Consider the following 57,671-nt stretch of genomic DNA (forward strand, 5'->3'; position numbering starts at 1 on the left):
CAGACCGCCGACGATTACGCCGAGCAGCAATGCGCCGAGCGCAGCAAAGCCGTTGGCCTGTCCGGCAACGGCCGTGATCACGAAGTACACGACGATCGGCGCAAGCACCGGCAGCAGCGACGGGACGATCATTTCCTTGATCGCGGCTTTGGTTACGAGGTCCACGGTGCGGGCATAGTCGGGCTTGCTGGTGCCCGCCATGATCCCCGGATTATCGCGGAACTGGTTGCGCACATCCAGCACCACGTCTCCGGCGGCGCGTCCCACAGCGGTCATGCCCATCGCACCGAACAGGTACGGCAGGAGCGCGCCAAGCAGCAGGCCGACGATGACGTAGGGATTTTCAAGGCTGAAGCTGACCGCGAGGTTCGGGAAAAATTCTCGCAAGTCAGTGGTGTAGGCGGCAAACAGGACGAGCGCGGCAAGGCCGGCGGAGCCGATGGCATAGCCCTTGGTAACGGCCTTGGTGGTGTTGCCCACGGCATCGAGCGCATCGGTCTTTTCACGAACCGAATCGTCGAGACCAGCCATTTCGGCAATGCCGCCGGCGTTGTCCGTCACCGGACCATAGGCGTCGAGCGCGACGACCATACCGGCGAGCGCAAGCATGGCGGTGGCTGCATAGGCGATGCCGATCAGGCCTGCGAGCTGGTAGGCACCAATGATGCCTGCGCAGATCACCAGCGTTGGCATGGCGGTGGATTCAAGGCTGATAGCCAGACCCTGAATGACATTGGTGCCGTGGCCGGTTTCCGACGACTTGGCGATCGAGCGGACCGGGCGGTAGTTGGTGCCGGTGTAGTATTCGGTGATCCAGATGATGAGGCCAGTGATGACCAGACCGAGCAGCGAGCAATAGAACAGCGTCCGTCCGGTGAAGGTGACGGTATCGGCCATGATGGTGTAGCTCATCGCCGTTTCCATGCCGCCAAGGGCATAGTCGATGGCCCACCAGATCGCGCCGACCGACAGCGCGGCGGTGACAAGGAAGCCCTTGTACATCGCGCCCATGATGTTGTTCGAACTGCCGAGTCTGACGAAGTAGGTGCCGATGATCGAGGTGACGATGCACACGCCGCCGATCAGCAGCGGCAGCGCCATCATCGCGCCAAGGCCATCGCCCAGACCCTTGAGCAGCAGCGCGGTGAGCACCATCGTGGCCCCCACGGTGACGACATAAGTCTCGAACAGGTCGGCAGCCATGCCGGCGCAATCGCCGACATTGTCACCCACGTTGTCGGCGATGACGGCGGGGTTGCGTGGATCGTCTTCGGGAATGCCAGCCTCGACCTTGCCGACAAGGTCTGCGCCCACGTCTGCCGCCTTGGTGAAGATGCCGCCGCCCAGACGCGCGAAGATCGAGATCAGCGAGGCGCCGAAGGCGAGCGCGACGAGGCCGTCGACCACGGTGCGATCATCGCCGCCCACGGTATAGCCTGCGATATCGGTCAGGTAGTGGTAGAACACCGCAATGGCGAGCAGCGCGAGGCCCGCGACCAGCATGCCGGTGATCGCGCCTGCGCGGAATGCCAGCGTGAGGCCTGCCTGCAGCCCGGTCTGCGCAGCGGCAGCAGTGCGGACGTTCGAGCGGACCGAGATGTTCATCCCGATGAAGCCTGCAACGCCTGAAAGCACAGCACCGATCACGAAGCCGGTGGCAGATACCGGACCAAGCGTTGCGACAATGATGATGGCGACGGCGATGCCGACCACCGAAATGGCGGTGTACTGGCGCTTCAGATAAGCTTGTGCACCTTCCTGAATGGCGGCGGCAATTTCCTGCATTTTGGCGTTGCCGGCCGGTGCGCCGAGCACCTGACGGCTGGTTACGAACCCATAAACAATGGCCAGTAACCCAAGCAAAATCGATAAGACGACTAGGTTCACGGTGGCATCCCCCTTTTATCTACGGTGCCACGAATGGCCCGTCCCCGTCGTTTGCGGGTCGGCGGGAGGCTATAGGTTTATTTGCACCTCGCAAGCCCTTCCATGATGTGGATCAAGGGGTTTTCAATCGTGCGTGTAACCCAGCGGCCCGTTCGGCGCGATGCCATCGATGATAACGGGCGATATGTTACGGTTTGTTGCGATGCCGATGGGGAATGCAGCGACGGTTGGCTGAACGCCGGGGGGCAGGGTGAACAGCAGTTCGTAATCGTCGCCCCAGCGCATCGCCTCGTCGCGGCGGGCGGGAGGGAGGCCGACGGGAAAGGGAACGGCAGGACCATCGATCGCGAAGGTCACGCCGCTGGCGTCGGCCATGCGGGCAGCGTCAATCAGCAGTCCGTCGGAAACGTCCATCATCGCGGTGGCGACGGGCGCGAGCGCGCAGCCTTCGGCAAGGCGGGGGCACGGGCGGCGGAACGCGGCGCTATCGGTCCCGGAATTATCGCGCAGCGCTTCGAAGCCGAGCATGGCCGCGCCGACCGGACCGGTCAGCCACAGGGTATCGCCGGGGCGCGCGCCTGCGCGTGACGGGGGCGGGCGGTGCGTGGCGCGGCCCAGCGCGGTAAGACCCAGGCTGCGCGGGCCATTTGCGCTGACCGTATCGCCACCGAGCAGCGGCACATTGAAGGCCGCCAGCGCTCCTGCAAGACCTTCGATAAAGCGCGCGTCACCGCCGCCCAGCGTGAAACCGAGCAGAACCCCGACAGGCTCTGCGCCTTTTGCTGCAAGATCCGAAAGGTTGGTGGCGACGAGCTTCCACGCGACATCAGCCATGTCCTGTCCCGGCAGCCAATGGACGCCTTCGACCATCATGTCGTGAGTGAGCACAAGCGCTTCGCCGCCAAAATCGAGCACCGCGCAATCGTCTGCCAGCCCGCGCGCGGCAGGGTGTGGCGCCAACGCGCGCATGGCTTCGATCAGGGCCATTTCCTTGCTCATGGCCACGTCTATGCGGGGTGGCAGGGCATACCGCAAGTACGCTTGACGCGCTTGCTTCGGGAGTTTAATCGATCGATTAATCGATTAATAGTCTCGCGAGAGGCGACGGTGACATCGACGGGGACAGGGTGCCGCCAGCAACAGTCAGGACGGATATCCTGGCGGCGCGCACCGGGTCTCGACAGAAGGAACGAAGAGATGAAGCTGGATCACACAGTGTCTGCGGTTGTAACGGGCGGCGCTTCGGGCCTTGGCGCGGCCACCGCGCGCGCGTTGGCCGCCAAAGGCGTGAAGGTGGCCCTGTTCGATCTGCAGAAGGACAAGGGCGAGGCATTGGCCGCCGAAATCGGTGGCGTGTTCTGCGAAGTGAATGTGACAAGCGATGAAAGCGTCGACGCGGGTTTTGCCAGGGCGCGCGCGGCCCACGGGCAGGAGCGGGTGCTTGTGAACTGTGCAGGCACCGCCAACGCGATCAAGACAGCCAGCCGGTCCAAGGAAGATGGAACGGTCAAGCACTTCCCGCTCGATGCATTCAACCGGATCATCCAGATAAATCTGGTCGGCACGTTCCGGTGCATCGCAAAATCTGCGGCGGGCATGCTCACGCTTGAACCCTGCGACGAATTTGGCGAGCGCGGGGCCATCGTCAACACCGCATCGGTTGCGGCGGAAGATGGGCAAATCGGACAGGCAGCCTATTCCGCATCGAAAGCTGGTGTGGTTGGCATGACATTGCCGATTGCGCGCGATCTGATGAACGAGGGCATCCGGGTCAACACCATCCTGCCCGGTATCTTCGATACGCCCCTGATGGCAGCGGCGCCTGAAAACTTACGCGCGGCTCTCGCGGCGTCGGTGCCGTTCCCCAAGCGCTTCGGAATGCCCGACGAATATGCGAAAGTGGCCTTGTGCATGATCGAGACAAGTTATCTCAACGGGGAGGATGTGCGCCTTGACGGCGCGATCCGCATGGCGCCACGCTGACGTGTGAAATTGCGGTGGCCGCCGGGTCACCCGAAGGGCTTGATTTCGCCGTTTTCCTGAAAATCGCCCTTCGACTACCGTGATTGCATTTCTTGGGATATGAGGGGACTTTATCCGTTAGGGGATGAACCGGGTTGGAAATGAGCGCGACATTGGACGAAGCCGACAGTCTTGAATCACCGGGCGCGCGCGAACTCCTGCTGGTGACGGCGTCGTCAATCATGCGCGAAGGCGACGTGGTCGACATTTCACTATCGGAATTGAGCTTGCGGTCGGGACTCAATTCGGCGCTGGTGAAATACTACTTCGGCAACAAGGCCGGCTTGCTCAAGGCACTGCTGGACCGGGACATGGCCGCCATCGTCAAATCCGTCGATGCCTTGCTGGCCAAGGATGACATGGACCCTGAGGCCAAGCTGCGGCATCATATTTCCAAATGCATCGATACTTATTACGATTTCCCGTACCTCAATCGCCTTTTGATGCGGCTGGTGCGCGATAGCGACGAGACTGAAGCACGGCGCATTGCCGACCAGTACCTGTTGCCGTTGAATCGCGCCTACTTTCGCTTCATCGGTGATGGGGTTGAGGCTGGGGTATTCCGGCCGATCGATCCGCAACTGTTCTATTTCACATTGACGGGTGCGGCCGACCGCTTCTTTTCAGCGCGGCTGGTGCTGAAACACTGCTTTGACCAGGATGCCCTGACCGAGGAACTGCGCGACAGCTACCGGGAGCACACCGTCGATTTTGTCATGGCCGGCATCCTTGCGCGCTGACGCTATCAGACCGGGATGGATCAGGCCGGGATGGCGAATCGGCGTGATCGGCGGTTCGGGACTGTACGATTTCGCGGCACTGCAAGACGCGCAGGAAATCGCAGTGTCCTCTCCCTTTGGCGATCCATCCGCGCCGGTCACGATCGGCCGGATCGGCAATGTCGAGTTCGTCTTCCTGCCGCGCCATGGCAAGGGTCATCGTATTCCGCCCCATGCGATAAATGCGCGTGCGAATATTGAGGTGCTCAAGCGCTGCGGCGTGACTGACGTGCTGGCGATCTCGGCCATCGGTTCCCTGCGAGAAGACCTGGCGCCAGGCAGCTTCGTGGCGGTGGACCAGTTCATCGACCGGACCCATGGACGGCTGGACAGCTTCTTCGGCGAAGGGCTGGTGGCGCATGTCTCCATGGCCGACCCGGTCTGTCCGCGGCTGGCCGCGCTGGCAGCCGATGCTGCCGATGCGGCGGGCGCACTGGTGCATCGTGGCGGATGCTACCTGGCCATGCAGGGGCCGCAATTCTCCACCCGCGCCGAAAGCCGGATGTACCGGCAGTGGGGCGCCGATGTGATCGGTATGACGGCCATGCCGGAGGCGCGGCTCGCACGGGAAGCCGAATTGCCATACGCACTTCTTGGCATGGTGACCGATTACGATTCCTGGCGCGATGGCGATCATGTTGAAGCGGGCGACGTGTTGCGCGTGATGGCGGCGAACGCGGCGCTGGCCCGCGCGGCGCTGGAACATCTGGCTGCGCTTTTGCCAATCGATCGTATCGCAAGCCCCATCGATCGGGCGCTGGACGGAGCAATGATGACCGCCCCGGCAGAGCGCGATCCAGTGCTGACCGCAAAACTGGGAGCAGTAGCTGGACGCGTGGCGGGCTAAAGAAAATGTCGTCTGGCAATTTCTGTTGAAACGAAGTATCGGCTCGCGCGCCGCCTGATGACATAATATTTCCCACTTGCACCTCAGGCTGGTTTCATGTGATACGAAATCATGCCCGGAACAGCGACCAGACTCTCTGACTTCATGCCCTACAGGATGGCGATCACCTCCAATGCGGTGAGCGGTCTGATATCGGGCGAATATCGCAGTGAATTCGGTCTGAAAATTCCCGAATGGCGGATCATGGCGGTGCTGGGCGATGCGGGTTCGCTTACCCAGCGCGATCTGGTCCGGGCCACGCTGATGGACAAGGTCGCGGTCAATCGGGCATGCAAGGTCCTGGAAGACCGGGGCTATGTCCAGCGCAGCCCGAACGAGATGGACGGCCGTTCGCATCACCTGGAATTGACGGTTGCAGGCCGGGATCTGCACGGCAAGATCTGGCCGCAGGCCGTGGAAATCTACGAGAAGATCTTCTCGGCTATCACGCCGCGCGAACAGGAAAAGTTGAGGACGATTCTCGACAAGCTGCTGAAGGCCGCGCGCACCATCGAAGGCGACGAAAAGTGAAGCTGGCCTCGCTCCCGCAGGGCCGGGACGGGCGTCTCATCGTGGTTTCTGATGATCTGGCATGGTATGCCGATGCCGATCATATCGTGCCGACCATGCAAGGCCTGCTCGATGATTGGGACCGGTTGATTCCGTTGATCGAGGCGCTGTCCATCGAGCTTGCCCACGGTGCGATTCCGCGCAAGCGGTTCCACGAACGCGAAGCCTGCGCCCCGCTGCCGCGTGCCTATCAGTGGGCCGATGGCAGCGCTTACGTCAATCACGTGGAACTTGTGCGCAAGGCCCGTGGCGCGGAACTGCCGGAAAGCTTCTGGACCGATCCACTGATGTATCAGGGTGGCAGCGATGACCTGCGGGGTGCGCGCGAACCCCTGTTGCTGGAAGACGAGGCATGGGGCTGCGATTTCGAGGCTGAGATCGTGGTGGTAACGGGTGATGTGCCGCAGGGCGTCTCACCGGCTGATGCGCTGCGTCACGTGCGCCTGATCGGGCTGGTCAACGACGTTTCGTTGCGCAACCTCATTCCCGGCGAACTGGCCAAGGGTTTCGGCTTTGTCCAGTCCAAGCCTGCCAGCCACTTCTCGCCCGTATTCATCACGCCGGAAACACTTGGCGATGCATGGCGCGGTGGCAAGTTGCAGCGTACGCTGATGGTTGACCTGAACGGCGCTCCCTTTGGCCGGATCGAAGCCGGCGAGGAATGCACGTTCGATTTCGGTGTGCTTATTGCGCATCTGGCCAAGACGCGGCGGATCGGCGCGGGTTCGATTATCGGATCGGGCACGGTATCGAACCGCGATGCCGACGGATCGCCCGGCCGCCCCGTGGCCCAGGGCGGGAGAGGCTATGCCTGCATCGCCGAACAACGGATGGTGGAAACGATCGCTGGTGGTAAGCCGGTGACGCCGTTCCTGAAATGGGGCGATAGCCTGCGCATCGAAATGCGGGACGCCAGGGGCAAGAGCATCTTCGGCGCTATCGAGCAGTCTGTAAGCCGCCCCTGACAGGTTTGACATAAATGCAAAAAGGCCCGGCGGGGGGTGAACCTGCCGGGCCTTTTGTCTTGCCGGTGTCCGTGTTCAGGACTTCCGGTTGATCAGGCTATCGGTGATCGAGCAGGCAGCCGGGCCAAGGATCACGATGAACAGCACTGGCAGAATGAACAGGATCAGCGGGATGGTCATGATCGCTGGCAGGCGCGCGGCCTTTTCTTCGGCGCGCATCATGCGTTCGTTGCGGAATTCGGCCGAAAGCACACGCAGCGCCGAAGCCAGCGGCGTACCATAGCGTTCGGTCTGGATCATGGTCGTGACCACGCCCTTCACCGAATCGAGATCCACGCGGTAGGCCAGGTTTTCGAACGCCTGGCGACGTTCGGTCAGGAATGACAGTTCGATGGCGGTAAGCTGGAATTCATCGCCAAGTTCGGGATAGGCACGGCCAAGTTCGCGGGCAACGCGGTTGAACGCGGCATCGACTGTGAGACCGGCTTCGGCGCAGATCACGAGCAGGTCGAGCGCGTCGGGCAAGCCCTTGCGGATAGCGTGCGTACGCTTGCCGATCAGGTTCTGGACGAAGATGTCCGGGCCTTTGTAACCCAGTATCAGGCAGACCGCGAAACCGATGAAGCGCTTGAACGGCGTCCATTCCGGGAACATGCTGGACCAGTAGAAGACCACGGCCCCGAACAGGCCGAGCACGATCGGGCCAATGAGACGGCCAAGGATGACGGCGACCGCCCATTCCTTCTTGCGGATACCGGCCTGCGCCATCTTTTGCTGGACCACCGCGAGCTGGCTGTCCTGCAGGACCTTGAGCGATTCAAGAAATCCGCGGATCTGGTCGGTCGTCTGGTTCCGACGGACGATGCTGGTGCGTTTGCGCGCATTGGCGGTTACGATCCCCGCCTTGAGCTGTTCGCGCCGCTCATTAAGGGCCTTGACACGCTTGGTCATCGGATCGCGCACGGTGACCGCGGCATAGATCGCCAGCATGACCGCCATGGCAGCGACCGCCACGAGGATCGAACCGATAAGATAGACGTCAAAACCGAGAAGCGTCGGTCCGGGCGGAGAATTCAACATGATCGCCTGTCCTTTTCGCTCAGATTTCGAAGCTGACCATCTTGGCCATGATGAAGGCCCCGATGCTCAGCCAGGTGAGGCCGCCAAGGCCGGCGATGATCAGGCGGTCATCGACAAAGAACTTGCCGAGATACAGCGGGTTGATGGCATAAATCACGCCGAACACGATGAACGGCAGCGCGCCGACGATATAGGCCGAAGCCTTGGATTCCGAACTCATCGCCTTGATCTTCAGTTTCATCTGTGCGCGCTTGCGCAGCACATCGGAGAGATTGGACAGCGTTTCTGCAAGGTTGCCGCCGGTTTCGCGCTGGATTGCCAGGGTGATGCAGAAAAAGTTGAATTCGGGCAGGTTCAGGCGGTCGGCTGTGTCCTGCAAGGCTTCTTCCATAGTACGGCCAACCTTGATGCGGTCGGTCACCAATTTGAACTCTTCGCCAACCGGGCCAGGCAGTTCGCTGGCAACGACACCCAGCGTTTCGGTGACGGGAAGGCCCGACCGCAATCCGCGCACCAAAAGGTCGAGCGCGTCTGGAAGGCGCGCAGTGAAGCTCTCGATACGCTTGTTGATGGCGCGGCCGACGAGAAAGTGCGGAAGACCGCCGCCGATAAGGACGCCACCGCCAAGTGCCAGTGCGGCGGCACCGGTCTTGATGTAGATCAGGGCTATGACCGCAAGCGCGATACCGCCGCTGACGTAGAGATATTGCGTGATTGTCCAGCCCTTGCCCGTGCGTTTCAGCCGTAGAGCCAGCGCTTCCATCCGCGAACCGGAACCGGCCATCCGCATTGCGGTCGGCTTGCGCGAAGCAAGCGTCCGGCGGTACTGCGCTTCGACCTTGTCATTGGTGTTTTCCGAATGCCGGAAACGCACGGATTGCAGGCGGCGGCCGCTTTCCTTGGATGCCGATGGCCCTGAAAGCGCTGCGTAGCCGAGCACCATGGCCAGCATCAGGCCTGCGGCCATCACAAAAAGCTGGATCATGCTCGCCATCGTTCTTGCCTTCCTGTCACGTCACCGGTTGCCTGACTGTTCAAGCCGCAGCGTTGGCCTTGCCCTTGGGGCCGAGCATCTTCTTGAGATCGAACTTGCCGAGCAGTGAAGCCTTGCGCTTGTCCGCACCGGTATCGGCGGCTGTCACGCCTTCGCTGTCGACCGAGCCGATCACGGAGTCGGCAATGTCGCGCAGGACACCACCGGCCTTCGAGGCGCGGTTGGCGGCAACGAATGTCTGGCCGAGCTTCGCCGCGTTGGATGCGCCCTTGATGTCATAGGGCAGCATGAAGTTGATCTTGCGCTCGATCGAGGCTTCGAAGTCAGCCTTGCTGATCTCGTTGGCTCCCGGCTGAATCTTGTTGGCGACGATGATCGGACGGGCGTGGCTGGCGTTGGTCTTGAGCCATGACAGCAACCGGATTGCATCGCGTGCCCCGGCCAGCGTCAGTTCGGTGGTCAAAAGCACCACGTTCACATCGGTCAGCAGATGCGGGAAGTTGATCAGCATGTTGCGCGGCATGTCGATCACGGTCATCTCGAACGCCTGCCGGAACTCTTCCTCCAACTGCACGAAGGCGGCGCCATCGGTCATCAGCGGCGCGCTGATCGGTGCTTCGGCAGAAAGAATCGCCAAGCTGTCGTTCGCGCGGATCATGGCGCGTTCGATGAACAGACCGTCGATGCGGCTGGGATTGTCGATCGCGTCGGTCAACCCGCGGCCCGGTTCAAGATCGAGGGTGAGGGCGCCCGTGCCGAAATGCACGTCGAGATCGAGCAGCGCTGTCGGCAATTTGTGATCGGTGCTGAACAGCCACGCAAGCGAGGTTGCCAGCGTCGAGGCACCAACCCCGCCGCGAGTCCCCACGACCGCCGTCGAGACATGGCGCTTGACCGCGCCGGAATCATGATTGCGGGGGGCGGTGAACACGTTTTGCGCCTGAACCAGCGCATCGCGGATTTGCCCGGCGTTAAGCGGCTTGAGCAGATAGTCCTGTATGCCTGAAGCAACGAGATCACGGTAAAGACGCACATCGTTGACCTGGCCCACTGCGATGACGACCGTGCCGGGTTCGCAGACTTCGGCCAAGGCATTGATGTCGTTCAGCGGATCGCCGCTTTCGGACAGATCGACCATCAGGATGTTCGGGCTTGCCGTGATCGACAGCGACTGGATCGCGTTGCGAAGGCCGCCACGGTGGCATTTTTCCGGTGCCCAGCCCATGTCGACGACGACCGGACGGATCATGTCGAGGGCGGTTTCGTCGCACATGAAGGCGGCGAAGGCATCGCGGTTTGCGGTCTTGCTCATGGATCAGTTCCCTCCGCCGCTGGCGTTGGACGTGCTGTTGTTCTTCAGGCCATCCTCGCCGCTCGGTCGGGCATTGCGGAAGCTGTCGATGGCCTTGGTGCCGCTCATCACGACGGTTTCGCCAGTTCCGGTCGCGCCCTGGACCAGATGTTCCTTGTCCGCGACCATCGCGGCAAGGTTGCTGTTGACCGCGCAGCCGAAGTTCGAAGTGGTGCGATTGGTCATCGAGAAATCCGATTTCTGGTTCCAGTCCGGGCATCCGGGCACGGAGGCCGTCGTGCGCGACACGATGATGCGAACCGACCCAGCGGCAATATAGCCTTCGGTGACCGGGGCAGCCCCAGTGCCGACGATCAGGCCCCAGCGGGCAGCCACTGCTTCCACTGCGCCTTGCGTGGCGCGGGATTGCAATGGATCGTCGATCGCGATCTTGTCGCCATATTTCAGGTCGAGCGATTCAAACCATCCGGCAAGGCGCCGCTGTTCCGTGATAGAAAGACCGCCGCCGGGCAGCGTTTCCACATCGAACACATAGCGATTGCGTTCCACAACCGGCTGATGGATCGAATTGAGCATACGGTTTTCCGGCGTGGTCGAACAGGCCGACAAGACGGCGGCAGCGGCGAGGACCAGCGCACCGGTTGTGCTGCGGGTGAGGTTATGGCGCATTGCTTGTCCCTTTCTCACTGGATGCTGAAGCCGGGGGCGGCGCTGGCGACCTTCTGGTCGCCGCGACGGTCGCGCGGCTGGGCGGGCGCCTTGGGCACGTCGAGTGCACCGACCTTCGGTGCGGCCTGAACGGTGCCTTCCTTCTCGGTCGGCTTGGGCCGATCACCACCCGTCACCCCATCGCTTTCCATGTTACCAAGCAGGCGCTGGATGTCGTTCGGGCTTTGAAAACCGTCCGTTGGCAGACGGATGTCATTGGCGTTGACCGGATTGACCAGATAGGGCGTGACGATGATGACCAGTTCGGTTTCGCCCTTCTTGTAGCTGGTAGAACGGAACAGCGAACCCAGGATCGGAATATCACCGGCTCCCGGCATCTTGGTCAGCGCGTTCTGCGCGCTGTTGCTGAGCAGCCCTGCGATCATGAACGACTGGCCGGAACCGAGTTCGACGGTCGTTTCGGCGCGACGCACTGTCAACGCCGGGATTTCGATACTGTCGAGCTTCAGTGCGCCAGTGCTGGAAAGTTCGGACACTTCGGGGCGTACGCGAATTGAAATCCGGCCGTTCGAAAGAACCGTGGGTGTATAGGCCAGACTGACGCCATATTTCTTGTATTCGATCGACGTTGTGCCAAGCCCTTGCGAAACCGGGATCGGATATTCGCCCCCGGCAAGGAACTCGGCGGTTTCACCCGAAATCGCGGTAAGGTTCGGTTCCGACAACGTGGTGACCAGGCCGATGGTTTCGCCCGCATCGAGCGCGCCGAGAAGATCAAGACCGAGCAGCTTGCCCATGCCGGCGATCGTGGTGCCAGCCGAGGTTGCGGAAACGGCGCTGCCCGGCGTCTGGACGAAGTTGTTGGTCGCACCAGTCGGATCCAGGATATAACCGCTCGTCGATGACACGCCGACCCCGAACGGCAGGCGCGGATCGGTCGTATAGGTCGAGCCGACCGAGCGGCCCTGGCCGATGCCGAACTTGATCCCGCCGGTTCCGTCGATGCTTGTCAGGTTCACGCCGATCTGGCGGACCAGCGAGCGGCTGACTTCAGCGAATTTGACATGGAGGCTCACCTGCAGCGGCGTTGCCATCTTCAGGCGGCTGATCACGTTGGTCTTGTCACCGACGAAGGCCTTGACCAGACGGTCGGCTTCGGCTGCGTCTTCCGGTGCAGCCACGGTCCCGGTGAGCAGGACCGTGTTGTTCATGGTCGAGACGTTCACGCGCGCTTCCGGCATTGCCATGTGCAGCATCTGGTCGATCGAATCGAGGTTGTTGCCCACCCGGACATTGGCCGACCACACCACGTCGCCCTTGGCGTTGCTGGCGTAGATGGTGGTTTCACCACCGGCCTTGCCGAACACGTAGAGCTGGTTGGCCGACTTGACCTGTACATCGGCGACTTCGTCGTTGGCGACGAACACGTCGGTCATGCGGCCCGGTACGGTGACGAGTTCGCCACGGCCGATCGAAAGGGTCACGCTGCGGGCCGGGCTGGTCACGCTCTGGGCGTGAAGTACGCCGGTGGCAGGGATCAGGGATGCCGGCAGTGCGATCATCGCGGCCGAAATCAGCGAGGTGGAGAGACGGCGTGTCATGGTGCTGCCCTTCGCAAGCGGGGTCTGTCGCTGGGTCTTCATGTTACTTGGCTCCCACTGCGACGGATTCGGTGTCCTTGCCGCGAGTCACCCGGACGACGGGACCAGTCGGGATCGGCTTGCCATTCATCGACAGGCGCGGTGCCGGAGCGGAGGAGGCCGAATACTGGCTGCCGCCTGCAGGGGCCGTTGCGGGCATCGTCTTGCGCTGGAAGCGCGATACGTCGCCGCCGGTCACGAAGCTGGCGTTGGTGCTTTCGATCGGGCGGTTCATCGCCTGCTTGAGCAGCGCCTCTTCCTGCTGCTTGCTGACACCGCTGGGGATCTTGACGTCGCCAGATGCAATCGCCTGTTCCAGTTCGGCCGAGTTATCGGCCAGTGAGCGCAGCGAGAGGCTGATCGTGCCGATGGTCTGCGATACCGCGATTTTTTCGGCCATCTTCGGCGTGACTTCGAGCGTTACTGTGCTGAAGGTGCGGACGCGGGTCTTGCCTTCGACCATGACCTGTTCGGTCGACTGGTCGGTTGCCAGGACGCGGAGGTTCTTCATGATCGTTTCGGAGGCCTTGAGCGGCATGCCTTCGCCATTGCTCTTGACGGTCTGCGTCAGGACCAGATCGATGTGATCGCCGGGGAAGACGAAGCCGGCAACGCCGGTACGGGCCGAAACCGGAATGGTTACAGCGCGCATGCCTGCGCCCAGGGCTGCTGCAAGGAAGCCACGATCGCCGGGGGCCACGAGGTTGCCCTTGGTCATCGGTTCGCCGGCCGTGATCGGGTTGCGAACCACGGTGCCGAGCAGCTTCTGCATGTCGGCTTCGCCCTCGACGAAGTAGACATCCTGGACCATGTCCTTGGGCCAGGCCTGAAAGTTGATCGAGTCTGCCGTGATGATCGTGCCGACCGGCAGAGCGCGCTGGGCGACAAGGACCTTCGGTCCCATCGGCACCTTCGAAGCCGCTTCGGCTTGCGGCGTCGATGCGCCGACGAAAAGGCTCCTTGCTGCGAAGGCCGTGCCGATCGCCACGATCAGCGCCCCCACGAGCAACATCAGCTTCCTCTTGTCCATGGCTACTTGTCCCGCCCTCTAAAGTCCGGCCCGCATCTCTCGGGCAAATTGGTTAAAATTTGCAGTATCGTGATTACGCCCCTGTCACCGATCGCCATCCGGCTTCGAGAACGGGGGCGAGCGTGATCAGTCCGGCAGAGGCGATCGCCACGCCGTAGGGTATCTTGGCATCGCGTTTGCGGGTCACCGTGTAGTGCCACGCCGCGAAGATGATGGTGAGCAATCCGCCGAGCAGCGACATCACCACCAGCAGCTTGAGGAAAGTCATGGGAGCCAGCCACAAAGCGAGCGCGGACAGCAACTTGACATCGCCTCCACCCATCAGCTTGAGCGCGAACAGTCCGGCCAGCGCAACGAATGTCGCCAGCGCCAGTGCCACCTGGATGACCATGTCCGGCCAAACCGAAAGGCCTGAAGCCCACCAGAACGCAGGTGCGCCAAGCGCCACGGCGGCATTGAGCCAGTTGTCGATCTGGCGGCGGCGGATATCGGTGAAAGCAGCAACCAGCAGCGCGATTGCCAATGCTCCGACCAGTCCGTAAACGAAGATGTTCCCCTGCATGTCATGGGGCATACGGGACAATCACTTACCAAACGGTAACCAAACCTTGGCGCGGATCAGCGTCATGTGGAGACGACGCGGCATGATTTCGGGTACGCGCAAGGCCATCGACCGGAGGGCGATTCCGGCGGCCGCGCACGAAGCAACCTGGGTTGCAGGCGATGGCCATTTGCTGCGCCGCATCGATTGGCCTGGCGCACACGACGAAGACCCGAATGCTGCGCCGAGAGGGTCGCTGCTGTTCCTGCCTGGGCGTGGAGACTTCTACGAGAAGTATCTGGAATCCCTAGATTACTGGCACTCTGAGGGGTGGCGTGTTACCGCGCTGGACTGGCGCGGACAGGCAGGGTCCGGCAGGCTTGCCAGTGACCCGATGACCGGCCATATCGGTGACTTTTCGGTATGGCTGGACGACCTTGCCGCGTTCTGGCGCGCATGGGTTGAAGCAACACCAGCACCCCATGTGATCGTGGGCCATTCGATGGGCGGGCACCTCGTGCTCCGTGCGGTTGCGGAGAAGAAGATTAACCCTGTTGCCGCAGTTTTGAGCGCTCCCATGCTCGGTTTCCTGACTCCGGGACCGAATCGGTTGCTGCACAAGGTGGCAGAAGCGCTGTGCCGATTCGGCAGTCCCGAACGGGTGGCGTGGAAGAGCAGCGAAAAGCCGGGCGCTACGGCGGTCGCGCGCAACGCGCTGCTGACGCACGATGAAGCGCGCTATGGCGACGAAACCTATTGGAAGGTTGAGCGGCCGTACCTTGGCATGGGGCCGGGAAGCTGGCGTTGGGTAGAGCGCGCCTATGCCTCGATGCTGGTGCTGGACCGACCGGGGATGCTCGAAGCGGTGGACGTGCCGGTGCTGCTGCTGGCAACGCGGCATGACGGACTGGTGTCGTGGAAAGCCATCGAGAAGGCGGCGAGGCGGTTGCCGCGCGCACAACTGGTAAGCTGGGGTCGCGAAGCGCGGCATGAACTGCTGCGTGAATCCGATCCGGTGCGCGACAAGGTGATGCAGGTGATCGACGATTTCCTCGATCGCATGGCGCCCTGGCCGGAAGAGGCGGAGGCTTCGTGACCCTGATTGTTGAATCGTTCGACGTTGCGATCATCGGGGCGGGAATGGCCGGAGCCAGCCTCGCTGCCGAATGCGCGCCCCATGCCCGCGTCCTGCTGGTCGAAGCGGAAGATACACCGGGTTATCATACCACCGGGCGCTCTGCTGCGTTCTGGGAAGAGACGTACGGCGGGCCGGGCGTGTTTCCGCTGACAATGGCATCGGGGCGTTTCCTGCGTGAGGGCGGCTACCTTAGCCCGCGCGGCGCGCTGAACATCGGGCAGGCCAAAGACCGGGACAAGGTGGAAGCCTTTGTCGAGACGTTCTCCGCCCTTGGTGCCACGCTGCATCTGCAGGGCAGGGCGGCGCTGCTGGATCGGGTGCCGGGCCTGCGCGATGATTGGGTGGTCGGCGCGTGGGAGCCGGAATGTGCCGACATCGATGTGGCGGGCCTGCATCAGCACTATCTGGCCGCTGCAAAGCGCACCGGCACGGTGCTGCGTGTGCGGGCGCGGGTGGACCGGATCGAGCGCGATGGCATCGGCTGGCGGATTGCCTGGCATGGCGGCGAGGCGCGTTGTGCGATGCTGGCGAATGCTGCCGGGGCCTGGGCCGACGCGGTGGCGGTGCAGGCAGGCGCGGCACCTGTCGGGATCAATCCTTTGCGACGGACCATCGTGCAATTGCGGACCGCCCCGGTTCCGGCCGACGATCTGCCCCTGACCTTGGGAATCAACGAAGACTTCTATTTCAAGCCACAGGGCGGACGGCTGTGGCTTTCCCCGCACGACGAGATTCCCGACGTGGCAGGCGATGCCGCGCCGGAAGAACTGGATGTGGCCATCGCTATCGATCGCTTCGAAAAGGTGGTCGACTGGAAGATCGCGGCACTGGAACGGCGCTGGGCGGGTTTGCGATCGTTCGCGCCGGACCGCTTGCCCGTCTATGGCTTCGATGCGCACATGGACGGGTTGTTCTGGTTTGCGGGGCAGGGTGGCTTCGGCATCCAGACCGCACCTGCTGCCGCCCGCCTTGGCGCGCAATTGCTTCTGGGCCTTCCGCGCGACGATCTGACGGATGGGATAGACGCTACGGTCTATGCGCCGGACCGGTTTGCCGAATAAGAATTACGCGCCCCCGTGAAGGCGGGGGCCTCAGGCCTCATCGTGCAACCTCACGAGGCCCCGCCTTCGCGGGGGCGCATCTCCTCATCAAGGTTGAGGAATCACGCCGCTACTGCCGCGTCACTCGCCAGCTTGTCCACGCGTTCGTTTTCCGGGTGTCCGTCGTGGCCCTTGACCCAGACCCATTCGATCTTGTGCGGGCGGACGGCGTCGACCAGCGCGCGCCACAGGTCTTCGTTCTTTACCGGCTTGTTGTCGGCGGTTTTCCAGCCCTTCTTCTGCCAGCCGAAGATCCATTTGGTGATGCCGTCGATCACGTATTTGCTGTCGGTGTGGAGGGTGACCTGGCAAGGCTGCGTTAGCGCTTCCAGCGCGCGGATCGCACCCATCAGCTCCATGCGGTTGTTGGTCGTGTCCTTTTCGGAACCGGCCATTTCCTTCTCGCGCTCACCCATGCGCAGCAGCGCGCCCCAGCCGCCCTTGCCGGGATTGCCTTTGCACGCGCCATCGGTGAAAATCTCGACGTGCTTCATGCGGTAACGCCCTTGTCGAATATGGCGGGATTGGCGGCATAGAATTGCAGCCGACGGGCAAAGGCCATCGGGTCCTTGCGCATGACCAGTGCATCGGCAGGCGTGTTCAGCCAATCGTAGGCGCGGGTGGCTGTAAAGCGCAGCGCCGCGCCTTGCGCCAGCAACGGGAGGGCGGCGCGTTCATCGGCTGACAGCGGGCGCAGGCTTTCATAGCCTTCGAGGAGAGCGGCGGAAAGATCGGCGCGGAAGGTGCTGCCCGTCGCGTCGAAACACCATGCGGCGTGGGTTACTGCCACGTCATAAGCCGTCAGGTCGTTGCAGGCGAAGTAGAAGTCGATGAGGCCGGTAACCTTGTCACCCAGCATCAGCACGTTGTCGGGGAACAGATCGGCATGGATGACGGAGCGGGGCAAGTCTGTGGGCCATGCAGCGGCGACTCTGGGCAGAAAATCGGCGATCAGTCCTGCAAGGTCGGGATCGATCGAAGCAAGCCCTGCGGCTCCGCAGGCATCGAACAGGCGCTGCCATTCGGCAAGGCCCATGCCGTTGGCGCGGGTTCCGGCGAAGTCTGCTGCCGCAGCGTGAATCTGCGCCAGCGCCGCGCCGACGGCGCGCGCCTGCGCAGGCGTGGGATCGCTGACCGAAACGCCGGGCAGGAATTCGATCAAAGCCAGGGCCTTTTCTCCGCGCATCCGATACAGCGCGCCGTCCCTATCATGAATCGTGCGCGGCACCGGGCAGCCCTTGGCGGCCAGATGATCGAGCAGCGACAGGAAGTATGGCAGGTCATCCAGTTCGATGCGGAATTCGTACATCGTCAGGATGAAGCGTGTCGCATTGCTGGCAGACCCGGTTGTTTCAAGCAGCCAGTTGCTGTTCGAAACACCCTCGGCGATGCCCTTGGCCGAGACGAGCTGCCCTACGTCGAATTCTGCAATCAGCGCAGCCATGTCTTCCGCACCGATATGGGTATAGACCGCCATCGTCAGTCGACCAGTTGGCGGGGCAGCTTGAACACCATCTTTTCCTCGGCCGTGGTGATGGTTTCTTCGGCGACCGTACGGATTTCGCCGATGCGCTGGACGACTTCGCGCACCAGCACTTCGGGCGCAGAGGCTCCGGCGGTAAGGCCCAGCGTGGTGACGCCATCAAGCCATGTCGGCTCGATCTCACTGGCGCGCTGGATCAACCGCGAGGGCGTGCCGAGCCGCTCTGCCACTTCGACAAGCCGCAGCGAATTGGAACTGTTAGGCGCGCCGATCACCAGCAGAAGCTGGCATTCCTCGGCAATGGCCTTGACTGCCGCCTGCCGGTTCGATGTGGCATAGCAGATGTCCTCCGCCTTCGGCCCCGCGATGGTCGGAAAACGCGCGCGCAGGGCAGCGACGATTTCAGCCGTATCGTCCACCGACAGCGTGGTCTGGGTTAGGAATGCAAGCGGCGTGGCATCGGTGAAATCGAGCGCGTGGACATCCGCCACCGTTTCCACCAGAGAAATCGCACCCTCAGGCACCTGGCCCATCGTGCCGATGACTTCGGGGTGGCCCTTGTGCCCGATGAACAGGATGTGGCGGCCGGCCTCTACCTGGCGTTCGGCCTGACGATGGACCTTGCTGACCAGCGGGCATGTGGCGTCAAGCCAGTCCAGCCCGCGTTCGGTGGCGGTCTGCGGCACCAGCTTGGGTACGCCGTGTGCGGAAAACACCACGGGTGCGCCATCGGGCACCTGATCGAGTTCTTCGACGAACACCGCCCCCTTGGCTTTCAATCCATCGACGACGAAGCGGTTGTGCACGATTTCATGGCGGACATAGACCGGCGCGCCATAGCGTTCCAGTGCGCGCTCCACGATCTCTATCGCCCGGTCTACCCCGGCGCAGAAGCCGCGCGGCGCGGCGATGAGGAGGCGCAAAGGGGCCTGGGGCGGAACCGGCGTGGCGGCGGCGTCTGGCAAGCTGGCGTTCATCCGGCGGTCCTTAGCAGCAAGCGCGCGCCGCTGCCATTGCCGAAAGCGCATGTGATGGGTAGAGGTGGCCGGAAAGGTGGCTTCGTGCCCCTGAATTTCGACGTAACCGACGAATTGCCCCAACGAATTGCCAAGGATGAAAGTGCCCATGATCGCATCCGCCCGTCGTCTCGCCCTGTTGGGCGCTCCGCTCGTGGCCGCGCTGGCACTTTCGGCATGTGGCGGTGGCCGCGGCGAACTGGTGGTGGACGAGGCGGTGGGTGTGAAGGCTCTGCGCGATCCCTGCCCGCGGGTGGGCGTACCCGACTATACGGGCGACGTGACGTTGTTTTCCACGCCGGGTCGAACCGATTCGGCCGCGATCGACGTTGTGGCATCGCTGACCAACGTCCGTGCGCAGTGCACCGATGGCGAAAAGCTCTATTCGCAGGCGACGTTCGATGTGCTGGCGCGCCGCACCGATACCCGCGGCGCCCGCCGGGTTGAACTGCCCTATTTCTCCACGGTCATTCGCGGCGGCAACGTGGTTGTCGCCAAGCGCGTGGGCAAGGTCGTGATCGAATTTGCCGATGGGCAGGACCGGGCATCGGCCAAGGGGCAGGCCGCCGCCTATGTCGAAAAGGCAGAGGCTTCGCTGCCTGAATACATCGTCAAGCGCATCTCGCGCAAGCGTCGTCCGGGTGATGAGGATGCGGCCATCGACCCGCTGTCGCAGCCCGATGTGAAGGCTGCGCTGGCGCGGGCCAACTTCGAACTGCTGGTCGGCTTCCAGCTGACTGACGCCCAATTGCAGTACAACGTCCGCCGCTAGAGCATGGTGCGTTTTATCTGAATCATCGTGATTGCGAGGCCGAAGGCCGAAGCAATCCAGAGCCTTTGTATCCGACACTCTGGATTGCCGCGTCGGCTTTGCCTCCTCGCAATGACGATTGATGATTTGCGCATGCAGTTCTTACGCGGTCCGAACGCGCGCACACCCTTTCGCTTTCGGGCCAGTTCCGCTAGTCGCGCGGCCATGACTATTGGCCAGATGAACCTTCATGCCGACTTCGCTCGGGTAATCGACGCTGCGCTTGGAGCGCTGGAAGCGGCGGGTACACTGCCCGGCGGGCTGAACCGAAGTGCGGTGACGTGCGAGCCGCCGCGCGATCCTTCGCATGGCGATCTTTCCACCAATGCCGCGATGGTGCTGGCCAAGCCCGCTGGCACCAACCCGCGCGCCCTGGCGGCGCTGCTCGTGGCGGAACTCGAAAAGGAACCGCGCGTGGTTTCCGCAGAGATCGCCGGGCCGGGCTTCATCAACCTGCGGCTGACCGACGATTCATGGCGCGGCGAACTGGCGCTGATCGCAAGCGCAGGCGCGGATTACGGACGGTCCGATATGGGCGGCGGCAAGGTCGTCAATGTCGAATATGTCTCGGCCAACCCCACCGGCCCGATGCACATGGGCCATTGCCGCGGCGCGGTCGTCGGCGACGCGTTGGCTGATCTGCTGGCCTATAGCGGGCACAAGGTCATCAAGGAATATTACGTCAACGATGCCGGCGCTCAGGTCGATGTGCTCGCACGGTCGGTGCACATGCGGTATCGCGAAGCGCTGGGCGAGACGGTCGAAATTCCCGAAGGCCTTTATCCGGGCGATTATCTGGTCCCGGTGGGCGCAGAACTGGCCGCCGAATTTGGCGACAAATATGCCGCCGCGCCGGAATCCGAGTGGCTGATCGCATTTCGCACCCGCGCGGTGGCGGCGATGATGGACATGATCCGCGCCGATCTGGCCACGCTTGGCATCCGTCACGATCTTTTCTCGTCCGAAGCGGAGTTACAGGCATCGGGCAAGGTTGATGCTGCGGAAGGCTGGCTGCGCGCGCATGATCTCGTCTATGATGGCCTGCTCGAAGCGCCCAAGGGCAAGACGCTGGAAGACTGGGAGGCGGTGGAATTGCCGCTGTTCCGCTCGACCCGGTTCGGTGACGATCAGGACCGCCCGATCAAGAAGTCGAACGGTGCCTGGACCTATTTCGGGGCGGATCTCGCCTATCACTTCCAGAAGGCCCAGAACGCCGATGCGCTGGTGGACATCTGGGGCGCTGACCATGCTGGCACGGTCAAGCGGATCAGGGCGGCGGTTGCCGCGCTGACCAGCGCCGATGGCGGCACCGCAAAGCCGTTCGAGGTGAAGCTGGTGCAGATGGTGCAACTGCTGCGCGATGGCGAACCGGTGAAAATGTCGAAGCGTTCCGGCAACTTCGTCACGCTTTCGGACGTGGTGGATGAAGTGGGCAAGGACGTGGTGCGCTTCACCATGCTGACCCGCAAGCCCGATGCGCAGATGGATTTCGATTTCGCCAAGGTGGTCGAGGCATCGAAGGACAACCCGGTCTTCTACGTGCAATATGCCCACGCCCGCATCTGCCGGAACATCCGCAAGGGCGCGGACGAGGGGTTTGCGCCGTCAGGCGAGAATCTGGGGCTGCTGGGCGAAGAAGAACTGGCGCTGGTCAAGCTGGCTGCACAGTTCCCGCGCACGGTCGAGGCTGCTGCCGTGGCGCGCGAGCCGCACCGCATCGCATTCTTCCTCCACGATCTCGCGTCGGCGTTTCATTCGTTCTACAATCTGGGTAACGACCGGCCGGAGAAGCGGTTCATTGTGGCACATGACTCCGCAATGACCGCAGCCCGCCTTTTCCTCGCCGCGCAAATCGGGCAGGTAATCAGGAACGGTCTCGCCCTGCTCGGTGTCGAGGCTGCGCAAGAACTTTGACGCGAGCGTGAACGGCAGGGGCGTGAGCATGACTGGTGATGAACATAACTCCTGGCAGGATCAGGACGACGGCATGGGAGCCAGGCCGTTTGACGTTGCGACCGAACTGGGCGCGAACGATGATCTTGGGAACCGCAATCCGGGTGACCGGCTTGCGCTGGGTGATGAAGAGCGCCTGCCGTGGCTGGAAAGCGCCGACGACGTGGATGCGGATGATGAGGACAGCGGCAATGGCCGGTTGATCGGCTTTGCCGTGATGGGCCTGATCGTGCTGGCGGCGCTGATCGGCGGCATCTGGTATGCGACCAACAAGGCCAGCGGACCCGCCAATGCCGATGGCAGCCTGATCGAGGCGAGCAAGGAACCCTACAAGGTTGCGCCAAGCGATCCGGGCGGAAAGACCTTTGCCGGCACCGGCGATTCGAGCTTCAAGGTGAGCGAGGGCCAGAAGCCAGGCGCCAATCTGGCCGGTTCTGCTTCGCCTGTTCCCGCAGCAACGCCTTCGGCCAAGCCGAGCGCCACGGCCTCCGCCAGCGCTTCTGCCGTTGCAGCCGGCGGTGTCGGTGTGCAGGTCGGCGCGTTTTCGTCGAATGCATCAGCGGAAACGGCGTGGAACAAACTGGTGGGTACGCATGAAGCACTCAAGGGCCTGCAGCACCGCGTGATAGAGGGCAAGGCCGATATCGGCACCGTCTATCGTCTTCAGGCGGTTGCGAGCGATGGTCCCGCAGCCAACGCGCTGTGCCAGAAGTTGCAGGCGGGCGGCCTGAAATGTCAGGTAAAGCGCTGAGCCGCTAGTTTTCCCCCGCCAAGCGTGAACCCGGCCTTGAGAAAGCGCCGGGTTTGCGCGAGTCTTGCGTGATGCTGCCTGCAATCTTCGGGCTTTCCGGCCTGACCCTGACTGACGACGAACGCGCGTTTTTCCGCGATGCCGACCCGGCGGGATATATCCTGTTCGGGCGCAATGTGGATAGCCGTGCACAATTGCGCGCGCTGACCGACGAATTGCGCGCGCTGCATGGGCGGGATCGCACGTTCATCTGCATCGATCAGGAGGGCGGGCGCGTCGCCAGAATGAAGCCGCCGGTGTGGACTGCTTATCCTCCCGGTGAGCGTTTTGACCGGCTCTACGATGTTGCACCTGCAAGCGCGATCGAGGCGGCGCGGGTCAATGCCCATGCGCTGGGGCTGGATCTGGCAGAGGCCGGGATCAGCGTCGATTGCCTGCCGCTGCTCGATGTGCGGCAGCCCGGCGCGCATGACGTGATCGGGGATCGGGCTTTGGGGGCGGAGCCGATGCGCGTGGCTGCGCTGGGGCGGGCCACGCTTGACGGGCTGGCGCGGGCCGGGGTGGCGGGCGTGGTCAAGCACATGCCGGGCCATGGCCGCGCGCTGGTGGACAGCCACAAGGAATTGCCAACCGTCACGGCCTCTGCGGAAGAACTGGCGCTGGACCTGGCACCGTTCCGCACGTTGCAGGACGCCACGATCGCGATGACAGCCCATGTGCGCTTCACCGCGTGGGATGCCGATAATCCCGCTACCCATTCGGCGTTCGTGATCGAGGAGATCATCCGCCAGACCATCGGGTTCGGCGGACTGCTGCTGACTGACGATCTGGATATGCAGGCCCTGGGCGGCACCGTGCCGGAACGGGCGGCAAAGGCGCAAGCGGCGGGGTGCGATCTTGCGCTCAATTGCTGGGCGAAGATGGATGACATGGCCGGGATCGCCAAATACCTTTCACCGATGAGTGTGTTGACGGCGGAGCGGCTGGAGCGGGCGCTTGCGCTGACGGCGGCGTTCGATGGGCCGACGGAAATGGCAGAACAGCCGGTGCTTCTTGCCACGCGTGACCGGCTGCTGGAACTGGCCTGATGGCCGACACCAGCCTCCCGGCGCTGTTCGATGGCGACGCGGCGTGGGAAGGCATCGGCTCGGCCGATGCTGGCGATGCTGCACTCTATCTGGAACTGGACGGCTGGGAAGGTCCGCTCGATCTTTTGCTGGAACTGGCACGGCGTCAGAAGGTCGATCTGCGGACGATCTCCATCCTCGATCTTGTCGATCAGTATCTCGGTTACATCGATCGGGCCGAAGCGCTGAAGCTGGAACTGGCGGCTGATTATCTGGTGATGGCGGCATGGCTTGCCTACCTCAAATCGCTGTTGCTGTTGCCGCGCGACCCCGAAGTGCAGCCAAGCCCGGAGGAACTGGCGCTGAAGTTGCAACTGCGGCTCCAGCGGCTCGGCGCGATGCGCGAGGCCGGAGCGCGGCTGATGGCGCGCGACCGGATAGGGCGCGACGTGTTCATGCGTGGATGCCCGGAAGGGTTGCGAGTAGACCGCAAGGCATTGTGGAATTGCGACATCTTTGCGCTGATCCAGGCCTATGGCGCGATAAAACTGCGCAACCAGCCGGTTGTCCACATGGTGCGCGCGCGCGCAGTGATGACGCTTGATGCGGCGCTGACTCGCGTATCGAAAATGCTTGGTGTGGCGGTAGAATGGACCGATCTGCGCGCGTTTCTGCCGTCTGATGCGGACCCCTTGCTGCGCAAGTCGGCACTGGCATCGAGCTTCCTTGCAGCGCTGGAACTGGCCAAGCAGGGACGCGCGGAAATTGCGCAGGATGCCGCGTTCGGTCCATTGCTTTTGCGGGCTGCACGGCCATGACGCCGCGCGATGATCTTACCCGCGCAGTGGAGGCAGCGTTGTTTGCAGCGGTGCAGCCAATGACCATCGCGGAACTGTCGGCCCACCTTGGCGGAGCGGCGGTAGACGGTGCGATTGCGGAGTTGCAGGCAGACTACGCCGGGCGCGGGGTGCAACTGGTGGAGCGTGGGGGCCGCTGGCACTTTCAGACAGCGCCCGACCTTGCGCACCTGCTGCGGCGCGAAAAGGAAGAGCCGCGCCGCCTTTCCCGCGCGGCAACCGAAGCGCTGGCGATCATTGCCTATCACGAACCTGTCAGCCGGGCAGAGATCGAGGCAATTCGGGGCGTGCAGACCGCCAAGGGCACACTGGATGTGCTGCTGGAAGCGGGATGGATTCGCATTGCCGGGCGGCGCGAAGTGCCGGGGCGCCCGACGATTTATGCAACCGCGCCTGATTTTCTCACGCATTTCGGGCTGTCATCGCGGCGGGATCTGCCGGGAATCGAGGAATTGCGCGCGGCCGGCCTGCTTGACCCGGTGGACGAGGCGTTTGCCGTCTTGACGGGAGGCGGTGATGACGACACGGCAGGGGAAGAACCGCCTGGCGGGATCGCATGAAAACAACAGCAAGGACTGGCTGGTCAGACGCGACCGGGCTACCTATCTAGAGGTCGGCGTTCCAGAAGGAGCGCAAAGGAGTTTGTGACATGGGTGGTCTTTCCCTTCCGCACCTGATCGTGCTTGCGCTGGTGGTTCTGGTCCTGTTTGGCCGTGGCCGCATTTCCGAAATGATGGGCGATTTCGGCAAAGGCATCAAAAGCTTCAAGCAGGGCATGACGGACGAGGACAACAAGCCTGTCCCGCCTCCAGCCCAGATCCAGCAGCAGGTGCCGCCCGTGGCGCAGCCCACGCCCCAGCCGACGCCCCAGCCCACGGCGCAGCCAACCTCGACCGATCAGGCCAAGTAAGCCTTTCGTCGCAAGTCCGCCGGGGACCATGAGCCGTGTTTGACATCGGCGCTTCCGAACTGCTGGTGCTGGTCATCGTGGCGATCGTCGTGATCGGCCCGAAGGATCTGCCCATGGCCTTGCGCACCGCAGGCCGATGGGTGGCCAAGATGCGCAGCGTTTCCAATCACTTCCGCTCCGGCATCGAAACCATGATGCGAGAGGCGGAGATGGAGGAGATGGAGCGCAAGTGGAAGGAGCAGAACGAACGGATCATGCGCGAAACCGCAGCGCAGGAAGCCGCCGCAGCCGCGCAAGGGCAGGGCGTTGAGGCCGCTGCCGATCAGAACGATCCTTTGCCCGCAGGCGAACCGGACCCGGTGATGATCGGGCCTATGCCGCCCGATCACAAGATGGCCGATACGCCTGCGGTTCCCGGTCCCGGAACGGCGCAGCCATGATCGACGATATCGACGAGAGCCAGGCACCGCTGCTCGACCATCTGCTGGAACTGCGGACGCGGTTGCTGCGCTGCGTTTACGCGTTGATGGCCGCCTTTGCCGTCTGCTTCTATTTTGCCGACGACATTTTTAGCATCCTTGCGCGTCCGCTCGTCGTGGCGTTTCCGCCTGGGCAGGGCAAACTGATCTATACCAAGCTCTATGAGGCGTTCTTCGTCGAACTGAAGGTTTCGATGTTCGCGGCGTTTTTCATCAGCTTTCCGGTGATCGCCAACCAGTTGTGGGCATTTGTTGCGCCCGGTCTCTATGCGCGGGAAAAGAAGGCGTTCCTGCCTTTCATCCTGGCGACGCCGGTCCTGTTCACCATGGGCGCCAGCCTTGCCTATTTCGTGGTCATGCCCACCGCGTTCAAATGGTTTTTGGGCTTCGAAGGCAACAAGGGCGGCCTGCAACTGGAGGCACTACCGGGGACGGGGGATTACCTCAGTCTGGTCATGCAGTTCATTCTGGCCTTCGGGATCAGCTTCCTGCTGCCGGTGCTGCTGATGCTGCTCAACCGCGCAGGGATCGTCAGCCGTGCACAATTGGTCAAGGCGCGGCGCTATGCCATCGTGATGATCTTTGCGGTGGCGACAGTGGCGACGCCGCCCGATGTTGTCTCCCAACTGATGCTGGCCATTCCGCTGCTGCTGCTGTTTGAAGGTACGCTGGTGCTGATGCGCTTTACCGAAAGCGCCGATGCCAAGCGCAAGGCCGAGGAAGAGGCGGCGGAGAAGGCGAGGGCAGACGCTGGTTAGGTGGAACTGGCGATAGTGCCAAAATGGGTGAGTGGCCGTGGTTTCGAAGTTGACGAGTCATTGGAGTGCACGTTAACTTACGCAACATTCGAACTGAGGTTTGTCGCTCATGATTCGTGCGTCTCTTCTATTTGCCATTTTATTTGCGACACCTGCACTCGCTGCTCCCACGACTTCGCCGATAGGTGTCGGGGCTGCCAATTGGGACCGGATGAGTTACGAAGATATTGCCGCCAGAACTCGTACGGCCATGCGTCGCGCAGAGATCGAGGCTGCGGCACTGGCGGGAGATGGAGAGGCGGCCACGTTGGCGGCCTGTGCTTCGTGGCGTGGATGGTGGGGATCGCCCGATGTGGTGAAGGGCAAAGTCTGGGCGCAGCGAGCGGCTTATCTTGGATTCGCCCCTGGAATGACCGAGCTAGCTCTGATTCTTGAGGCGGAATCGCCCAACAAGGTGGCAAGTGCAGAGGCGGTCCAATGGTTCCGCAAGGCTGCCGAAGCGGGAAGCGCTGATGCCATGACCCACCTGTCCCGGCTCTATGCGGCAGGGAAAGCTGTGCGCCGTTCCCGTGATGAAGAGATTGTCTGGATGCAGCGCGCTGCACAGGCCGGGTCGCCATTTGCCGCATCGGCTCTGCGAGAGGCGGGAATTCCGGTGACGCCATCCGTTGCCACGACACGCCGCGGAACTGCCGCGCCATTGCCTTCGGGAGGTCTGCAGGATCGCGTGATGCGCTTGTCAGCAGTCTCGTCGCTGCGTTTCTCGTCAAACCCGAATGCTCCCGGCCTTTCGTCGCTCATAGCAAGGTATCAGCCTGAATTTCAGGCACTTGCCGAAATCCGCAAAGCTCACGATGCCGAAGCGATGCGCTTCTCCAGCATCAGATCATTGAGCCAACGGGAAAATGGCTATGGCGGCGCTGATCCGGGGCGCTCGGCCCAGTTCGACGCACGCGGTCGGAAGATTGCAGCCGATGCGGTCAATCTGATCGAGAGATTCCTTCAGGACATCCCGGCAACTTACGGCAAGATCAACGTATCCTCGCAGGCGGGGCAGGCCAATCAGGCCATTGGCTTTGTCGATTCGTTCCAAAGGCTCGTCCCTTATTCGATTGGCACTGCGCAGCAGGACGCTTTGAACGCGCCATTCAAGAACGCGCTTCTTGGCATGAGGGCACAGTTTGCCGGCGCTGTTGCGCAAGCCAATGCCGAGGAATTGGCGAAGGCGCTCCAATCAGCACCGAATCTCTTTGCGTTTCAGACACTCAGTTCCTCATTCTGGGTGACCGATTTCGCCGAGAAGCAGGCCATCGTGTCTCAGGTTCCGCCCTTCCAGTCATACCGCCTGTGGATGGCCAGGCTCAATGATCAGCAGCGAGAGAGCAACGAACGCGAATATGCGCGTCAGCAACAGGAACTGAAGCAAGAAATTGCGGAATGGAAAGTGCCGGTTGTAGCAGGGGGGCCTAGTCGCTTTGATGCCGTGCAGGCAATCCGAAAAGCCTATTTTGCCGAAAGCTCGTCTTATTATGCAATTGGCGAAGACGTGATCGGCATGGGCAATCCACGCGGCATCCACTTCGATTATCGCTATATTTTGACAAAAATGCGCTGCAGCCTTGGGAATGGGGGTTTCACCTGCAGCTATACGTTACAGCGTGAGCGACAGGCAGACCCCAAGAAAAGCGATGGCGGCGATGTGATGGGATATACGGTCGATCTGTTGGGCCAGATTGCTGGCGCCATGGGGGTGCCGTTGGCGACTAATAAGCCATTCCAGCATACAGCCGTTTTCATCCGTTCACCAAGGGGCTGGTCGTCGCCAACCTGGGAGAAGATCGTGGACGATGAACATCGCGTTCGCTGCGATACCACCCGTGAGGCAACGGGCAACGCGACGATCGTGAAGTGGGGGCCTGCCGTAGGCTACTTCCCAGAATATGAAAACAAGACTGTCTGCACGGATCGTGGTCCCAGAACGCCCTGAGTCCCGACTTTGAGCAATTGGCAAAGCGCGTTGCCCAGTTGCCTTTTCACCGTTTCACTGGCTCTGCATTGGCCGCCCGCTTTCAGGCTGCGCCGCCTCCCACACCCGGCCGCCGCCTACCCACGTTTCCAGCACCCGCGTTGCGCGGACCTGTTCGGGGCTTGCGACGAGCGGATCGGTATCGACCAGGATGAAATCGGCACGCAGTCCGGGCGCGAGCCTGCCGAAGCGCTGTTCGGCAAAACCCGCAAAGGCGGCTCCGCTGGTATAGGCGGCAAAGGCGCTGGCGCGGTCGAGCCGTTCCTGCGGTTGCCATCCGCCTGCAGGCTGATCGTCAGTCCCTTGGCGGCTGATCGCAGCAGCAAGCCCGGCCCAGGGATCGGGTTTTTCGACAGGTGCATCCGAACCGAAGGCCAGCTTGGCCCCTGCGACCTGCAAAGACTTCCACGCGTAGGCACCGGCCAGCCGGTCAGGTCCAAGGCGCGCTTCGGCCATGGTGCGGTCCGATGTCTGGTGGACAGGCTGCATCGATGCGATCACGCCGGCCTTGCCGAAGCGTGCAAAGTCCTGCGGATCAACGATCTGGGCATGTTCGATGCGCCAGCGGCGATCACCCTTGTATGTAGCCGAGAGGTCCTCCACCGCGCTGATGGCAGCGGCATTGCCCTGATCGCCGATGGCGTGAATGGCGACCTGGAAGTTGTCCATCGCCGCACGGCTCATCAGGTTGCCAAGCTGGGTTTGCGTCAGTTGCGGCAGGCCGTTCGTGGTGGGGGCATCGGCATAGGGCTTTTTCAGCCATGCCCCGCGCGATCCCAGCGCCCCATCGAGGTAGAGTTTCACGCCGTTCAAGCGCAGTCGGTCGGCATAGAGCCAAGGCGAGGGACCGGGGCCGCCAATCAGGATCATCTGTTCGGTGCCAGCGGCATAGGCCATGATCCGCACATAAAGCCTGTTGGCATCGCCAGCGCGGCGATAGGCCTGCCAGTCCTCTATGCCGGTGCCCATGTCGGCCACGGCTGTCACGCCGCGCTTGAACAGGATTTGCTGGGCGGTGGCGAGTGCGACATCCCGGTCATCCGGGCGCGGTGCCGGCACCTTGCCGCTAAGCAATTCCATCGCCGTATCGACGAGAACCCCTTGCAGGCTGCCATCGGCATTGCGTTCAAGCTTTCCGCCGACCGGGTCTCTGGTGGCGGCGGTGATCCCTGCGGCCTTGAGTGCGGCACTGTTTGCCCAGACGGCGTGGCCATCGACGCGCCGCAGCAGGACCGGGCGGTTTCCGGTGACCGCGTCAAGCTCTGCCGCGGTGGGGAAGCGGCCCAGATTCCACGTCTCCTGATTCCAGCCGCCGCCCACTATCCATGGACGATCGGGGTGTTCGGCAACGAAACTGCGGATCTTGGCGAGAGCGTCGCTCAACGAAGCGGTTTCCGACAAGTCGAGGCTGAGCGCCGCAAACCCGATGTCCATGACATGGGCATGCGCGTCGATCATGCCGGGCAGCAGTACGCCTCCCTTGCCGTCGATGTGATACTGGTATTCCTTTTTGGGCTTCGGCTTCTTGTCGCCAGCGTGGATGACGCGGACGATGGTTCCGGCGTTGTCGAACAGCAGGCCGGTGAAGGTCTCGACCTGACCATTGGTGCCGATGGTCGAGCCCTTCACATTGTCGATGAGCGTATCGGCCAGTGCGGGGGCAGCGGCAGTCAGCAGCAGGGCGGCCAGGACGGCACGTCTGGCGTTCACTTTGCAGACTTCCGGCGCGGCAGGCGGCGGATCAGTGCGCTCGTGTCCTCGCGGCCATGGCCCATGGCCTGAACATCGACATAGAACTGGTCGACCAGCGCGGTCACCGGAACGCTTGCGCCGATCGTGCGGGCCTCTTCAATGGCCAGGCCCAGATCCTTGCGCATGAGATCCACGGCGAAGCCAAAATCGAATTCATCCTTGGCCATGGTATGGAAGCGGTTGTCCATCTGCCACGATTGCGCTGCGCCGCCGGAAATCGCCTCGAACACCTTTTCCAGATCGAGATGCGCAGTCTGCGCGAAGCGTATGGCTTCGGAAAGACCAGCCAGCGTCGCGGCGATGCACATCTGGTTCGCCATCTTGGCGGTTTGTCCCGCACCCGATTTGCCGACATGGACAACCCGCTTGGCATAAGCGGCCAGCACAGGGCGCGCGGCATCGACGGCCCGCGCGCTGCCGCCGCACATCACGACCAGCGTCCCCGCTTCGGCACCCGACTGGCTGCCGGTGACCGGCGCATCGACACAGAGCAATTCCTTGTCGCGCCCTTCCACCGCGATCTGGCGGGCAATGCGCGCCGATACGGTGGTATGGTCGATGAACAGCGCGCCGCGCCGCAGCGTGGAAAACGCCCCGTTGGGGCTGAGCACCACATCGGCAAGATCGTCGTCGTTGCCAACGCAGGTGATGACCACATCGGCGCCATCGGCGGCCTCTGCCGGGGAGGTTGCGATGCGTACGGGAATGCCGGGGTTTGCTGCCTGCCACGCTTCTGCGCGGGCCGATGTGCGATTGAAGATCGTCAGCTTGTGTCCGGCGTTGCCAAGGTGCCGCGCCATTGGCCCTCCCATGACTCCAAGTCCGAGAAAGGACACATTGACGGGTGCACCGGCAGGGACTGGCGCGGCGGCGGGCTGGGTCTGGTCTGTCATGTGCGCTTTCATATCGGGTTTGCCGCGCAGTGCCACCCCTCTTGCAAGGCGGAAGCGCCCGTAGCATGACCGCGCACAATGAAGCGCTGGGCCGACATGATTGCACGAATGGCACGGCTGGCGTTCTGGCCTGCGCTGGTGTTTGCACTGGTCATGGCGATCCTGCCCAAGCCGCCGGAACTGCCGACGGATGACCTTGGCGACAAGTTCCAGCACATGCTGGCGTTCTTCACGCTGACGGTACTGGCGGGCACAGGCTGGCCGCGCGGATCGCTGGTGCGCGCAGCGCTGTGGCTTTCGCTGGTGGGTGTCGGAATCGAGGTTGTGCAGGCCATTCCCGCGCTGCACCGCGATTCGGACTGGCGTGACTGGGTGGCGGATTCAGCGGCGATCGTCGTCGGGCTGGGACCGGTGTTCATTTTCCGCCGGATTGCGGGCTTTCCCTCGCAAGCTTGAGGTTCCATTGGTCCCGCCTTTCCGTTAGGGCGCGGGCATGGAAAATACCGCTCTCAAGCCCGCCGTGCAGGACAATGCCCTGCTGACACTCGCCGATGTTCGCGCAGCGGCGGGGCGAATTGCGGGCCATGTGGTGCGTACGCCCACGCTGTACAGCAAGACGTTGAGTGCGATTACCGGTGCGAACATCTGGCTGAAGTTCGAAAACCTCCAGTTTACCGCCGCCTACAAGGAGCGCGGCGCGCTGAACGCGTTGCTGCAATTGACGCAGGAACAGCGCGATCGCGGCGTTATTGCGGCGTCAGCGGGCAATCACGCGCAGGGGCTTTCCTACCACGGCACCCGCCTTGGCGTTCCGGTTACCATCGTGATGCCCAGGACGACGCCGACCGTGAAGATCATGCAGACCGAAGCGGTGGGAGGCAAGGTCGTGCTTGAAGGCGAGACCTTTGACGAGGCCTATGCCCATGCGCGCAAGCTGGAGGGCGAACTGGGTCTGACCTTCGTGCATCCGTTCGACGACCCGCACGTTGCCGCAGGGCAGGGCACGGTCGCGCTGGAAATGCTGGAAGATGCGCCCGAAATCGACATGCTGGTGGTGCCCATCGGCGGCGGCGGGCTGCTTTCGGGCATGGGCACGGCGGCGCGCGGGATCAAGGCGGACATCGGCCTGGTCGGCGTTCAGGCAGAGCTGTTTCCTTCGATGTTCGCCAAGCTGAAGCACCTCGACATGCCGTGCGGCGGCGATACGCTGGCCGAAGGTATCGCGGTGAAGGAACCGGGGCAATTCACCTCGCAAGTGCTGGCGCGGATCGTCGATGATATCGTGCTGGTGGACGAGGCGGCGCTGGAAAGCGCGGTCGCCTTGTTGTTGCAGATCGAAAAGACCGTGGTCGAGGGTGCGGGCGCGGCGGGCCTTGCCGCGATGATGACGCACCGCGACCTGTTTGCCGGGCGCAATGTCGGCGTGGTGCTGTGCGGCGGCAATATCGATACGCGTTTGCTCGCCAATGTGCTGTTGCGCGACCTTGCCCGGTCCGGGCGCCTTGGCCGCCTGCGCATTACGCTGCAGGACCGGCCGGGTGCGCTGTTCAAGGTCGTGGAGGAGTTCAACCGCCATCAGGTGAACATCCTGGAAGTGTGGCACCAGCGCATCTTCACCTCACTGCCGGCCAAGGGCCTGACCGCAGAGATCGAGTGCGAAGCGCGCGATCGTGAGCAGATCGACAGGCTCGTCGCAGGACTGCGCGCAAAGGGTTATGACGTCGAGCAGGTCGAACTTGGCTGATCGGTTCCGCGCGTTAACTTTTGCGCGCGGCGGTGTCCTGTAACCGGACTGGCGGCATCTGCGGCGGGAAAAACGCCGGAATGCTCCCGATTTGCGCGCCGATTTCGCGCAAAAGTATGGTTAATGGGGCTTTCACGATTGGGAAGGCTGGGGCATTGTTGCTGCTGACAGGCCGGATTGTCCGACCCAAGGAGGCAACTGCAAACCGTGACCGCCCCTGTTCGATTTCCGCGCTTTTTCGTGACCAGCCCCGCACCGTGCCCCTATCTGCCGGGACGGAGCGAACGGAAGGTGTTTACCGAGCTGAAAGGCCCGAATTCGGACGAGTTGAACGACGCGCTGGGGCGCATCGGGTTTCGCCGCAGCCAGACGGTTGCCTATCGGCCAAGCTGCGTGGAATGCACCGCCTGCGTATCGGTGCGCGTGGTTGCAGACGCCTTTCAACCATCGTCCACGCAGAAGCGAATCTGGAAGCGCAACTGCGATCTGGTGGTGAATGTCTGCCGCCCATGGTCCACCCCGGAACAGTTTGAGCTGTTGCAGCGTTATCTCGCCGTGCGTCATCCCGGCGGGGGGATGGCGACCATGGACGAAATTGATTTTGCGGACATGGTGGAGCACTCGCCAGTCAAGAGTTATGTCATTGAATACAGGGAGCCAACGGACGATGGCTCGGTGGGGAGACTGGTAGGGGCCTGTCTCGCTGACGAGCAGGGCGATGGGCTTTCGATGATCTACAGTTTCTACGATCCTCAACACGAGACGCGGTCCGGGCTTGGCACTTTCATTATCCTCGACCATATCCAGCGCGCAGCCCGTGTCGGGCTGCCGTATGTCTATCTCGGCTACTGGGTCGAGGGATCCGAGCGCATGCAATACAAGGTGCGCTTCCGGCCTATGGAGAAGCTGGGCCGCGATGGCTGGGAACGATTTGAACCCGCAGAACAGGCAGATGCCATCGAACGTGCGGTTGCCCCTCGGCAACGCGATGTCAATTCTGGCAGCGTTGAAGGCAGTCTCAAGGACGGCGTTCACGGGGCGCAGGATCGCTACGTCCACAGTTGATTCGCCGTTGGCACGGGTGATCGCCGCCCTGATGCTGCTCGGCGGGCCGGGTTCGGCCTTTGCGCAATCATTGCAGGCCGATCAGGAACTGGAAGCGCTGATCCCTGATTCAGCGGTGCAGAACGCCGATGCCTGGGCAATCGATACCGATGCTGCGCGTACCGGCGCTCCGCCTGAGACGCTGATCGAAGAGATCGAGGCAGATACGGCAATGCCCGATATTCCGGGCATGACGATTGCCTGGCCCGATGGAAGCGAGCTTCCCACGATCGAGCCGCTCTCACCCGACCCGGACATTGACGTGGCGGAGCAGTCGACCGAAGCTGCGGTCGATGCGCTTCCCGGACAGGAAGAGACTGATGCGGGCGTGGGCACAAAGCTGGCCGATGCGGACATCGAACGCGTTGGCAAGCAGGTGGAACTGGCATTTCCGCGCGGAACAGATGCCATCCCCGATCAGGGCGCGATTGCTGAACGGTTTGCCGGCCTGTCGGCGCTCAAATCGTTCGATGACGATGAGGACAACCTTGCCCAGATCGTCCGTCGTGCGCGGACCGACCGCGAATTGCTCGTCAATATCCTGCGCATTTACGGTTATTACGATGCGCAGGTCTATCAATCGCTGGGTGGCTTTTCCGCGCCTGCCGATGGCGAGGCGGCAGGACCGATCGACGTCGAAAAAGTGGTCGTCCGCTTCGACATGCAGCCCGGCCCGCAATACCGGTTTGGTGCTATCGGCTTCGGTGATCTGGCGGCTACGGGCAACGATTTCCAATCGCTGCGCGGTGCGTTCAAGCTGAACACCGGCGATGCGATCAACTCCGACCGGATCGTCGCCGAGCGCCTCAACCTGCAAGGCGCATTGGGCGAGACCGGCTATGCCTTTGCCAAGGTGGGCGAACCCGATCTGCTGATCGATCATGAACGCCGCGAGGGTGATCTGAACGTGCCGGTTACTCCGGGCGGGGTCTACAGCTTCGGGCGGATTGTCTCATCGCGCGAGAATTTCCTCAGTTCGCGTCATCTCGACCGGATTGCGCGGTTCGACGGCGGCGACCTTTACAAGCGATCCGAAGTGGATGACCTGCGCCAGGCGATCCTGGCCACGGGTCTGGTCTCGTCGGTGACCGTGGAAACGCGCGAAGTGACCAAGCCCGTTGCCGGAACGCCGGGAACGGTCGATGTCGACGTGACGCTTACACCCGCACCCTTGCGCACGATTGCGGGGCTGATCGGGTATTCCAGCGGTGAAGGATTCCGGGTCGAGGCGAGCTGGGAGCATCGCAATTTCTTCCCGCCCGAAGGCATGCTGCGTGTGCGCGGCGTCGCCGGTACGCAGGAACAACTCGCAGGCGTCACCTTCCGCCGCAACAATTTCCTCAAGCGCGACCTGATCCTGAACGCCGATCTCTATGCGCGCAACCAGGTCAGCGATGCGTTTGAAGCGCGGACGGTCTCGCTGACCGCCGGGCTGGAGCGTCAGACGACGCTGCTGTTTCAGAAGCCGTGGATTTTTGCAGGCGGGATCGAAATTCTCGCTACCAGCGAACGCGATGCATCGGCGATCCGCGCGAATGAGCCGCGCACCACCTATTTCATCGGCGCGCTGCCTTTGCGCGGTGCCTATGACGGAAGCGACAGCCTGCTCGATCCCACGCGCGGCTTTCGCATCGGCCTGCGCGCTTCGCCCGAAATCTCGGTACAGAACGGCCAGAAGTCGACCTATGGCAAGGTGCAACTCGATGCGAGCTACTATCAGCGCGCCGGCGAAAGCGTCGTCGTGGCAGGAAGGGTGCGGCTGGGCACGATCACGGGCGCACCGATTGACAATATTGCGCCATCGCGGCGGTTCTATGCCGGTGGCGGCGGATCGGTACGCGGCTATGGCTTCCAGCAAATCGGTCCGCGCGATGCGCTGAACGAGCCAAGCGGGGGCCGTGCCCTGACGGAATTTTCGCTGGAGGCACGCGTCAAGACCGGGCTGCTGGGCGGGGCGGTCAGTGTTGTCCCATTCGTGGATGCGGGCGCAGTGGACACGACGACCACGCCGCGCTTCCAGGATCTCAAGATCGGGGTGGGCGTGGGCATCCGCTACCAGACCAATTTCGGCCCGATCCGCATTGATCTGGGCACCCCACTCAATCCTTCGCCGGGTGACAGCCGTATCGGTGTGTACGTGGCGTTGGGGCAGGCATTCTGATGGATACGCCCGAAACACCTGCCGAAGCCGTGGATGCGCAAGTCACCGCGCCTGCACCTGAGCGGTCCCGCCGGGCGCGGTTCTTGCGCGGGTTTGCGCGCCGCGTGGCCATCCTGTTTGCCGCCGGCGTGGCGCTGCTGCTGGCGGCGCTGCTGGTGCTCGATTCCTCGCTGGGGCATCGTCTGGTGGCGGATCGCATCGCGGCGATTGCGCCGGGTTCGGGCCTGCGGATAGAAATCGGGCGGATCGATGGATCGATCTACGGCGCGTCCACCTTGCGCGATATCCGCGTGAGCGACCCGGAGGGTGTGTTCCTGACGGTGCCGGTGGCCGAACTCGATTGGCGTCCGCTGTCCTGGCTGAAGACCGGGCTGGATGTGCGATTGCTGGCGCTGCATCGCGGGGTCCTGCGCCGCGCGCCGCAATTGCGGCCGAGCGAGGACGAGAACGCGCCGATCCTGCCAGATTTCGACATTCGCGTAGACAAGCTGGTGATCGACAACCTTACCGTGTCCGAGGCGATGGCCGGGCAGAAGCGGCGGGTTGATGTGTTGGCGCGTGCGGACATTCGTGGCGGCCATGCGATCGTCGATGTGAACGGTCGGTTCGGCGACAAGGACCGGATCGTGTTCAAGCTGGACAGTGAGCCGGATCGCAACAAGTTCGATCTGGCGTTGACGTACGATGCGCCCAAAGGTGGCGTAATTGCCACTCTGGCGGGCGCGAAAAGCGATATCCGGGCGCGGGTGTTCGGGAAGGGCGGCTGGACGCAGTGGAACGGGCTTGCCTATGCCACGCAGGACGGCAAACGGCTCGCCGCGTTCCAGCTTGAGAACCGTTCGGGTGCTTATCGTCTTGCCGGACAGGCGTGGCCCGGCGATCTGCTGCCAGGTACACCGGGTCAAGCCGTGGGTCAGGCGCTGTCGGTGCTCTACGACGGCACATTTGCCGATAATGCCTTCGACGGGCGTCTGCGCGTTGGTGGTGATGCTTTCAAGGCAGCGGCCACCGGCAAGCTCGATCTGGTCAACAACGAAGCCGATGCCCTCAAGGTGCGGGCCTTGGTGCTGAAGCCGGAGCGGTTGCTGGCAGCCCCGCAGCTGGCCGATGTGGCGCTGGATGCCACACTGGACGGCGCGTTTTCCGATCTTTCGATCGAGCATACGGTTACCGTCGGCCGCCTGAAGATGGGCACCGTTGATGCGCAGGGGTTGCGCAGTGCCGGTACGGCAACGTGGGATGGCGCGCGTTTCGTGCTGCCGCTTGCCGTCACCGCACGAAGCGTGACGACCGGCAACGCCATGATCGATCCGCGCTTTCCGGGCGGCCGCATAACCGGCGATCTTGTGCTTGCAGGCAACCAGCTGACTTCGGATAATCTGGTTCTGGCGCTCAAGGGCCTTGGCGCCCGGCTGGCCTTGCGCGGCGATCTGGCGCGCGGCGGCTATGCGCTCGCGGGGCCGGTGGCGGCACGCGGATTTGCGCTGGCCAATCTCGGCACGGTCGATGGCAATGCCAAGATCGTGTTCAAGCTGGGCAATGGCGTACCGTGGACGTTGCAGGCCAATGTTGCCGGACGGATGACGCGGATCGACAACGCGACCTTGCAGAACCTGACCGGCGGCAACCTGCGCTTTGCGGGCGGACTCGCCTTGGGCGAACGCATCCCGGTGACGTTCCGCAAGGCCACGATCAATTCGGCCAAGCTGCAACTGGCGCTTGATGGCAAGGTTCAGCCCGGCGGCACCGCATCGCTGACCGGGCAGGGCCGACATACCGATTATGGCGCGTTTACCGTGCAGGCGGCGATGACGGGCGAAGGACCGAATGCCGTTCTGGTGTTCGCCAATCCCCTGCCTGCGGCGGGCCTGAAGGACGTGCGCGTTGCTCTTTCACCGATTGCCGACGGGTTCCGCATTGAAACAGGTGGCGAATCGCGGCTTGGGCCGTTCGCTGGTGCCTTCGGACTGTTCATGCCGCAAGGCGGGCCGACGCGAATTGCCATCGAACGCTTCCGGGTGTGGCAGACCGATGTTACCGGCGGGGTAACGCTGGGCGACGACGGGGTTGCGGGGCAACTGGCGATGACGGGCGGGGGCCTGAACGGCACCGTACTGCTGGCACCGCGCGATGGTGGGCAGGGCTTTGATGCCAATATCACCGCGCGCAATGCAAAGTTTGGCGGCGCCAGCCCACTGTCCATCGGCAACGCCAGGATCGATGCGACCGGCCTTATCAAGGACGGGCATTCGACCATTGAAGGGACGGCGCTGGCCGAAGGTATCGGCATGGGCAAGGTCTTCCTGGGGCGGGTGGCCGCGGCAGCATATCTGCAGGATGGCAGCGGGTCGGTGACCGCATCGGTTTCAGGGCGGCGCGGCACACGCTTTGCCTTGCAGGGCACAGCGGCCTTCGCGCCGGACCAGATCGTGGCCTATGTTTCCGGCGAATATGCCGGGCGAAAGGTCTCCATGCCCCGCCGCGCGGTGATGACTCGCGAAGGCGAGGGATGGCGGCTGGCGCCGACGCAGATCGGGTTTGGCCGGGGCATCCTGATCGCCGAGGGCCATGTGCTGGGCGGCCCCACGCAGATGAAGCTGATGCTGGCGCAAATGCCGGTATCCGTCGTGGATATCGTGATCGCGGACCTTGGCCTTGGCGGCATAGCTTCGGGCATTGTCGAATATTCCAACGATGGACAGGGCGCGCCTTCGGGCAATGCCGCGCTGATGGTCAGGGGCCTGTCACGCTCCGGGCTGGTGCTGACCTCGCGTCCGGTGGATCTGGCATTGGTTGCACGGCTCGATCCCGATGCCTTGCAGGCGCGCGCCGTGATCCGCGAGGGCGCGGATGTGCGCGGGCGGTTTCAGGCGCGTATCGGTGGTCTGCCGCGCGGGGGCGGAGTCATGGACCGCCTCACCGCCGGACAGCTTGCCGGGCAACTGCGCTATTCCGGGCCGGCCGAGGCGCTGTGGCGCTTGTCCGGCGTGGAGATATTCGATCTGACGGGGCCACTGGGCGTCCGCGCCGATATTCGCGGATCGATTGTCGCACCGATCCTGAGCGGGGCGGTGTCTTCGAAGGGACTGCGCGTGCAGAGCACCTTGACCGGTACGGACGTCCGGCAAGTTGCCATGGCGGGGACATTCAACGATTCCACACTTTCGCTTGCGCGGTTTTCAGGCATGACACCGAATGGCGGACAGGTGAGTGGAAGCGGCAGTGTCGGCCTTGCCAATCTCTCCACGCGCGGACCTTCGATCGACTTGCGCTTGTCGGCAAAGAACGCCGCGCTGGTCAACCGCGACGATATGGCTGCTGCCGTCACCGGGCCATTGCGCATCGTCAGCGATGGGGTTGGCGGCACGATTGCTGGCCGTGTGCGGATTGAAACGGCCAAATGGACGCTGGGCAGTGCCAGCGCTGCGCAGGAATTGCCGATCATCGCCACGCGCGAGGTGAATGCGCCTGCCGATGCCGCTCCGGCACGGGTGCCTGCCGCTGCGTGGCGTTTCCTGATCGATGCTGCGGGGGCCAATCGCATCGCCGTGCGCGGGCTGGGCCTTGACAGTGAATGGGGTGCCGACATCCGGTTGCGCGGGACAACGGCGGCACCGCAGATTTTCGGTACGGCTGACCTCGTGCGCGGGGGCTATGAATTTGCAGGCAAGCGCTTCGAACTGACGCGTGGCCGCATCCGCTTCACTGGCGAAGTTCCGGTCGATCCGCTGCTGGATATCGTGGCTGAAGGCGATGCCAACAATGTCAGCGCGAAAATAACGATTACCGGATCGGGCGTGAAGCCGATCATCACGTTCTCCTCGACGCCAGCGTTGCCTGAAGAGGAACTGCTGAGCCGACTGCTGTTCGGCAGTTCGATCACCCAGATTTCGGCGCCTGAGGCGGTACAACTGGCATCGGCACTGGCATCCTTGCGCGGCGGCGGCGGGCTGGACCCGATCAACAAGCTGCGCGCAGCCATCGGGCTTGACCGATTGCGCGTTGTTGGGGCCGATCCCACCATCGGGGCAGGGACAAGCATTGCTGTGGGCAAATATCTTGGGCGGCGGGTGTTCGTCGAACTGGTAACCGATGGCGGCGGGTATAGCGCCACTTCGGTTGAATTCCGCATCACCCGCTGGCTGGCGCTGCTGGCAACGATGTCGACCATCGGCGACGAAAGTCTCAACCTCAAGGCCAGCAAGGACTATTGACCGGTTGTAACCAAGCAGAAATGCGGTCTTCAAACTGACACTTGCCGGTGGCCTTGGAAGCGAATGCCCCATGCTTCCCATCCCTTGCTCCTATGCGATCTCACCCAAAGCTATGCGCCGCATGGCGGGGGAGGGATTGGCACTTATCTGCGTGAAAAACAGCGATACGTGCTGGAGCATACGCAGCACCGGCTGTTGCAGATCGTACCCGGTCCCGAAGACCGCATTGTCGAGCGCGGGCGCCATATCTGGGTCGAGGTTGGCGCCGATCAGGTGCGGGGAAGTCCGAATTATCGCTTCATCATGCGGACCCGCATCGTGCGCGAAGTGCTTGAACGCTATCGTCCCGACCTGATCGAATCACAATGCCCATGGGTGCTGCCCTGGACGGCGATCAATTATGGCAAGGCATTCCCGCAAACCGCGCTGGTGGCCGGATACCACACCGATTTTCCCGAAGCCCACGTCTATCGTGTTGGTTCGAGCCTGTTCGGCAGTTTTGTTGCGCGCGGATTGCGACGTCTGGCCACAGGCTACGCGCAATTGACCTATCGTGAATTCGACAGGGTTTACACCTTGAGCACGGTCATGGCGCAGACCTTGGCTGAATATGGCATCGAGCATGTCGATGTGATGTCGCTGGGCGTGGATACGAGCCTTTTCCATCCCTCGCGCCGCGATGCGGCTTGGCGCGCAGAGCTTGGTCTCAAGGCGCAAGGCCCGCTGCTGGTCTATGCCGGACGGCTCGACAATGAAAAGCGGGCGCATCGCCTGCTGGAAATGTTCAAGCGCCTGCCCTCGTCACTGGATGCGGGGCTGGTGCTGATCGGTGATGGCAAACTGCGGGCAACCTTGCAGGATTGTTCGCGCGGATGGCAGGTGGCATTTCCGGGGTTTATTTCGGACCGTCACCAACTGGCGCGTGCGCTGGCATCGGCAGATATCTACGTTTCGGCAATGGCGGATGAGACGTTCGGCATATCTGTCATCGAGGCACAGGCGAGCGGTCTCCCGGTGGTGGGGGTGGAATCGGGCGCAATGCCCGAACGCGTTCCTGCAAACACCGGTATGCTGGTTCCCGTCGATGATGCAGCCGCCATGGCGAACGCCGTCGTTGCGATCTGGCGAGGTCCGCTAATTGCGATGGGGCAGGCCGGACGCCTTCACATCGAAGGCCGTTTCTCATGGCGCCAGACTTTCGACACGCTGTTGCGTGATGTTTATCCCAAAGCTTTGCAGTCAGCCGACGACAGGGTGAAAAGGACACGTTTCAGCGGGATTGGAACTGGCATTTTTAATCGCGAGGCAATCCGCCAGGGCAATCGCTGAACGGAAATATTTGGGGCCTATATACCTAGGCCGTAAACTCATAAATCACACCGTCGAGGTTTGAGGCAAAACGGCTCAGCGCAAGGAGGGCAGACGCAGGAATATGTCGATATTTCAAGTCTGCCCGACGAAGCGATGGGCCGTTTTGCCTCAAATCCGCAGGACGTCGAAATGACTTCCATCTCGAACCAGGTCGCCCTTGGAAGGGCAACCAGCCCTCCCAGCGGGCGCCTTGGCCCGATATGTTCGTCATTTCGACGCCTCGACGGTGTGGTTTATGAATTTACGGCCTAAAGCACGACCGCCGTGCCGCTGACGCTGACCATCAGCATCGATCCGCGCGCACCGATGGTTTCGTAATCGATGTCCACGCCGATCACGGCATTCGCGCCCATCGCCAGTGCCTTGTCCTCAAGCTCGCGCAGCGCCTGTTCGCGCCCGCGCGAAAGCACTTCCTCATACTTGCCCGAACGCCCGCCGAAGATGTCGGTAATGGAGGCGAAGATGTCGCGCACGATGTTCGCGCCAAGGATCACCTCTCCGGTCACCACGCCAAGATAGCGCTGCACCGGACGGCCTTCGATAATGCTGGTGGTGGACAAGATCATCTGGCTGGCCTTTCGCGGATATTGTATGGTCGGGCTAGCACTCTGGAATATTGCGTCCAGTTCCGCGTCAGCACAATGGCGTCTCGACCACTTATTTCGGACTAGGCCGTGAACCCATTAACGCGACGGTGTCTGAGCCTTCTTGATCTGTCGCACCGCCCAGATGACAATCGGAATTGTCAGAATCAGGAACACGATAAGTCGGGTGTTCCACTGCTCACCGCTGAAGAATGCGATCAAGGCAGCGGCAAAGAAGAATAGCGTCCAAGACATCCAGGGCTTCATAGGGTTCATCGTAACACGCCTTTCCTTGTTGAGCGAAAGCTGATTCAGGGACTGGATGAGCCGATATGACCTGACCGATTTCGAGTGGCGTGTGATCGAACCAATGTTGCCCAACAAGCCTAGAGGCGTGCCACGTGTCGATGACCGGCGTGTGCTGAATGGCATCTTCTGGGTGCTGCGGTCAGGGGCGCCGTGGCGAGACTTGCCGGAACGCTATGGCCCGCGCACAACCTGCTACAATCGCTTCGTGCGATGGCGAAAAGCCGGTGTGTGGGATCGAATGATGGACGCCATCACCGCCGCCCATGATGGCGATATCCAGATGATCGACAGCACTTCCATCCGGGCGCACCAACAGGCTGCGACGGCAAAAAGGGGGATCGAGATCATTGTCTCGGTCGCTCCCGAGGCGGGCTCACCACCAAAATCCACGCGGTCGTCGATGGGCAAGGCCTCCCGATCCGGCTCAGCCTGACTGCCGGGCAAAGCCACGACGGGCAAGCGGCTGACGATCTACTCAATCACGTTGGCGCCGGAACAATCGTGCTGGCAGACAAGGCGTATGACGCCGATCGTATCCGAGCGTCTCTCCGCGAAAAGGGATCGTTTGCCAACATTCCGCCCAAGGCAAACCGGAAGTCGAAACCGTACTTCAGCACATGGCTGTACCGCGAGCGGAACCTGATCGAACGCTATTTCTCCAAATTGAAGCACTTCCGCAGAGTAGCTACCCGCTACGACAAGTTGGCCGAAAACTTTCTGGCCATGGTCCAACTCGCCTCAATGCGCCTGTGGCTGCGCGTTTATGAGTCTACGGCCTAGCTAGCCGTCCACCTCTGACTGTTGTTCCCCGTCAGCACCAATGGCACAGATTTGAGGTTGTGATTTAAGGAGTGTTGGGGCTTCGTCGTAGTGACGAAGGAACGAAGATGAAGCCCCAACACTCCTTAAAAAAATCGCCGATAAAGGCCCCTGCCGAGCGGGTGGTGAAGGACATCCGGCGGCAGACCCGTCGGCACTTCTCGGCCGAAGACAAGATCAGGATCGTGCTGGATGGCCTGCGCGGCGAGGACAGCATTGCCGAGCTGTGCCGCAAGGAAGGCATCGCCCAAAGCCTGTATTACACCTGGTCGAAGGAGTTCATGGAAGCGGGCAAGCGTCGCCTGGCTGGCGACACTGCCCGTGCCGCAACCACCGGCGAGGTGCAGGACCTGCGCCGCGAAGCCCGTGCCCTGAAGGAATGCGTTGCCGACCTGACGCTCGAAAACCGTCTGCTCAAAAAAAGTATGATCGCGGATGGGGGCGACGACGAATGAGGTATCCAGCATCGGAGAAGCTCGAGATCATCCGGATCGTCGAGCAATCGCACCTACCAGCCAAGCACACGTTGGACGAGCTCGGCATTGCCCGTCGGACCTTCTACCGCTGGTACGACCGGTTCCTCGAAGGCGGCCCGGAGGCGCTGGAGGATCGGCCATCGACACCGAGCCGGGTGTGGAACCGGATCCCGCCTGACATCCATGATCAGATCATCGAGCTGGCGCTGGGGCAGTCCGAGCTAAGCCCCCGGGAACTGGCGGTGCGTTTTACCGATGAGAGGCGCTACTTCGTGTCGGAAGCCACGGTTTACCGTCTGTTGAAGGCCCACGATCTGATCACCAGCCCGGCCTATGTCGTGATCAAGGCCGCCGATCAGTTCCACACCAAGACCACGCGGGTAAACGAGATGTGGCAGACTGATTTTACCTACTTCAAGATCATCGGGTGGGGCTGGATGTACCTGTCGACCGTGCTCGACGACTTCTCGCGCTACATTATCGCCTGGAAACTGTGCACCAACATGCGCGCCGAGGATGTGACCGACACGCTCGACCTGGCCCTTGGCGCATCGGGCTGCGACAGCGCCACGGTGCTGCACAAGCCCAGGCTGTTGTCGGATAATGGCCCCAGCTACATCGCCGGCGAATTGGCTGAATACATTGAGGCCCGGAAGATGAGCCACGTGCGCGGTGCCCCGATGCACCCGCAAACCCAGGGCAAGATCGAGCGCTGGCACCAAACCCTGAAAAACCGCATCCTGCTGGAAAACTACTTTTTGCCCGGCGACCTCGAAGCCCAAATCGAGGCCTTCGTCGAGTACTACAACCACCAGCGTTACCACGAGAGCCTGAACAACGTGACGCCCGCCGATGCCTACTTCGGCAGGGCTCCAGCCATCATCAAACAGCGCGAAAGGATCAAGCGACAGACCATCGAACATCGGCGCTTGCAACACCGCAAGCTCGCCGCCTAACATCAACCCCCAGACGAGGTCCGCACTCCGCTAATTTACGCCGCGAGTTGTGCCGAATGTTCTGACGACGGACAGCTAACCGCCGACACTTGTGCCAAGATGGTAGAGTCGGCAACCCGCTCTTGCCAACCTATGATCTCGGTGCCTCCTGAACCGGCTAATCCGAATTGGGACGCAATGGCGGCGTCCCTAGCCTCACAGGCTAACGCGATAGCATGGGGTTCCCTTGTGCTTGCGGTGATTGTCGTTATTGCAGGCATTGCGTGGGGCAAAATCACTACGGCAAACGCTGAACGCGAAGCGCGCGCTATGGCAAAAGCGTGTGCTGATGAGTATATACGAGAATGGCTGTCTAAAGAGGCTCCTGGCATTATCCGGGAGAGGGTGGACCTAATCTTGGATGCGACCTTAGGCACTGGTAATGATGCCGATGCGGCAGACGAAATTGGAAAGGAGGCATAAATGGTAGATCCAATGACAGTGATAACGGAGCATTGGGATAGCACGCCCGTTCCAATCGAAGCGATCATTCGGGATATAGGGCTTCCGTTGTCCTATGAGCCAATGGACGACAATATTTCAGGTTACATTGAGCGGCAAAACGGCAGCTACCGGATTGTCGTGAACTCAACCCATGCCCCCACGCGGCGACGTTTTACCGCTGCGCATGAGTTGGGCCACTACATCTACCACCGTGACCTTTTAGGCGAAGGCGTTGGCGATAACCGCGCTTATCGGACGGAAGGCACTGACCGCCCCAACGTGAATATTCGGCCTATCCATGAACGCCAAGCCAATAGCTTCGCCGCTAATGTCTTGATGCCGCGGCATCGGTTAACTGACGTAGCCGGGGAAAGCACTCCCGCGCTTGCGGCGCGGTTTGGAGTGTCGCAAGCGGCGATGAAGATAAGGCTTGGGCGCACTGTTTAGTTTTTCGCGGGGCTGGGGAGAGCTTTGGTTGTCTCTAGTGCTTTGATATCAGAATAGACCGATTGCAGCGGTGCCACTGACTCTGGATCGCGTTGCTTAAAGTAGGCTAACGCCTTCCCGCTGGTGATCCATTCATCAAGCTGCTGGTTAAATTCTGTCATCAGTTCATTTGGGTAGAGGCGCGCTTGAACGGTGGGCCGCTTTCCATCGTCAAAATCATGAGGATAGGAAGGAAAATTATCTGGGTCGTAGCCTTTCTTGCGCAACCAACCTGAAAATATCTTGCCGAGCGATATATCAGGCATCATGCGGGCCGGGATAACATAACCTTTTGTTGTCCGTCGTCAGAACATTCGGCACAACTCGCGGCGTAAATTAGCGGAGTGCGGACCTCGTCTGGGGGTTGATGTTAGGCGGCGAGCTTGCGGTGTTGCAAGCGCCGATGTTCGATGGTCTGTCGCTTGATCCTTTCGCGCTGTTTGATGATGGCTGGAGCCCTGCCGAAGTAGGCATCGGCGGGCGTCACGTTGTTCAGGCTCTCGTGGTAACGCTGGTGGTTGTAGTACTCGACGAAGGCCTCGATTTGGGCTTCGAGGTCGCCGGGCAAAAAGTAGTTTTCCAGCAGGATGCGGTTTTTCAGGGTTTGGTGCCAGCGCTCGATCTTGCCCTGGGTTTGCGGGTGCATCGGGGCACCGCGCACGTGGCTCATCTTCCGGGCCTCAATGTATTCAGCCAATTCGCCGGCGATGTAGCTGGGGCCATTATCCGACAACAGCCTGGGCTTGTGCAGCACCGTGGCGCTGTCGCAGCCCGATGCGCCAAGGGCCAGGTCGAGCGTGTCGGTCACATCCTCGGCGCGCATGTTGGTGCACAGTTTCCAGGCGATAATGTAGCGCGAGAAGTCGTCGAGCACGGTCGACAGGTACATCCAGCCCCACCCGATGATCTTGAGTGGAGTAGGAAGCGCATAAGCGCTTCCCCTCCCCGAACCGTACGTGCACCTTTCAGCGCATACGGCTCTCTATTCAACCTTGGTCCAAGGCCATGGCGACATCACGATAGCGGGAGGTGACGGTGTTTCGGAGCTCGTCCCGATAGATGTAGGGATTTCGCTCCGGATTCCGCCACCGGAACTGCATCTTCTGGCTTGTGACCAGTCGTCGCAGCGCCTTGCCGACGGCATTGCCCTGATTGCTTCGACCGTAGACCAGCCACGTCTTCGATTGGCCGGTTTCCGGCATGCGGTACCATTTACGCATCAAAGGCTTGATACGGGACCGGTACTTCTGCGCCAACCAGTGCGCCATTTTCCAGAACACGACGGTGTCGATGCGCCGGAATGTGCGCGCCGTGAAGTCGGTGAACCTGTAGAACGCAGCCCATCCCGCCAGCTGGCGGTTCAGACCGTCGATCATGTCCACCGCGGCAACCTCATGATTGCCGGAGAGAGCCTCGACCAATCGGCGAGCGAAGGTCTTGGCCTTCTCCTTGGGTATCGTTGAGACCACGGACATGCGTCCGCTCGATCCCCGCCTGCGGATAATCCGGTGCCCGAGGAACACGAACCCGTCGTCGACGTGGGTGATATGGCTCTTGTCCATATTCAACGTCAGCTTCAGGTCGTCTTCCAGAAAGGCCCGGCATTCCTCGCGGATGGCCTCGGCATGTGCCTTGGTGCCCTTGACGATGACAACGAAGTCATCGGCGTAACGGCAGTAGGCGACAGCAGGTTTCCATTGCCGGTTCTCGCGAACCGTGATGGGGCGCCCCTGCTGGATGCCGAAGTTCCATGCCCAGCGATCCTTTCGCGCCTTGTCGCTCAGGTATTTCGCCTCCAGCCACGCATCAAACTCATGGAGCATGATGTTGGACAGGAGCGGCGACAGCACGCCGCCTTGCGGTACACCTTCGCTTGAGGCGACGAACAGGCCACGGTCGACGTGGCCCGCCTTCAGGAATCGCCAGAGCAGATCAACAAACCGATCATCCCGGATTCGCCGCCGAACGCAGCGAAGCAGAAGCCGGTGGTGGACCGTATCGAAGTAGCTCGCCAGATCACCTTCGATGATCCAGCGGCCCCGCGCTCCGGCACCACTATCCTGCAACTGTATCTTCACGGTCCGGACAGCGTGATGCACGCTGCGTTCCGGCCTGAAGCCGTAGGAGAGGCGATGGAAGTCGCTTTCCCAGATCGGCTCCATGGCCATCAGCATCGCGCGCTGGACGATGCGGTCTTTCAGGGTCGGGATACCAAGTGGTCGTTTCTTGCCATTGGCTTTCGGGATATAGATTCGCCTGACCGGCTGCGGGTGATAACTCCCCGTCAGCAAGTCCGTTCGCAGACTGGCCAGCTGTTCTGCCAGTACGGCCTGCATCCGTCGCTTGTCCATTCCGTCGATGCCCGGCGTATTGGCGCCACTCGACGCCAGCACGATCCGAGCCGCCTCGGCAAGCCACGCCCGATCGGCAATGAGCCGGAGAAGGCGATCGAACTTGCGGTTCTGGTCGCTCTCGGCCCACGTCGCGAGCTTGTGCTGCATTTCGCTGATTATCAAAGGTCTTCACCTCGTTTGGTCAGGTAGTTTGCACTTCAAGCTGATTGAACTGTCCCCCTTCGCCATGTGACAGGCTTTCCCTGTCGCGGACTACTACGGGGACTCCGCCAGCACGGTGGACATCGGGGCCAACTCCCTTGGCATTCCATCATGCCTTCCCTCGTTCATATGCTGGACTTTCGCGCGCTGGGGAGGCTGCCGGTCGCAGTCCTTGTCCTTGCGTCCCGCAAGTCGATGCCGATGCCATGGCCTGGCTGCATTCTCTCCATGGCTCCATGCGGACGGGCTACATTTCCGGCCACATTCGGATGTCGCCGACATACGTCTCCGGCGCCATCATCAGCATTCCGCCTGTTAAGCCGTGTAGGCGAAGGCGACATTTCAGCCCTCGGATGCGGATTAACCGGTTCGTGTTCCTCAACCTTCCAGCGCTACAGCCTCGGGGACCATCTCGGCGTAACGGCTTCGCCTCAATCCCCTTTACCTGCGGGCTACGTCACCCTGCCAGTTGACGGCAGGTCACCGCCGCTTGGGCTCATGCCCCCTCACAGCAGAGGGCAAGGCATTCGTTCAGTTCCTCCTTTCTCCTTTGCATTCCAGTCATATGCACCCCGGACCATCCGGGACGAGGCGCACAGTAGGTAAAATCAGTCTGCCACATCTCGTTTACCCGCGTGGTCTTGGTGTGGAACTGATCGGCGGCCTTGATCACGACATAGGCCGGGCTGGTGATCAGATCGTGGGCCTTCAACAGACGGTAAACCGTGGCTTCCGACACGAAGTAGCGCCTCTCATCGGTAAAACGCACCGCCAGTTCCCGGGGGCTTAGCTCGGACTGCCCCAGCGCCAGCTCGATGATCTGATCATGGATGTCAGGCGGGATCCGGTTCCACACCCGGCTCGGTGTCGATGGCCGATCCTCCAGCGCCTCCGGGCCGCCTTCGAGGAACCGGTCGTACCAGCGGTAGAAGGTCCGACGGGCAATGCCGAGCTCGTCCAACGTGTGCTTGGCTGGTAGGTGCGATTGCTCGACGATCCGGATGATCTCGAGCTTCTCCGATGCTGGATACCTCATTCGTCGTCGCCCCCATCCGCGATCATACTTTTTTTGAGCAGACGGTTTTCGAGCGTCAGGTCGGCAACGCATTCCTTCAGGGCACGGGCTTCGCGGCGCAGGTCCTGCACCTCGCCGGTGGTTGCGGCACGGGCAGTGTCGCCAGCCAGGCGACGCTTGCCCGCTTCCATGAACTCCTTCGACCAGGTGTAATACAGGCTTTGGGCGATGCCTTCCTTGCGGCACAGCTCGGCAATGCTGTCCTCGCCGCGCAGGCCATCCAGCACGATCCTGATCTTGTCTTCGGCCGAGAAGTGCCGACGGGTCTGCCGCCGGATGTCCTTCACCACCCGCTCGGCAGGGGCCTTCATCGGCGATTTTTTTAAGGAGTGTTGGGGCTTCATCTTCGTTCCTTCGTCACTACGACGAAGCCCCAACACTCCTTAAATCACAACCTCAAATCTGTGCCATTGGTGCTGACGGGGAACACTTGTGGAGCGGCAGGCGGCTTTCAGCAAGCACGGTGCCGGTGCGGACGCTGAAGTGTTGGCGGCAGTCGCGGCAGCGGTAAGGCATCGGCTTGTGGTTCTTGACTTCGGCAACCGACAAGCTGCCGCAATGCGGGCAAGAGACTTCGCCGTTCCAGCGGTTGCGCTCGAAATACTGCCGTGCAGCTTCCTCATTGGGGAAGCGTTCAAAGAACTGATACAGGCTGACGGTTTCGGGCTTGTCGGTTATGAAACCTAACTAGCCATATTTTTTGGTGCCGTCAAATTATTTTTGGCTAGTTAAGTATATAGGCCCCAAATATTTGGCAGTGAGGCACCTTGCGGATGTGCTTGGCTGGCAGCGTCCGATCGATGCCGTTCAGACCCGTCGACCCCGGAACAATTGCACCAGTCCGACGATCACCGCGATGACCAGCACGATGTGGATTATTCCTGCTGTGATCTTGAACGCGAATACGCCGAGCGCCCACAACACGAACAGTACGAGGGCAATGGTCAAAAGCATGGTTTCTTCTCCCGGCTAAACCCTTCGGCGGGCTGGTCGGAAGTATAATCCGCGTGTGGAGCAAAAGGTTCCTGCGGCATATATTGGCGGCGGGTGAGGGGAACTTCCTAGCGCCAGCAAGCGCCGTTGATAACCATTTCTTTGCAACCGCTTGGTATGCGTCGTTGAAATGGGGACAGCACCCTTCCTTGGACGTGGCCGGTCGCGGCAGGCAGTGGGTGCGACCAGCGCCCGCTGGATCGTGGCGGGCACATTCCTTGCCCTGCTGGCACTGACCGCAGCGCTCATCGCCGCCTTCCGCAATTCCACGAACATAGCCGACGAATATGCGCGTACCGAAGAGCGCCGACTGGTCGAGCGATTTGTCGAGCGTAGCGGCAGGCAGATCGCCGAAGCAGGCATGCTGCAGGTGAAATGGGACGAGGCGGTAACCAAATTGAATGGGCCAGACCTTGAACCGTGGGCGCGAAATTTCCTGGCCGGATATTTCTGGGGCAGCCATCGCATCGACCATCTGTACCACGTTCGCTTCGACGGAACGCCGGTCCACTGCTGGACCGGCGTCCGGCTTGAGCGTACGTGCAACTTCGATGAGATCAGATCGCAAGTTCGTGAACTGGTGCGACGCTCGGTGCTGGAAAGCCCCAGTGAAAGCGCGATTGTCGAATGGCGCAGCCACGGGAATGTCCAATGGCCGTATGACAGCAAAGGGTTGCCGATTCCGCGCGGTCTTGCTGCCATGACGCGGTACAAGGGCCAGCCGGCCTTCCTTGCCGTGGCGTCTGTCGTGCCGGATGTGGAACCGAAGCTGCTCAGGGGCGCACCGGACTATATCGTGCTGGTCCGCAATTTCGATCATCGCGTGATTTCCGATATCGGCGGTTCGCTGCTGTTGGAGGATGTCCGCTATGAAGATCAATTGCGCCACGGCGAGGGGCGTAACGCCTTTGCCCTTGCGGCTATCGATGGGCAGAACATTGGCGCCGTATCATGGCGCGCCAAGCCGCCGGGGCCGGCCATCCTGCGCCGCACCGCGCCGCTGCTGGCCGTCTATATCCTGTTCTTCGTTGGCGTGGTGGCAGGCGGTGCAATCATCGTGCGCCGGATGCGGCGGACAACCAGCGAACTGATCGCCAGCGAGGCACAGGCACAGCATAATGCCCTGCACGATGCGATGTCCGGCCTGCCCAATCGCGCGCACTTCATGCAGAAGCTGCGCCAGGAATTATCGGCCTGCATTGAACGGCGCGAGCTTGGCGATGTGTTTGTCGCCTATATCGATATCGATCGGTTCAAGGTGGTGAACGATACGCTGGGCCACCATGTCGGTGACGAACTTGTGCGGCAAGTGGCCTTGCGGTTGCGCCGGACATTGCCGCCAGGCGATTTTCTTTCACGCTTCGGCGGTGACGAATTCGTGCTGTTGCGACGGACTACCGGAGGCCGGGCCGCCGCCGACATGCTGGGACGGCAGGTCATGGCGCTGATGAACGACCCATTCGTGATTTCCGGCAACAATCTGGATATCAGCTGTTCGTGCGGGATCAGCTGGGGTCCTGAGCAAAGCGAAGATCCCGGCGAACTGTTGCGGCGGTCCGATATCGCGCTCTACCGGTCCAAGCAGCGGGGGCGCGCACGCTATCGGCGTTTTACGCGCGACATGGATGCATCGCTCAAATTGCGGCGCGAAATGGAAATCGAACTGCGCCGGGCGATCGCGCGTGACGAACTGGCACTGGCTTATCAGCCTATCGTCGATGCCTCGGACGGTGCGATTCAGGGATTTGAGGCACTGTTACGCTGGCAACACCCTGAACGTGGCGCGATCCGGCCCGGCTTGTTCGTACCGGTGGCCGAGCAGGCCGGGATCATGGTCCCCCTGGGCACCTGGGTGTTGCGCCGGGTATTTACCGAATGTCGCGACTGGCCCGATTGCGACATATCGGTCAATCTTTCGCCATTACAGATCATGGCCAGCGATTTCCTGCCAACCCTCGACGCGTTGCTGCGTGAAACCGGGGCCGATCCGCGCCGGTTCGTGCTGGAAGTAACCGAGGGCGTGATGCTGGACCGCAGCGATCATGTGGTCGATGTGCTCAAGGGGCTGAACTACCGCGGCTTCCGCATTGCACTGGATGATTTCGGCATCGGGTATTCGTCGCTCAGCTATCTGCGCTCATTCCAGTTCGACCGGATCAAGATCGATCGGTCTTTCGTGCAGAACATCGAGGCCGATCTTGATGCACATTCGATCCTGCGCGCCATCGTCTCGCTTGGACACACACTGCGGATGAAAGTTGTGGCCGAAGGCGTGGAGACTCCGGTACAGCGCGCGCTGGTGCAGGCGGCGGGATGCCAGATGATTCAGGGGCACCTGTTCTGGATGGCGATGTCGCCGCAAGAAGCGCTGGCCCTGCTGGGACCGAAGCGGGCCAAGTTGCGGCGTTCTGCCTGACCCAACGAAATCAGGATCAGCCTGCCGAGGGCGTCGATTCAGCCTTTGCGGTGACTGTGCGGGGATAGATGAACCCGTGAGTGGGGCTGGCGCGCAGCCCGACCGATTTCGTGGGCGCATACCATACGCGCACTTCGCTCCAGTCTCCTGCTGCCGAAACATCAACCGCCACCACGCCGCGGTCCACCGCGCCGGGGCCTGACCAGTTGGCGTGGTCGATCAGGATGTGACGGGCATCGACGACCTGGCGGACGACTGCGACGTGCCCATAGGGCATTGCATGGGTGCCGCGAAAGGCCAGGACCGCGCCGGGGCGTGGCTCCTGCCCGCGTTCGTAGGAGGCTTCGGCATTGCTCCACCAATCGCGTGCATTGCCCGAAATCTGCACGTCAGAGATCTGCCGGGCATACGTGACGCACTGGAGCCGCGCATGGGCGACGGCGGGGAGCGTCACGAAAGAGATCAGGGCGAGGAGTGTTGCGACCGCGTTTCTTAGCATGTGCAGCATGACTAAGGATTTCGCGCAATATGAGGAGTCCTGCCCCGCTCCGTTCATCCTGCCGCAATCACGGTTCGGCCCGGTTCATCGCAACTTGTGGAGAAAATCACGATCCGGTGTGTTGTGGGGTGCCTGGTTCCTTCACGTCGCACAATGGAAAAAGGCGCCCGGTTCCCCGGACGCCCTTTCCTTTCGCCGATCCGGTGAGATCAGAGCGAGTAGTACATGTCGAATTCGACGGCCGAAGGCGTGGTTTCCCAGCGCATCACTTCGGGCCACTTCAGTTCGATATAGGCTTCGATCTGATCCTTGGTGAACACGCCACCCTGAAGCAGGAATTCATGATCGGCTTCGAGGCATTCGAGCGCTTCACGAAGCGAACCGCACACGGTGGGAACTTCTGCGAGTTCTGCCGGCGGCAGATCGTAAAGGTTCTTGTCCATGGCTTCGCCCGGATGGATCTTGTTCTTGATCCCGTCGAGACCGGCCATCAGCAGCGCAGCGTAGCACAGGTAGACGTTGGCCATCGCGTCGGGGAAGCGGAATTCCACGCGCTTTGCCTTCGAACCGGCACCGTAAGGGATGCGGCACGAAGCCGAACGGTTGCGCGCCGAATAGGCGAGCAGCACGGGAGCTTCATAGCCCGGCACCAGACGCTTGTAGCTGTTGGTGGTCGGGTTGGTGAAGGCATTGAGCGCCTTGGCGTGCTTGATCACGCCACCGATGAAGTACAGGCACATGTCCGACAGACCTGCATAACCGTTACCGGCGAACAGCGGCTTGCCAGCTTCCCAGATCGAGATATGCGTGTGCATGCCCGAACCGTTATCGCCCTTGATCGGCTTCGGCATGAACGTGGCCGTCTTTCCATAGGCGTGGGCGACCTGCTGCACGACGTACTTGTAGACCTGCATGCGGTCAGCGGTCTGGACCAGCGTACCGAAGGTCAGGCCGAGTTCGTGCTGGGCCGAGGCGACTTCGTGGTGATGCTTGTCGCAGGGCAGGCCCATTTCGATCATGGTCGAAACCATTTCGCCGCGGATATCGACGCAGCTGTCGATCGGGGCGACGGGGAAATAACCACCCTTTACGCCAGGGCGGTGGCCCATGTTGCCGCCTTCGTAGGCCTTGTTGGTGTTGGTCGGCAGTTCCACGTCATCGATACGGAAGCCGTTGCCATCGTAGCCGTCGTAGAACTTGACGTCGTCAAACAGGAAGAACTCTGCTTCCGGCCCGACATAGACGGTGTCACCCACGCCGGTCGACTTGACGAAGGCTTCGGCGCGCTTGGCGGTCGAGCGGGGATCGCGCGAATAAAGTTCGCCGGTCGATGGTTCGACGATGTCGCAAACGACGATCAGCATCGGGGTGGCGCTGAACGGATCGACAAAGATGGCATCGAGATCGGGCTTGAGGATCATGTCCGATTCGTTGATGGCCTTCCAGCCTTCGATCGACGAACCGTCAAACATCAGGCCGTCTTCCAGTTCGTCTTCGCCGATCAGGCTGGCCACCATGGTAAGGTGCTGCCACTTGCCCTTGGGATCGGTGAAACGCAGATCGATCCACTCGATTTCCTCGTCCTTGATGCGGGCGAGAATGTCCTTTGCAGTTGCCATCGCTGATCCTTCTTCTTCTTGCCCCCGGTGGAGAGGTACGGGGGGTTAAGTGCGGTTGTGGTTCACGTTGTGGTTCACATGGAGGCTTGCCCGTCCACAGGCCCACCCCCCGCTCAGATACCTTGCCCGATGCAGCCGGGCGCGGCGTCAACTTTTGTTGCGATCGATCCGATCAGATCGCGTCATCATCGCGTTCACCGGTGCGGATGCGCAGTGCGCTTTCCACCGGAATCACGAAAATCTTGCCATCCCCGATCCTGCCGGTCTGTGCGGCGGAAGCGATCGCTTCGACCACACGATCGACCAGCTGGTCGGACACCACCACCTCAAGCTTCACCTTTGGCAGGAAATCGACGACGTATTCCGCACCGCGATAAAGCTCGGTATGGCCCTTCTGCCGTCCAAAACCCTTGGCTTCGGTTACGGTGATCCCGGAAACGCCGATTTCATGGAGCGCTTCCTTCACTTCATCGAGCTTGAACGGCTTGATGATGGCTTCGACCTTTTTCACGTCGTTATGACCCCTGCAACGCGGGCCGGTTAACCACGAAGTGGCAGACCGGCGTATGATCTCGTGTGGCACTGACGTTACAAGAATCGTGCCACGCTGCTAGTAAAAAGCACTAGGGCATCGCGCGGCGGCGGGAAAGCAGGAAATGCGGGGGTCGGGCAAGATTTGAATCGAATGTGCTGGCAAGGCATGCGCATCGTTGCGCAACCGTGTTCGATTAATGCACAAAATTTGCGCAAGTGCTGCCTTGTTTTTAGGCAGAGTCTGTTTGCGGATTGCCGTCCAGATGTCTTCCTTGCGAGGAGGCGGAGCCGACGCGGCAATCCAGAAGGCCGGACGTAAGCGTCCTGGATTGCTTCGCTACGCTCGCAATGACGGAGGGGCAGTTCAGGACGCGTAAGGCGGCTTGTCCAGTCCGGCCGGGCTGAGCGTGAATATCTCGCAACCGTCTTCGGTGATGCCGATCGAATGTTCGAACTGCGCCGAAAGCGAACGGTCGCGCGTGACCGCCGTCCAGCCATCTTCGAGGATCTTCACGCCGGGCTTGCCGAGATTTATCATCGGTTCGATGGTGAAGAACATGCCGGGTCTCAGTTCCGGCCCCGTACCCGCGCGTCCGGCGTGGACCACTTCGGGCGCATCGTGGAACAGACGGCCAAGCCCGTGGCCGCAAAATTCGCGCACCACGCCATAGCGCTGCTTTTCGGCATGGGCCTGAATCGCTGCGCCAATATCGCCCAGTCGTGCGCCGGGGCGGGCCTTTTCGATCCCGATCATCAGGCATTCGTGCGTGACATCGACCAGACGCTTCGCCTTGAGCGGCACATCGCCGACCAGATACATCCTGCTGGTATCACCGTGCCAGCCATCGAGCAGCGGCGTCACGTCAATATTGACGATATCGCCGTCCTTGAGCGTCTTGTCCGAAGGGATGCCATGGCAGACCACGTGGTTGATCGAGATGCAGCACGAGTGGGTGTAGCCCCGATAGCCCAGCGTCGCGGGAACGGCGCCGCCATCCAGCGTCATCTGTCGGACAACATCGTCCAGATAGTCCGTGCGAGCGCCGGGTTGCACCAGCGGCGCCAGGGCATCGAGAATTTCTGCGGCGAGCCGCCCGGCCTTGCGCATGCCCTCGAACCCGGCGGAGCCATGGAGCTTGATCGTCCCGTCACGCAGAATGACATCGTGGTCTGTAACTGTCACATATTCGGTCATGCCGGGCACATAGCGACGATAGCGGCAAATTGCGAGCCGTTGCAGCACGGGTGTTTCATTGGGGGTGTTTCATCGGGCGACGAACGTGGTCCTGAATTCCGGTTTCACGGCCGCCAGCACCTTTTGCGTTACCGGGACCGTCACTTCATAAGAACCTTCGGCATAAGGACCCGCATTATAGGGCGCGACCAGAATGCCGATGCGATCGAAAGCCTTGCCGTTGGACGAACCGAGAATCACGGTCTGCTCGGCCGGGTCGATGCATTTCTCGAATTCGGTTACGCCCCCGCCAAGGGCCTGCCCCTGCCTTTTTCTTGCACGTTGCCTGTCAAGCTCCTTGCAGAACGGATCACGGATTGCCGCGGCCAGTGCGGCCTTTGATGCGAACAGGTCTGACGGCGCGCGACGTTTGCCCGCAATCTTGTCCCACAGGATCGTGTCATAAACGTAATTGGGATGCGCGCCGCCGCTATAGAAGCCGATCAGGCTGGACATGCTGAGCCATGCGGGCAAATCGGTCACGACTTTCCAGTCTGTGCTATGGCTGTAGGCGTTGAATGGGTAGCCGTTGGCCTTGGCATCGGCCTGCCCCTGCCTTGCGTCCGAAACAAGTTCTGTCCGCGCCTTTTCCAGCTCGCCGTCCAGAAGCGACTTGAGTGCCGGGATTGCGCCAGCGGCAGCGGGATAGGCATACGCGAATTCGTAGACA

The 57,671-nt window shown here is 61.8% G+C and carries 51 protein-coding genes and 3 pseudogenes (2 of these 54 only partly in view); 27 read left to right on the plus strand and 27 right to left on the minus strand.

Annotated elements, in window-relative coordinates; genetic code table 11:
* Both LUA85_RS04430 and thiL read right to left on the minus strand, forming a co-directional pair.
* Positions 1-1,887 carry the 5' portion of a sodium-translocating pyrophosphatase gene (locus LUA85_RS04430; RefSeq protein ID WP_231467267.1) on the minus strand. 237 nt of this gene lie to the left of the window's left edge, so only the first 1,887 of its 2,124 coding nucleotides appear in the window; the start codon lies at positions 1,885-1,887; the stop codon falls past the left edge of the window.
* Between the two features lie 123 nt (positions 1,888-2,010).
* A complete protein-coding gene (gene thiL, locus LUA85_RS04435) occupies positions 2,011-2,886 on the minus strand; it encodes a thiamine-phosphate kinase (RefSeq protein ID WP_231467269.1) in 876 nt (291 codons plus the stop codon).
* A 198-nt stretch (positions 2,887-3,084) separates the two neighbouring features.
* Here thiL and LUA85_RS04440 point away from each other — a divergent pair, with 198 nt between their 5' ends.
* The 5 genes from LUA85_RS04440 to LUA85_RS04460 all read left to right on the plus strand — a co-directional run bounded on the left by LUA85_RS04440 (position 3,085) and on the right by LUA85_RS04460 (position 7,109).
* A complete protein-coding gene (locus tag LUA85_RS04440) occupies positions 3,085-3,870 on the plus strand; it encodes an SDR family NAD(P)-dependent oxidoreductase (protein WP_231467271.1) in 786 nt (261 codons plus the stop codon).
* A gap of 140 nt (positions 3,871-4,010) precedes the next feature.
* On the plus strand, positions 4,011-4,649 hold the full coding sequence (locus LUA85_RS04445; RefSeq protein WP_231467274.1) for a TetR family transcriptional regulator: 639 nt from the start codon (positions 4,011-4,013) through the stop codon (positions 4,647-4,649).
* Positions 4,639-5,535 carry an S-methyl-5'-thioadenosine phosphorylase gene (mtnP, locus tag LUA85_RS04450; protein WP_231467277.1) on the plus strand — a complete coding sequence of 299 codons (897 nt, stop codon included), beginning with the start codon at positions 4,639-4,641 and terminating at the stop codon, positions 5,533-5,535. Before LUA85_RS04445 ends, mtnP begins: the two co-directional genes overlap by 11 nt.
* A 111-nt stretch (positions 5,536-5,646) precedes the next feature.
* Positions 5,647-6,105: a MarR family winged helix-turn-helix transcriptional regulator gene (locus LUA85_RS04455; RefSeq protein WP_231467280.1), complete on the plus strand. Its 459-nt coding sequence runs from the start codon at positions 5,647-5,649 to the stop codon at positions 6,103-6,105.
* Positions 6,102-7,109 carry a fumarylacetoacetate hydrolase family protein gene (locus tag LUA85_RS04460; protein WP_231467283.1) on the plus strand — a complete coding sequence of 336 codons (1,008 nt, stop codon included), beginning with the start codon at positions 6,102-6,104 and terminating at the stop codon, positions 7,107-7,109. Before LUA85_RS04455 ends, LUA85_RS04460 begins: the two co-directional genes overlap by 4 nt.
* Before the next feature lie 75 nt (positions 7,110-7,184).
* Here the strand turns inward: LUA85_RS04460 and LUA85_RS04465 are convergent, their stop codons facing one another.
* The 7 genes from LUA85_RS04465 to LUA85_RS04495 form a co-directional block, all read right to left on the minus strand.
* A complete protein-coding gene (locus LUA85_RS04465) occupies positions 7,185-8,189 on the minus strand; it encodes a type II secretion system F family protein (RefSeq protein WP_231467285.1) in 1,005 nt (334 codons plus the stop codon).
* A 19-nt stretch (positions 8,190-8,208) separates the two neighbouring features.
* A complete protein-coding gene (locus tag LUA85_RS04470; protein ID WP_231467288.1) occupies positions 8,209-9,183 on the minus strand; it encodes a type II secretion system F family protein in 975 nt (324 codons plus the stop codon).
* A 40-nt stretch (positions 9,184-9,223) separates the two neighbouring features.
* Positions 9,224-10,495: a pilus assembly protein CpaE gene (locus tag LUA85_RS04475; RefSeq protein WP_231467290.1), complete on the minus strand. Its 1,272-nt coding sequence runs from the start codon at positions 10,493-10,495 to the stop codon at positions 9,224-9,226.
* A 3-nt stretch (positions 10,496-10,498) separates the two neighbouring features.
* Positions 10,499-11,164: a CpaD family pilus assembly protein gene (locus LUA85_RS04480; RefSeq protein ID WP_231467294.1), complete on the minus strand. Its 666-nt coding sequence runs from the start codon at positions 11,162-11,164 to the stop codon at positions 10,499-10,501.
* Positions 11,165-11,178: 14 nt separating this feature from the next.
* Complete coding sequence (locus LUA85_RS04485) at positions 11,179-12,807, minus strand: type II and III secretion system protein family protein (protein WP_231467296.1); 1,629 nt, start codon at positions 12,805-12,807, stop codon at positions 11,179-11,181.
* A gap of 1 nt (position 12,808) precedes the next feature.
* Positions 12,809-13,834, minus strand: a complete 1,026-nt coding sequence (gene cpaB / locus LUA85_RS04490) for a Flp pilus assembly protein CpaB (RefSeq protein WP_231467299.1) — start codon at positions 13,832-13,834, stop codon at positions 12,809-12,811.
* 73 nt (positions 13,835-13,907) lie between these two features.
* Positions 13,908-14,396 (minus strand): prepilin peptidase, encoded by a 489-nt coding sequence (locus LUA85_RS04495; RefSeq protein WP_231467302.1) that lies wholly within the window; start codon positions 14,394-14,396, stop codon positions 13,908-13,910.
* A gap of 64 nt (positions 14,397-14,460) precedes the next feature.
* On the opposite strand from LUA85_RS04495, the gene LUA85_RS04500 reads away from it, so the two are divergent.
* Positions 14,461-15,471: an alpha/beta hydrolase gene (locus LUA85_RS04500; RefSeq protein WP_231467305.1), complete on the plus strand. Its 1,011-nt coding sequence runs from the start codon at positions 14,461-14,463 to the stop codon at positions 15,469-15,471.
* A gap of 5 nt (positions 15,472-15,476) precedes the next feature.
* The gene (locus tag LUA85_RS04505; protein WP_371823707.1) at positions 15,477-16,574 is read left to right on the plus strand and encodes an NAD(P)/FAD-dependent oxidoreductase; all 1,098 of its coding nucleotides are present in this window, start codon (positions 15,477-15,479) and stop codon (positions 16,572-16,574) included.
* A gap of 101 nt (positions 16,575-16,675) precedes the next feature.
* On the opposite strand, the gene rnhA is transcribed toward LUA85_RS04505, so the two are convergent.
* From rnhA to ispH, 3 genes are read right to left on the minus strand one after another with little or no spacing between them, the layout of a single operon-like run.
* Positions 16,676-17,107 carry a ribonuclease HI gene (gene rnhA / locus LUA85_RS04510; RefSeq protein ID WP_231467308.1) on the minus strand — a complete coding sequence of 144 codons (432 nt, stop codon included), beginning with the start codon at positions 17,105-17,107 and terminating at the stop codon, positions 16,676-16,678.
* The gene (thrB, locus tag LUA85_RS04515; RefSeq protein WP_231467310.1) at positions 17,104-18,090 is read right to left on the minus strand and encodes a homoserine kinase; all 987 of its coding nucleotides are present in this window, start codon (positions 18,088-18,090) and stop codon (positions 17,104-17,106) included. The genes rnhA and thrB overlap by 4 nt, the downstream gene beginning before the upstream one ends.
* A gap of 2 nt (positions 18,091-18,092) precedes the next feature.
* Positions 18,093-19,073 (minus strand): 4-hydroxy-3-methylbut-2-enyl diphosphate reductase, encoded by a 981-nt coding sequence (gene ispH, locus LUA85_RS04520; RefSeq protein ID WP_231471768.1) that lies wholly within the window; start codon positions 19,071-19,073, stop codon positions 18,093-18,095.
* A 148-nt stretch (positions 19,074-19,221) separates the two neighbouring features.
* Here ispH and LUA85_RS04525 point away from each other — a divergent pair, with 148 nt between their 5' ends.
* The 10 genes from LUA85_RS04525 to LUA85_RS04570 all read left to right on the plus strand — a co-directional run bounded on the left by LUA85_RS04525 (position 19,222) and on the right by LUA85_RS04570 (position 28,685).
* Positions 19,222-19,884 carry a hypothetical protein gene (locus tag LUA85_RS04525; RefSeq protein ID WP_231467313.1) on the plus strand — a complete coding sequence of 221 codons (663 nt, stop codon included), beginning with the start codon at positions 19,222-19,224 and terminating at the stop codon, positions 19,882-19,884.
* 204 nt (positions 19,885-20,088) lie between these two features.
* Positions 20,089-21,837 carry an arginine--tRNA ligase gene (gene argS, locus LUA85_RS04530; RefSeq protein ID WP_231467316.1) on the plus strand — a complete coding sequence of 583 codons (1,749 nt, stop codon included), beginning with the start codon at positions 20,089-20,091 and terminating at the stop codon, positions 21,835-21,837.
* Between the two features lie 28 nt (positions 21,838-21,865).
* On the plus strand, positions 21,866-22,627 hold the full coding sequence (locus tag LUA85_RS04535) for an SPOR domain-containing protein (RefSeq protein WP_231467317.1): 762 nt from the start codon (positions 21,866-21,868) through the stop codon (positions 22,625-22,627).
* Positions 22,628-22,698: 71 nt separating this feature from the next.
* Positions 22,699-23,715, plus strand: a complete 1,017-nt coding sequence (gene nagZ, locus LUA85_RS04540; RefSeq protein WP_231467320.1) for a beta-N-acetylhexosaminidase — start codon at positions 22,699-22,701, stop codon at positions 23,713-23,715.
* Entirely contained in the window at positions 23,715-24,512 is a 798-nt protein-coding gene (locus LUA85_RS04545) for a ScpA family protein (RefSeq protein WP_231467324.1), read from the plus strand. Before nagZ ends, LUA85_RS04545 begins: the two co-directional genes overlap by 1 nt.
* Positions 24,509-25,111, plus strand: coding sequence for an SMC-Scp complex subunit ScpB (gene scpB / locus LUA85_RS04550; RefSeq protein WP_231467327.1), 603 nt, complete (start codon positions 24,509-24,511; stop codon positions 25,109-25,111). Before LUA85_RS04545 ends, scpB begins: the two co-directional genes overlap by 4 nt.
* A gap of 89 nt (positions 25,112-25,200) precedes the next feature.
* Positions 25,201-25,461: a twin-arginine translocase TatA/TatE family subunit gene (locus LUA85_RS04555; protein WP_231467330.1), complete on the plus strand. Its 261-nt coding sequence runs from the start codon at positions 25,201-25,203 to the stop codon at positions 25,459-25,461.
* Positions 25,462-25,496: 35 nt separating this feature from the next.
* Entirely contained in the window at positions 25,497-25,901 is a 405-nt protein-coding gene (gene tatB, locus LUA85_RS04560; protein WP_231467333.1) for a Sec-independent protein translocase protein TatB, read from the plus strand.
* Positions 25,898-26,698, plus strand: coding sequence for a twin-arginine translocase subunit TatC (gene tatC, locus LUA85_RS04565; RefSeq protein ID WP_231467335.1), 801 nt, complete (start codon positions 25,898-25,900; stop codon positions 26,696-26,698). The genes tatB and tatC overlap by 4 nt, the downstream gene beginning before the upstream one ends.
* A gap of 727 nt (positions 26,699-27,425) precedes the next feature.
* Positions 27,426-28,685, plus strand: a complete 1,260-nt coding sequence (locus LUA85_RS04570; RefSeq protein ID WP_231467337.1) for a hypothetical protein — start codon at positions 27,426-27,428, stop codon at positions 28,683-28,685.
* 54 nt (positions 28,686-28,739) lie between these two features.
* Here LUA85_RS04570 and LUA85_RS04575 read toward each other — a convergent pair whose 3' ends face one another.
* Positions 28,740-30,434 carry an amidohydrolase gene (locus tag LUA85_RS04575; RefSeq protein ID WP_231467340.1) on the minus strand — a complete coding sequence of 565 codons (1,695 nt, stop codon included), beginning with the start codon at positions 30,432-30,434 and terminating at the stop codon, positions 28,740-28,742.
* On the minus strand, positions 30,431-31,369 hold the full coding sequence (locus LUA85_RS04580; RefSeq protein ID WP_231467342.1) for an NAD(P)-dependent oxidoreductase: 939 nt from the start codon (positions 31,367-31,369) through the stop codon (positions 30,431-30,433). Before LUA85_RS04580 ends, LUA85_RS04575 begins: the two co-directional genes overlap by 4 nt.
* Before the next feature lie 78 nt (positions 31,370-31,447).
* Between LUA85_RS04580 and LUA85_RS04585 the strand changes: the two genes are divergently transcribed.
* The 6 genes from LUA85_RS04585 to LUA85_RS04610 all read left to right on the plus strand — a co-directional run bounded on the left by LUA85_RS04585 (position 31,448) and on the right by LUA85_RS04610 (position 41,921).
* Positions 31,448-31,825 (plus strand): hypothetical protein, encoded by a 378-nt coding sequence (locus LUA85_RS04585; RefSeq protein ID WP_231467345.1) that lies wholly within the window; start codon positions 31,448-31,450, stop codon positions 31,823-31,825.
* Positions 31,826-31,862: 37 nt separating this feature from the next.
* Positions 31,863-33,113, plus strand: a complete 1,251-nt coding sequence (locus LUA85_RS04590; protein ID WP_231467348.1) for a threonine ammonia-lyase — start codon at positions 31,863-31,865, stop codon at positions 33,111-33,113.
* A 207-nt stretch (positions 33,114-33,320) separates the two neighbouring features.
* A complete protein-coding gene (locus LUA85_RS04595; RefSeq protein ID WP_231467351.1) occupies positions 33,321-34,178 on the plus strand; it encodes an arginyltransferase in 858 nt (285 codons plus the stop codon).
* Between the two features lie 16 nt (positions 34,179-34,194).
* Entirely contained in the window at positions 34,195-36,378 is a 2,184-nt protein-coding gene (locus tag LUA85_RS04600) for an autotransporter assembly complex family protein (protein ID WP_231467353.1), read from the plus strand.
* On the plus strand, positions 36,378-40,592 hold the full coding sequence (locus LUA85_RS04605) for a translocation/assembly module TamB domain-containing protein (RefSeq protein WP_231467356.1): 4,215 nt from the start codon (positions 36,378-36,380) through the stop codon (positions 40,590-40,592). Before LUA85_RS04600 ends, LUA85_RS04605 begins: the two co-directional genes overlap by 1 nt.
* Positions 40,593-40,655: 63 nt before the next feature.
* Positions 40,656-41,921: a glycosyltransferase gene (locus tag LUA85_RS04610; RefSeq protein ID WP_256448222.1), complete on the plus strand. Its 1,266-nt coding sequence runs from the start codon at positions 40,656-40,658 to the stop codon at positions 41,919-41,921.
* Positions 41,922-42,211: 290 nt separating this feature from the next.
* Here the strand turns inward: LUA85_RS04610 and LUA85_RS04615 are convergent, their stop codons facing one another.
* Positions 42,212-42,529, minus strand: a complete 318-nt coding sequence (locus tag LUA85_RS04615) for a heavy metal-binding domain-containing protein (RefSeq protein WP_231466482.1) — start codon at positions 42,527-42,529, stop codon at positions 42,212-42,214.
* A 117-nt stretch (positions 42,530-42,646) separates the two neighbouring features.
* Entirely contained in the window at positions 42,647-42,814 is a 168-nt protein-coding gene (locus LUA85_RS04620; RefSeq protein WP_231466483.1) for a hypothetical protein, read from the minus strand.
* A 55-nt stretch (positions 42,815-42,869) separates the two neighbouring features.
* Here LUA85_RS04620 and LUA85_RS04625 point away from each other — a divergent pair.
* The 3 genes from LUA85_RS04625 to LUA85_RS04635 all read left to right on the plus strand — a co-directional run bounded on the left by LUA85_RS04625 (position 42,870) and on the right by LUA85_RS04635 (position 46,037).
* Positions 42,870-43,636, plus strand: a protein-coding gene (locus LUA85_RS04625) for an IS5 family transposase (RefSeq protein WP_231466484.1) whose coding sequence is annotated in 2 segments (ribosomal slippage) — positions 42,870-43,182 and positions 43,182-43,636 — 768 coding nt in all. Because the reading frame shifts where the segments join, the coding sequence is not laid out codon by codon here.
* A 107-nt stretch (positions 43,637-43,743) separates the two neighbouring features.
* Positions 43,744-45,107, plus strand: a protein-coding gene (locus tag LUA85_RS04630; RefSeq protein WP_371823646.1) for an IS3 family transposase whose coding sequence is annotated in 2 segments (ribosomal slippage) — positions 43,744-44,092 and positions 44,092-45,107 — 1,365 coding nt in all. Because the reading frame shifts where the segments join, the coding sequence is not laid out codon by codon here.
* A 462-nt stretch (positions 45,108-45,569) separates the two neighbouring features.
* Complete coding sequence (locus tag LUA85_RS04635; RefSeq protein ID WP_231467361.1) at positions 45,570-46,037, plus strand: ImmA/IrrE family metallo-endopeptidase; 468 nt, start codon at positions 45,570-45,572, stop codon at positions 46,035-46,037.
* On the opposite strand, the gene LUA85_RS04640 is transcribed toward LUA85_RS04635, so the two are convergent.
* The 6 genes and pseudogenes from LUA85_RS04640 to LUA85_RS04665 all read right to left on the minus strand — a co-directional run bounded on the left by LUA85_RS04640 (position 46,034) and on the right by LUA85_RS04665 (position 50,660).
* Entirely contained in the window at positions 46,034-46,345 is a 312-nt protein-coding gene (locus LUA85_RS04640) for a hypothetical protein (RefSeq protein ID WP_231467363.1), read from the minus strand. The genes LUA85_RS04635 and LUA85_RS04640 overlap by 4 nt on opposite strands.
* A 101-nt stretch (positions 46,346-46,446) precedes the next feature.
* Positions 46,447-46,995: pseudogene (locus tag LUA85_RS04645) on the minus strand (transposase); the annotation flags it as partial.
* A 67-nt stretch (positions 46,996-47,062) separates the two neighbouring features.
* On the minus strand, positions 47,063-48,592 hold the full coding sequence (gene ltrA, locus LUA85_RS04650) for a group II intron reverse transcriptase/maturase (RefSeq protein ID WP_008828485.1): 1,530 nt from the start codon (positions 48,590-48,592) through the stop codon (positions 47,063-47,065).
* Positions 48,593-49,229: 637 nt separating this feature from the next.
* Positions 49,230-50,050: pseudogene (locus LUA85_RS04655) on the minus strand (helix-turn-helix domain-containing protein); the annotation flags it as partial.
* 85 nt (positions 50,051-50,135) lie between these two features.
* A pseudogene (locus LUA85_RS04660) lies at positions 50,136-50,384 on the minus strand (transposase); the annotation flags it as partial.
* A gap of 129 nt (positions 50,385-50,513) precedes the next feature.
* A complete protein-coding gene (locus tag LUA85_RS04665; RefSeq protein WP_231467365.1) occupies positions 50,514-50,660 on the minus strand; it encodes a lmo0937 family membrane protein in 147 nt (48 codons plus the stop codon).
* A 169-nt stretch (positions 50,661-50,829) separates the two neighbouring features.
* Between LUA85_RS04665 and LUA85_RS04670 the strand changes: the two genes are divergently transcribed.
* Positions 50,830-53,115 carry a bifunctional diguanylate cyclase/phosphodiesterase gene (locus tag LUA85_RS04670; protein ID WP_231467367.1) on the plus strand — a complete coding sequence of 762 codons (2,286 nt, stop codon included), beginning with the start codon at positions 50,830-50,832 and terminating at the stop codon, positions 53,113-53,115.
* A gap of 16 nt (positions 53,116-53,131) precedes the next feature.
* Here the strand turns inward: LUA85_RS04670 and LUA85_RS04675 are convergent, their stop codons facing one another.
* The 5 genes from LUA85_RS04675 to LUA85_RS04695 form a co-directional block, all read right to left on the minus strand.
* Entirely contained in the window at positions 53,132-53,623 is a 492-nt protein-coding gene (locus LUA85_RS04675; RefSeq protein ID WP_231467369.1) for a CHAP domain-containing protein, read from the minus strand.
* 200 nt (positions 53,624-53,823) lie between these two features.
* Positions 53,824-55,233, minus strand: coding sequence for a type I glutamate--ammonia ligase (gene glnA / locus LUA85_RS04680; RefSeq protein WP_231467371.1), 1,410 nt, complete (start codon positions 55,231-55,233; stop codon positions 53,824-53,826).
* Between the two features lie 172 nt (positions 55,234-55,405).
* Positions 55,406-55,744: a P-II family nitrogen regulator gene (locus LUA85_RS04685; protein WP_231467373.1), complete on the minus strand. Its 339-nt coding sequence runs from the start codon at positions 55,742-55,744 to the stop codon at positions 55,406-55,408.
* A gap of 387 nt (positions 55,745-56,131) precedes the next feature.
* Positions 56,132-56,962, minus strand: a complete 831-nt coding sequence (map, locus tag LUA85_RS04690; RefSeq protein ID WP_231467375.1) for a type I methionyl aminopeptidase — start codon at positions 56,960-56,962, stop codon at positions 56,132-56,134.
* Positions 56,963-57,031: 69 nt separating this feature from the next.
* Positions 57,032-57,671 carry the 3' portion of a DUF4163 domain-containing protein gene (locus LUA85_RS04695; RefSeq protein WP_231467377.1) on the minus strand. It continues 194 nt past the right edge of the window, so the window shows 640 of its 834 coding nt (coding positions 195-834); its start codon lies off the right edge, out of view — the gene reads right to left on this strand; it ends in the stop codon at positions 57,032-57,034.

This window comes from Novosphingobium sp. CECT 9465 (assembly GCF_920987055.1).
Taxonomy (GTDB): Bacteria; Pseudomonadota; Alphaproteobacteria; order Sphingomonadales; family Sphingomonadaceae; genus Novosphingobium.

Bases quoted from the DNA above. Each gene is read 5' to 3' on its own strand.
- thrB (WP_231467310.1), bottom strand. From the start codon at position 18,090: ATGGCGGTCTATACCCATATCGGTGCGGAAGACATGGCTGCGCTGATT.
- LUA85_RS04455 (WP_231467280.1), top strand. From the start codon at position 5,647: ATGCCCGGAACAGCGACCAGACTCTCTGACTTCATGCCCTACAGGATG.
- LUA85_RS04440 (WP_231467271.1), top strand. From the start codon at position 3,085: ATGAAGCTGGATCACACAGTGTCTGCGGTTGTAACGGGCGGCGCTTCG.
- LUA85_RS04535 (WP_231467317.1), top strand. From the start codon at position 21,866: ATGACTGGTGATGAACATAACTCCTGGCAGGATCAGGACGACGGCATG.
- thiL (WP_231467269.1), bottom strand. From the start codon at position 2,886: ATGAGCAAGGAAATGGCCCTGATCGAAGCCATGCGCGCGTTGGCGCCA.
- LUA85_RS04635 (WP_231467361.1), top strand. From the start codon at position 45,570: ATGGTAGATCCAATGACAGTGATAACGGAGCATTGGGATAGCACGCCC.
- LUA85_RS04555 (WP_231467330.1), top strand. From the start codon at position 25,201: ATGGGTGGTCTTTCCCTTCCGCACCTGATCGTGCTTGCGCTGGTGGTT.
- LUA85_RS04610 (WP_256448222.1), top strand. From the start codon at position 40,656: ATGCCCCATGCTTCCCATCCCTTGCTCCTATGCGATCTCACCCAAAGC.
- LUA85_RS04640 (WP_231467363.1), bottom strand. From the start codon at position 46,345: ATGATGCCTGATATATCGCTCGGCAAGATATTTTCAGGTTGGTTGCGC.
- scpB (WP_231467327.1), top strand. From the start codon at position 24,509: ATGACGCCGCGCGATGATCTTACCCGCGCAGTGGAGGCAGCGTTGTTT.
- LUA85_RS04545 (WP_231467324.1), top strand. From the start codon at position 23,715: ATGGCCGACACCAGCCTCCCGGCGCTGTTCGATGGCGACGCGGCGTGG.
- glnA (WP_231467371.1), bottom strand. From the start codon at position 55,233: ATGGCAACTGCAAAGGACATTCTCGCCCGCATCAAGGACGAGGAAATC.
- LUA85_RS04480 (WP_231467294.1), bottom strand. From the start codon at position 11,164: ATGCGCCATAACCTCACCCGCAGCACAACCGGTGCGCTGGTCCTCGCC.
- LUA85_RS04465 (WP_231467285.1), bottom strand. From the start codon at position 8,189: ATGTTGAATTCTCCGCCCGGACCGACGCTTCTCGGTTTTGACGTCTAT.
- LUA85_RS04500 (WP_231467305.1), top strand. From the start codon at position 14,461: ATGTGGAGACGACGCGGCATGATTTCGGGTACGCGCAAGGCCATCGAC.
- LUA85_RS04445 (WP_231467274.1), top strand. From the start codon at position 4,011: ATGAGCGCGACATTGGACGAAGCCGACAGTCTTGAATCACCGGGCGCG.
- LUA85_RS04665 (WP_231467365.1), bottom strand. From the start codon at position 50,660: ATGCTTTTGACCATTGCCCTCGTACTGTTCGTGTTGTGGGCGCTCGGC.
- ispH (WP_231471768.1), bottom strand. From the start codon at position 19,073: ATGAACGCCAGCTTGCCAGACGCCGCCGCCACGCCGGTTCCGCCCCAG.
- argS (WP_231467316.1), top strand. From the start codon at position 20,089: ATGACTATTGGCCAGATGAACCTTCATGCCGACTTCGCTCGGGTAATC.
- LUA85_RS04475 (WP_231467290.1), bottom strand. From the start codon at position 10,495: ATGAGCAAGACCGCAAACCGCGATGCCTTCGCCGCCTTCATGTGCGAC.
- LUA85_RS04675 (WP_231467369.1), bottom strand. From the start codon at position 53,623: ATGCTGCACATGCTAAGAAACGCGGTCGCAACACTCCTCGCCCTGATC.
- LUA85_RS04620 (WP_231466483.1), bottom strand. From the start codon at position 42,814: ATGAAGCCCTGGATGTCTTGGACGCTATTCTTCTTTGCCGCTGCCTTG.
- tatC (WP_231467335.1), top strand. From the start codon at position 25,898: ATGATCGACGATATCGACGAGAGCCAGGCACCGCTGCTCGACCATCTG.
- LUA85_RS04495 (WP_231467302.1), bottom strand. From the start codon at position 14,396: ATGCAGGGGAACATCTTCGTTTACGGACTGGTCGGAGCATTGGCAATC.
- cpaB (WP_231467299.1), bottom strand. From the start codon at position 13,834: ATGGACAAGAGGAAGCTGATGTTGCTCGTGGGGGCGCTGATCGTGGCG.
- rnhA (WP_231467308.1), bottom strand. From the start codon at position 17,107: ATGAAGCACGTCGAGATTTTCACCGATGGCGCGTGCAAAGGCAATCCC.
- LUA85_RS04485 (WP_231467296.1), bottom strand. From the start codon at position 12,807: ATGAAGACCCAGCGACAGACCCCGCTTGCGAAGGGCAGCACCATGACA.
- LUA85_RS04525 (WP_231467313.1), top strand. From the start codon at position 19,222: ATGATCGCATCCGCCCGTCGTCTCGCCCTGTTGGGCGCTCCGCTCGTG.
- LUA85_RS04605 (WP_231467356.1), top strand. From the start codon at position 36,378: ATGGATACGCCCGAAACACCTGCCGAAGCCGTGGATGCGCAAGTCACC.
- map (WP_231467375.1), bottom strand. From the start codon at position 56,962: ATGACCGAATATGTGACAGTTACAGACCACGATGTCATTCTGCGTGAC.
- LUA85_RS04585 (WP_231467345.1), top strand. From the start codon at position 31,448: ATGAAGCGCTGGGCCGACATGATTGCACGAATGGCACGGCTGGCGTTC.
- LUA85_RS04615 (WP_231466482.1), bottom strand. From the start codon at position 42,529: ATGATCTTGTCCACCACCAGCATTATCGAAGGCCGTCCGGTGCAGCGC.
- LUA85_RS04590 (WP_231467348.1), top strand. From the start codon at position 31,863: ATGGAAAATACCGCTCTCAAGCCCGCCGTGCAGGACAATGCCCTGCTG.
- LUA85_RS04470 (WP_231467288.1), bottom strand. From the start codon at position 9,183: ATGGCGAGCATGATCCAGCTTTTTGTGATGGCCGCAGGCCTGATGCTG.
- LUA85_RS04670 (WP_231467367.1), top strand. From the start codon at position 50,830: ATGGGGACAGCACCCTTCCTTGGACGTGGCCGGTCGCGGCAGGCAGTG.
- nagZ (WP_231467320.1), top strand. From the start codon at position 22,699: ATGCTGCCTGCAATCTTCGGGCTTTCCGGCCTGACCCTGACTGACGAC.
- LUA85_RS04580 (WP_231467342.1), bottom strand. From the start codon at position 31,369: ATGACAGACCAGACCCAGCCCGCCGCCGCGCCAGTCCCTGCCGGTGCA.